Annotated in this window: 63 protein-coding genes and 2 pseudogenes (2 of these 65 only partly in view); 26 read left to right on the plus strand and 39 right to left on the minus strand. The window is 50.7% G+C overall.

Going from position 1 to position 57671, the window contains the following annotated elements; all coding sequences use genetic code 11:
- The 12 genes from EHN13_RS04845 to EHN13_RS24240 form a co-directional block, all read right to left on the minus strand.
- Positions 1-116 carry the 5' portion of a hypothetical protein gene (locus EHN13_RS04845; protein ID WP_000990801.1) on the minus strand. Its footprint begins 115 nt before the window's first position, so the window shows 116 of its 231 coding nt (coding positions 1-116); it begins with the start codon at positions 114-116; its stop codon lies off the left edge, out of view.
- Positions 113-628 (minus strand): DUF2514 domain-containing protein, encoded by a 516-nt coding sequence (locus EHN13_RS04850; RefSeq protein WP_167470001.1) that lies wholly within the window; start codon positions 626-628, stop codon positions 113-115. Before EHN13_RS04850 ends, EHN13_RS04845 begins: the two co-directional genes overlap by 4 nt.
- The gene (locus tag EHN13_RS04855; protein ID WP_088902170.1) at positions 625-1173 is read right to left on the minus strand and encodes a lysozyme; all 549 of its coding nucleotides are present in this window, start codon (positions 1171-1173) and stop codon (positions 625-627) included. Before EHN13_RS04855 ends, EHN13_RS04850 begins: the two co-directional genes overlap by 4 nt.
- Positions 1145-1423: a phage holin gene (locus EHN13_RS04860; RefSeq protein WP_001568784.1), complete on the minus strand. Its 279-nt coding sequence runs from the start codon at positions 1421-1423 to the stop codon at positions 1145-1147. Before EHN13_RS04860 ends, EHN13_RS04855 begins: the two co-directional genes overlap by 29 nt.
- A 445-nt stretch (positions 1424-1868) precedes the next feature.
- A complete protein-coding gene (locus tag EHN13_RS04865; RefSeq protein WP_000423994.1) occupies positions 1869-2366 on the minus strand; it encodes a hypothetical protein in 498 nt (165 codons plus the stop codon).
- 151 nt (positions 2367-2517) lie between these two features.
- A complete protein-coding gene (locus tag EHN13_RS04870) occupies positions 2518-3204 on the minus strand; it encodes a Rha family transcriptional regulator (protein WP_088902168.1) in 687 nt (228 codons plus the stop codon).
- 290 nt (positions 3205-3494) lie between these two features.
- On the minus strand, positions 3495-4277 hold the full coding sequence (locus EHN13_RS04875; RefSeq protein WP_124020986.1) for an antitermination protein: 783 nt from the start codon (positions 4275-4277) through the stop codon (positions 3495-3497).
- The gene (locus EHN13_RS04880) at positions 4274-4585 is read right to left on the minus strand and encodes a hypothetical protein (RefSeq protein ID WP_124020987.1); all 312 of its coding nucleotides are present in this window, start codon (positions 4583-4585) and stop codon (positions 4274-4276) included. Before EHN13_RS04880 ends, EHN13_RS04875 begins: the two co-directional genes overlap by 4 nt.
- A gap of 10 nt (positions 4586-4595) precedes the next feature.
- Positions 4596-5954, minus strand: a complete 1359-nt coding sequence (locus tag EHN13_RS04885) for a replicative DNA helicase (protein ID WP_124020988.1) — start codon at positions 5952-5954, stop codon at positions 4596-4598.
- Positions 5951-6832 (minus strand): ATP-binding protein, encoded by an 882-nt coding sequence (locus EHN13_RS04890; RefSeq protein WP_103856816.1) that lies wholly within the window; start codon positions 6830-6832, stop codon positions 5951-5953. The genes EHN13_RS04885 and EHN13_RS04890 overlap by 4 nt, the downstream gene beginning before the upstream one ends.
- 14 nt (positions 6833-6846) lie before the next feature.
- The gene (locus EHN13_RS24235) at positions 6847-7743 is read right to left on the minus strand and encodes a hypothetical protein (protein ID WP_225990726.1); all 897 of its coding nucleotides are present in this window, start codon (positions 7741-7743) and stop codon (positions 6847-6849) included.
- The gene (locus EHN13_RS24240; protein ID WP_232034687.1) at positions 7740-8588 is read right to left on the minus strand and encodes a KilA-N domain-containing protein; all 849 of its coding nucleotides are present in this window, start codon (positions 8586-8588) and stop codon (positions 7740-7742) included. Before EHN13_RS24240 ends, EHN13_RS24235 begins: the two co-directional genes overlap by 4 nt.
- Positions 8589-8935: 347 nt before the next feature.
- On the opposite strand from EHN13_RS24240, the gene EHN13_RS04910 reads away from it, so the two are divergent.
- Positions 8936-9262, plus strand: coding sequence for a hypothetical protein (locus EHN13_RS04910; protein WP_032652465.1), 327 nt, complete (start codon positions 8936-8938; stop codon positions 9260-9262).
- Between the two features lie 121 nt (positions 9263-9383).
- Here the strand turns inward: EHN13_RS04910 and EHN13_RS04915 are convergent, their stop codons facing one another.
- Entirely contained in the window at positions 9384-9644 is a 261-nt protein-coding gene (locus EHN13_RS04915; protein ID WP_121540167.1) for a transcriptional regulator, read from the minus strand.
- A 143-nt stretch (positions 9645-9787) separates the two neighbouring features.
- Here EHN13_RS04915 and EHN13_RS04920 point away from each other — a divergent pair, with 143 nt between their 5' ends.
- From EHN13_RS04920 to cmoB, 20 genes and pseudogenes are all read left to right on the plus strand, one after another.
- On the plus strand, positions 9788-10465 hold the full coding sequence (locus tag EHN13_RS04920; protein WP_088902163.1) for an XRE family transcriptional regulator: 678 nt from the start codon (positions 9788-9790) through the stop codon (positions 10463-10465).
- A 154-nt stretch (positions 10466-10619) separates the two neighbouring features.
- Positions 10620-11039 carry a hypothetical protein gene (locus EHN13_RS24245; protein ID WP_225623092.1) on the plus strand — a complete coding sequence of 140 codons (420 nt, stop codon included), beginning with the start codon at positions 10620-10622 and terminating at the stop codon, positions 11037-11039.
- A gap of 61 nt (positions 11040-11100) precedes the next feature.
- Positions 11101-11373: a hypothetical protein gene (locus EHN13_RS04930; RefSeq protein WP_032652469.1), complete on the plus strand. Its 273-nt coding sequence runs from the start codon at positions 11101-11103 to the stop codon at positions 11371-11373.
- A gap of 118 nt (positions 11374-11491) precedes the next feature.
- Positions 11492-11848 carry a hypothetical protein gene (locus EHN13_RS04935; RefSeq protein WP_088902161.1) on the plus strand — a complete coding sequence of 119 codons (357 nt, stop codon included), beginning with the start codon at positions 11492-11494 and terminating at the stop codon, positions 11846-11848.
- Positions 11848-12100: pseudogene (locus EHN13_RS24250) on the plus strand (hypothetical protein). Before EHN13_RS04935 ends, EHN13_RS24250 begins: the two are co-directional and overlap by 1 nt.
- Positions 12072-12290, plus strand: a complete 219-nt coding sequence (locus EHN13_RS24085) for a ParE family toxin-like protein (RefSeq protein ID WP_124020989.1) — start codon at positions 12072-12074, stop codon at positions 12288-12290. The pseudogene EHN13_RS24250 and the gene EHN13_RS24085 overlap by 29 nt, the downstream one beginning before the upstream one ends.
- A complete protein-coding gene (locus tag EHN13_RS04950) occupies positions 12287-12709 on the plus strand; it encodes a hypothetical protein (protein WP_108361449.1) in 423 nt (140 codons plus the stop codon). The genes EHN13_RS24085 and EHN13_RS04950 overlap by 4 nt, the downstream gene beginning before the upstream one ends.
- On the plus strand, positions 12706-13284 hold the full coding sequence (locus EHN13_RS04955; protein ID WP_109555134.1) for a hypothetical protein: 579 nt from the start codon (positions 12706-12708) through the stop codon (positions 13282-13284). Before EHN13_RS04950 ends, EHN13_RS04955 begins: the two co-directional genes overlap by 4 nt.
- A 10-nt stretch (positions 13285-13294) precedes the next feature.
- A complete protein-coding gene (locus tag EHN13_RS04960; protein ID WP_109555133.1) occupies positions 13295-13873 on the plus strand; it encodes a hypothetical protein in 579 nt (192 codons plus the stop codon).
- Complete coding sequence (locus EHN13_RS04965) at positions 13870-13992, plus strand: sodium:solute symporter (protein ID WP_102046756.1); 123 nt, start codon at positions 13870-13872, stop codon at positions 13990-13992. Before EHN13_RS04960 ends, EHN13_RS04965 begins: the two co-directional genes overlap by 4 nt.
- A complete protein-coding gene (locus EHN13_RS04970) occupies positions 13992-14216 on the plus strand; it encodes a hypothetical protein (protein WP_109555132.1) in 225 nt (74 codons plus the stop codon). Before EHN13_RS04965 ends, EHN13_RS04970 begins: the two co-directional genes overlap by 1 nt.
- Positions 14213-14425, plus strand: coding sequence for a hypothetical protein (locus EHN13_RS24090; protein ID WP_109555131.1), 213 nt, complete (start codon positions 14213-14215; stop codon positions 14423-14425). Before EHN13_RS04970 ends, EHN13_RS24090 begins: the two co-directional genes overlap by 4 nt.
- Before the next feature lie 287 nt (positions 14426-14712).
- Positions 14713-14883, plus strand: a pseudogene (locus EHN13_RS24255) (ATPase); the annotation flags it as partial.
- Positions 14883-15194, plus strand: coding sequence for a hypothetical protein (locus EHN13_RS04985; protein ID WP_016150521.1), 312 nt, complete (start codon positions 14883-14885; stop codon positions 15192-15194). The pseudogene EHN13_RS24255 and the gene EHN13_RS04985, both read left to right, overlap by 1 nt.
- Positions 15195-15349: 155 nt before the next feature.
- Positions 15350-15586, plus strand: coding sequence for an excisionase family protein (locus tag EHN13_RS04990; RefSeq protein WP_016150522.1), 237 nt, complete (start codon positions 15350-15352; stop codon positions 15584-15586).
- 55 nt (positions 15587-15641) lie between these two features.
- Positions 15642-16955: a tyrosine-type recombinase/integrase gene (locus EHN13_RS04995; protein WP_109862707.1), complete on the plus strand. Its 1314-nt coding sequence runs from the start codon at positions 15642-15644 to the stop codon at positions 16953-16955.
- The gene (locus tag EHN13_RS05000; RefSeq protein ID WP_124020990.1) at positions 16937-17707 is read left to right on the plus strand and encodes a DUF72 domain-containing protein; all 771 of its coding nucleotides are present in this window, start codon (positions 16937-16939) and stop codon (positions 17705-17707) included. Before EHN13_RS04995 ends, EHN13_RS05000 begins: the two co-directional genes overlap by 19 nt.
- Positions 17708-17759: 52 nt before the next feature.
- On the plus strand, positions 17760-18155 hold the full coding sequence (locus EHN13_RS05005) for an MAPEG family protein (protein ID WP_003034689.1): 396 nt from the start codon (positions 17760-17762) through the stop codon (positions 18153-18155).
- A gap of 40 nt (positions 18156-18195) precedes the next feature.
- The gene (gene cmoA / locus EHN13_RS05010; protein WP_005127669.1) at positions 18196-18939 is read left to right on the plus strand and encodes a carboxy-S-adenosyl-L-methionine synthase CmoA; all 744 of its coding nucleotides are present in this window, start codon (positions 18196-18198) and stop codon (positions 18937-18939) included.
- Positions 18936-19904, plus strand: a complete 969-nt coding sequence (gene cmoB, locus EHN13_RS05015; protein ID WP_124020991.1) for a tRNA 5-methoxyuridine(34)/uridine 5-oxyacetic acid(34) synthase CmoB — start codon at positions 18936-18938, stop codon at positions 19902-19904. Before cmoA ends, cmoB begins: the two co-directional genes overlap by 4 nt.
- A 220-nt stretch (positions 19905-20124) precedes the next feature.
- On the opposite strand, the gene cutC is transcribed toward cmoB, so the two are convergent.
- Both cutC and EHN13_RS05025 read right to left on the minus strand, forming a co-directional pair.
- On the minus strand, positions 20125-20871 hold the full coding sequence (gene cutC, locus EHN13_RS05020; RefSeq protein WP_048211362.1) for a copper homeostasis protein CutC: 747 nt from the start codon (positions 20869-20871) through the stop codon (positions 20125-20127).
- 2 nt (positions 20872-20873) lie between these two features.
- Positions 20874-21440 (minus strand): VOC family protein, encoded by a 567-nt coding sequence (locus EHN13_RS05025; protein ID WP_048211361.1) that lies wholly within the window; start codon positions 21438-21440, stop codon positions 20874-20876.
- 238 nt (positions 21441-21678) lie between these two features.
- Here EHN13_RS05025 and argS point away from each other — a divergent pair, with 238 nt between their 5' ends.
- Together argS and mrdA are read left to right on the plus strand one after the other, a co-directional pair.
- A complete protein-coding gene (gene argS, locus EHN13_RS05030) occupies positions 21679-23412 on the plus strand; it encodes an arginine--tRNA ligase (protein WP_124020992.1) in 1734 nt (577 codons plus the stop codon).
- Between the two features lie 287 nt (positions 23413-23699).
- Positions 23700-25637, plus strand: coding sequence for a penicillin-binding protein 2 (mrdA, locus tag EHN13_RS05035; RefSeq protein WP_115643243.1), 1938 nt, complete (start codon positions 23700-23702; stop codon positions 25635-25637).
- On the opposite strand, the gene bglB is transcribed toward mrdA, so the two are convergent.
- The 10 genes from bglB to tar form a co-directional block, all read right to left on the minus strand.
- A complete protein-coding gene (gene bglB / locus EHN13_RS05040; protein WP_124021019.1) occupies positions 25609-26748 on the minus strand; it encodes a beta-galactosidase BglB in 1140 nt (379 codons plus the stop codon). The genes mrdA and bglB overlap by 29 nt on opposite strands.
- Positions 26749-27077: 329 nt before the next feature.
- Positions 27078-27470: a flagellar protein FlhE gene (gene flhE, locus EHN13_RS05045; RefSeq protein WP_048211357.1), complete on the minus strand. Its 393-nt coding sequence runs from the start codon at positions 27468-27470 to the stop codon at positions 27078-27080.
- Positions 27470-29548, minus strand: a complete 2079-nt coding sequence (gene flhA / locus EHN13_RS05050; protein WP_048211356.1) for a flagellar biosynthesis protein FlhA — start codon at positions 29546-29548, stop codon at positions 27470-27472. The genes flhE and flhA overlap by 1 nt, the downstream gene beginning before the upstream one ends.
- On the minus strand, positions 29541-30692 hold the full coding sequence (gene flhB / locus EHN13_RS05055) for a flagellar biosynthesis protein FlhB (protein WP_124020993.1): 1152 nt from the start codon (positions 30690-30692) through the stop codon (positions 29541-29543). The genes flhA and flhB overlap by 8 nt, the downstream gene beginning before the upstream one ends.
- Before the next feature lie 168 nt (positions 30693-30860).
- On the minus strand, positions 30861-31505 hold the full coding sequence (cheZ, locus tag EHN13_RS05060; RefSeq protein WP_040232409.1) for a protein phosphatase CheZ: 645 nt from the start codon (positions 31503-31505) through the stop codon (positions 30861-30863).
- Positions 31506-31515: 10 nt separating this feature from the next.
- The gene (gene cheY / locus EHN13_RS05065; protein ID WP_005127682.1) at positions 31516-31905 is read right to left on the minus strand and encodes a chemotaxis response regulator CheY; all 390 of its coding nucleotides are present in this window, start codon (positions 31903-31905) and stop codon (positions 31516-31518) included.
- 17 nt (positions 31906-31922) lie between these two features.
- Positions 31923-32972: a protein-glutamate methylesterase/protein-glutamine glutaminase gene (locus EHN13_RS05070; protein ID WP_005127683.1), complete on the minus strand. Its 1050-nt coding sequence runs from the start codon at positions 32970-32972 to the stop codon at positions 31923-31925.
- On the minus strand, positions 32969-33835 hold the full coding sequence (gene cheR / locus EHN13_RS05075) for a protein-glutamate O-methyltransferase CheR (protein ID WP_124020994.1): 867 nt from the start codon (positions 33833-33835) through the stop codon (positions 32969-32971). Before cheR ends, EHN13_RS05070 begins: the two co-directional genes overlap by 4 nt.
- Before the next feature lie 19 nt (positions 33836-33854).
- Positions 33855-35456, minus strand: a complete 1602-nt coding sequence (gene tap / locus EHN13_RS05080) for a methyl-accepting chemotaxis protein IV (RefSeq protein ID WP_124020995.1) — start codon at positions 35454-35456, stop codon at positions 33855-33857.
- Positions 35457-35499: 43 nt separating this feature from the next.
- The gene (tar, locus tag EHN13_RS05085) at positions 35500-37161 is read right to left on the minus strand and encodes a methyl-accepting chemotaxis protein II (protein WP_124020996.1); all 1662 of its coding nucleotides are present in this window, start codon (positions 37159-37161) and stop codon (positions 35500-35502) included.
- A gap of 407 nt (positions 37162-37568) precedes the next feature.
- On the opposite strand from tar, the gene EHN13_RS05090 reads away from it, so the two are divergent.
- Entirely contained in the window at positions 37569-38840 is a 1272-nt protein-coding gene (locus tag EHN13_RS05090) for a dicarboxylate/amino acid:cation symporter (RefSeq protein WP_124020997.1), read from the plus strand.
- Between the two features lie 110 nt (positions 38841-38950).
- Here EHN13_RS05090 and EHN13_RS05095 read toward each other — a convergent pair whose 3' ends face one another.
- The 7 genes from EHN13_RS05095 to flhD all read right to left on the minus strand — a co-directional run bounded on the left by EHN13_RS05095 (position 38951) and on the right by flhD (position 48234).
- Positions 38951-42403 carry an autotransporter outer membrane beta-barrel domain-containing protein gene (locus EHN13_RS05095; RefSeq protein WP_249039291.1) on the minus strand — a complete coding sequence of 1151 codons (3453 nt, stop codon included), beginning with the start codon at positions 42401-42403 and terminating at the stop codon, positions 38951-38953.
- Positions 42404-42798: 395 nt separating this feature from the next.
- Entirely contained in the window at positions 42799-43302 is a 504-nt protein-coding gene (gene cheW / locus EHN13_RS05100) for a chemotaxis protein CheW (protein ID WP_003839146.1), read from the minus strand.
- Positions 43303-43323: 21 nt separating this feature from the next.
- Entirely contained in the window at positions 43324-45369 is a 2046-nt protein-coding gene (gene cheA / locus EHN13_RS05105; protein ID WP_101742211.1) for a chemotaxis protein CheA, read from the minus strand.
- Between the two features lie 4 nt (positions 45370-45373).
- The gene (motB, locus tag EHN13_RS05110) at positions 45374-46303 is read right to left on the minus strand and encodes a flagellar motor protein MotB (protein WP_061068090.1); all 930 of its coding nucleotides are present in this window, start codon (positions 46301-46303) and stop codon (positions 45374-45376) included.
- Positions 46300-47187 carry a flagellar motor stator protein MotA gene (gene motA, locus EHN13_RS05115; RefSeq protein ID WP_032939611.1) on the minus strand — a complete coding sequence of 296 codons (888 nt, stop codon included), beginning with the start codon at positions 47185-47187 and terminating at the stop codon, positions 46300-46302. Before motA ends, motB begins: the two co-directional genes overlap by 4 nt.
- Positions 47188-47311: 124 nt before the next feature.
- The gene (gene flhC / locus EHN13_RS05120) at positions 47312-47890 is read right to left on the minus strand and encodes a flagellar transcriptional regulator FlhC (protein ID WP_167469999.1); all 579 of its coding nucleotides are present in this window, start codon (positions 47888-47890) and stop codon (positions 47312-47314) included.
- A gap of 2 nt (positions 47891-47892) precedes the next feature.
- On the minus strand, positions 47893-48234 hold the full coding sequence (gene flhD, locus EHN13_RS05125; protein ID WP_211339282.1) for a flagellar transcriptional regulator FlhD: 342 nt from the start codon (positions 48232-48234) through the stop codon (positions 47893-47895).
- Between the two features lie 794 nt (positions 48235-49028).
- Between flhD and uspC the strand changes: the two genes are divergently transcribed.
- Positions 49029-49457 carry a universal stress protein UspC gene (gene uspC / locus EHN13_RS05135; protein ID WP_048211346.1) on the plus strand — a complete coding sequence of 143 codons (429 nt, stop codon included), beginning with the start codon at positions 49029-49031 and terminating at the stop codon, positions 49455-49457.
- Here uspC and otsA read toward each other — a convergent pair whose 3' ends face one another.
- The 6 genes from otsA to EHN13_RS05165 form a co-directional block, all read right to left on the minus strand.
- A complete protein-coding gene (gene otsA / locus EHN13_RS05140) occupies positions 49458-50879 on the minus strand; it encodes an alpha,alpha-trehalose-phosphate synthase (RefSeq protein ID WP_124021001.1) in 1422 nt (473 codons plus the stop codon).
- Positions 50854-51657 (minus strand): trehalose-phosphatase, encoded by an 804-nt coding sequence (gene otsB / locus EHN13_RS05145; protein WP_061068092.1) that lies wholly within the window; start codon positions 51655-51657, stop codon positions 50854-50856. Before otsB ends, otsA begins: the two co-directional genes overlap by 26 nt.
- A 175-nt stretch (positions 51658-51832) precedes the next feature.
- A complete protein-coding gene (gene araH / locus EHN13_RS05150; RefSeq protein WP_048211343.1) occupies positions 51833-52819 on the minus strand; it encodes an arabinose ABC transporter permease AraH in 987 nt (328 codons plus the stop codon).
- Between the two features lie 14 nt (positions 52820-52833).
- Positions 52834-54348, minus strand: a complete 1515-nt coding sequence (araG, locus tag EHN13_RS05155) for an L-arabinose ABC transporter ATP-binding protein AraG (RefSeq protein WP_115643238.1) — start codon at positions 54346-54348, stop codon at positions 52834-52836.
- Between the two features lie 105 nt (positions 54349-54453).
- Positions 54454-55443: an arabinose ABC transporter substrate-binding protein gene (locus EHN13_RS05160; RefSeq protein WP_005127705.1), complete on the minus strand. Its 990-nt coding sequence runs from the start codon at positions 55441-55443 to the stop codon at positions 54454-54456.
- A gap of 318 nt (positions 55444-55761) precedes the next feature.
- A complete protein-coding gene (locus EHN13_RS05165) occupies positions 55762-56319 on the minus strand; it encodes a DJ-1/PfpI family protein (protein WP_124021002.1) in 558 nt (185 codons plus the stop codon).
- A 546-nt stretch (positions 56320-56865) separates the two neighbouring features.
- Between EHN13_RS05165 and EHN13_RS05170 the strand changes: the two genes are divergently transcribed.
- Positions 56866-57369: a non-heme ferritin-like protein gene (locus tag EHN13_RS05170; RefSeq protein WP_048211340.1), complete on the plus strand. Its 504-nt coding sequence runs from the start codon at positions 56866-56868 to the stop codon at positions 57367-57369.
- Positions 57370-57449: 80 nt separating this feature from the next.
- Here EHN13_RS05170 and EHN13_RS05175 read toward each other — a convergent pair whose 3' ends face one another.
- On the minus strand, positions 57450-57671 hold the 3' portion of the coding sequence (locus EHN13_RS05175; protein WP_005127709.1) for a DUF2766 family protein. 30 nt of this gene lie beyond the right edge of the window; the window shows 222 of its 252 coding nt (coding positions 31-252); its start codon lies beyond the right edge, outside the window — the gene reads right to left on this strand; it ends in the stop codon at positions 57450-57452.

Below are 57671 nucleotides of genomic sequence, written 5' to 3' on the forward strand. Positions count from 1 at the left end.
GTAGACTGGATTGTCACACCAAGTCCGGCACCACTTTCCAGTATGCTTTTCTGAAGTTGTAGTTCTTTTATATCGTTATTGAGGTAATACGCTTCACTTAGGTTTTCTGCGTTCATCTTCTAACCCTGTTGTTGTTTGACTGCCTCACTGAGTCGTAAATGCGCTCACACGTCATTCCTGCCCGGTAGCTTTCGTCAGATCGCTCAGCATAATATCGAGCTTCTTCTGCAAGGCGTCCGAGCATGTCGGCGAGCACTGCGGCGTCGGCTCCGGCTGTTTTGCTTCTGACGGCAGTGGCAAGATCTGCGGTGTGCTTTGCGGCGTCCAGGCGAGTGGCAAGCTTTGTTGCTTCGGTACGCAGCTGGTTAACAGTGGCAGACAGGCCAGCAGCAGTGGCAGCGGATTTAGCGGCTTGTGCTTGTGCATCTTTTACAGCCTCATCACGGGCAATAATACGCCCTTGTTCAATCATGCGAGCGGCGGTCTGTGCGTTCGCTGTTTGCGATGATTCTACGCTGTCACGCTCGGCCCACTTCTTTTCCCAACCGCGGCTGCTCCATACACTACCCGCGATAAATGCGACGGCCACCAGCACCGAAATGGCAATGAACTGATAGCGCAGACTCACTGGTCTATCCCCCAGCACGTCAGCGCGCTTTCCTGGTCTCGCCGCTCTACCTGCCCATAGCAGCCATTTTTCTGGCCTTTGGTCAGGCGACAATCGCGGCCACCGTCTTTTATCCACCAGCGGATCGCTTCACAGGCTCCTTTACGGTCGCCAGCATTAATTCGCTTATAGAACGTAGACGGGAAACATTTTCCGGGGCCGATGTTATATGGGCAGAAAGATGCGATCCCGGCTTTCTGTGGTTCGGACAGTGGCACCTTGATATTTCGCTCAACCCACGCCAGCGCCTTGTCGCGTTCAATGGCATTTACCTGGGCGCATTTCTCAGCAGACAGCTTCATGCCCTGCACAACTGGCTTCCCATCAACCAACGTGGCGCCACGGCAAATCGTCCAGAGCCCGCCGCCGTCTCGATACGCCTGCTCGCTATTACCCTCTTTCTCATCCAGAAACTGATCGAGAATAACGGGCGCGGAAGCCCCGGCAAGAATCAAACCAACGACAGCTGCGCTTAGTTTATTCTTCAGCTTTGGTGGCATAGCCATTGCGACGATCCTCCCGTTCTTTCCAGCGGAAATACCAGTTCACTGCACAGGTAATAACGGTGCATGCGATACCGACAATAATTGCCCAGTCACTCAGGCTTAACCCTGCAATTCTGTCGGCCAACATCCAGGACACCTCTTTTGCTGTTTTAGCTGTTTCGGCATATGCCTTCGCTGATACACCGCAGCCGGTCAGCGTGGTTCCTGTTCCATATGAAAGTCTGCTGTAAATGGTGCTCATTCTGGTCATAGCCTCACCTCCGATTTTTCGGATGGCGCTGTGTGTGATGAAAAGGTCAGGCTTCACGGGCTGGATTTATCAACAAAGCACGTAGCGGATGATTCCCGTGAGCCTGAATACGAAAAAGGCCACGCAAATGCGCAGCCCGTAGCCAGAAATCAATATTGTCTTTACATCAATTTTTCTTAAGGTTAAATTCTTCTGACAAGTTGATGAAAGACAACTTGAATATTAGCTATTTGTTCTCTGTTATGCCCGCAACCCAATGCGGGCTTTTTTTCGCCCTGCTAAAAGTTCCACCGTTGTGAGCCTTTTTGCTATGCAATAATGGATGCGTGGTGCTGGGTGTCTCCCGGTGATCCTTTGGCTGACAACCCATGCCTCACGAACATTTCACAACGGGATATAGAAAAGGCCATGCATTTGCATAGCCCTGAAAGATGTTTATGCTTTATTAATTCGCTGGAATATCTGGCATGGCGCGATCCATAGAAGAGCTAATTAACGCCTTAATAGCGTTGCATACCTGATAAAATCCACCCAGCTGAGATGAGACAGAAAAACGGGAGACGTCGTCTCCTGAGCCTACTTCAGCATAAAATGATGAGTTCTCATACCAGAGTGAGATGCTTACGCCCTGCCTGTAGCCACCTGTTAGCGGAGAATCATCAAGAGTGGTTGCAATCACGAAATTCAAGTGGTAACGGCTGTCCATATTGAGTTGGGGGATTAAGACAGGAAAGAACTTCCCCTCCTCCTCCCAAATACCAATGTCCACATAAGGCCATCTTGTTCCGTCAGAACCAGTCCACTCACGAGATGTAAGATCAAGAGAACCTGAATACTCTCGTAGTAGTTCGCTCGCCTTCTCCTGAAGTTTATCCTGTAACTTCCATTGCGCCTCGACCAGTTTAGTGCGTTTTTCTTTCAGATCCTTAAATGTTAATTCCATGCCACTCTCCAGACAAGTTTTGAAAGGAATCTGCATAGTAACTCACCCTGAAAGCACATGGTTATATTTCACTTACACTGAGTGCGAAAAGCAAAAACCCCGCCGAATGGCAGGGTTCCAATGATTAGGCTGTGTGTCGAAGTGACGCTCATTACGCTGCTAAACTGTGCTGTTCTTCAATCAGCGGCTGGCGATGATTGCGATCAAATACACCCTTTAGCGCCTCTTTGCGCTGCTCAAAGTGCCAGCCCATGCCAATGAAAACTGTATTGGCCCGCTGCAACTCAGTTACGCAGTGGATCTGCTCCGGCGTCAGGTAGTCACGGATGTTCTCTTTTTTGTCGAGGTCGTGGTAAACACGAAATTTTGCCGCCGTCATACCGAGCGCGATGCGGTTAATCAAATCGGCTTCGTTGCTGAAGTGGTAAGGCTTGATTTCTTTACCCTGCACTTCACGCTCATGCTTAATGGCATCGCTCATCGGGCGATATTCCAGACGGGCGGTGTTGCGATCCATTTTTTTGCCCGCCAGAGCGCCACGCATGCGGAAGAACTCAGCAACCAGTTTCTTTTTGAACTTGCGGACAACATCGTTATTACGCATGTAGGTGATCAGTAGAGTGGTTTGCTGTTCATTCAGTAGCGCCACTCGACGCTTTTGAAGACCACCGTCAGTTTGAATGGTTCGGATTTCAAATCCGACCCTTCCAAATTCTTCAAGATCAGCCTTGTTACGGTCCACTAACTTAATGACGGTGTCATGATCACGCCCAACCCCGTCAGCAATAGCGACAGTGCTGGTTACAAGGTCGAGTTTTTTAATTTCAACTAATTGCATGGCGTTTACCTTACTTTGAGATGAACCTTTGCCGCACAGGAAATCAGCCCGTCGAGGCTCGCCAGCGCTAACCGACTTCCTCAAAGGCTCATTTCAAATGGATTGGTTCGACGTGATGGATGCGCGGGCGGTGCGCAGGAAATGCGGATACAAAAAAACCCGCAACGTGGCGGGCTTTTCGAGGTTAATTATCTACAGGCGTTATACTCCATAATCAGAAGCATACAGGACGGTTTTATGCAAAGTCAACACCATCATGCGAAAATTTGTCGCCATTTGTTCCGATCGTATTAATTACTGGTTGCCTTCTGAAATTCTGATGATGCCCGACTCTCCTCCTTGTGCAGTACATCAATCAGCATTTCATAGAATGGCTTCCAGTTACGCGACCATGAGGACTGATGGAGATCCGGGAGACGCTTCAAAATAGCGCGGTGTACCGTTGCAGAGGAGACAGCAGAAAAGCCATTGCCTGAGCAACGTTCACACGTTTTGAATACCGGTGCGCCACGCTCCTTGGTAGCGATGCGGTCGAGCACCTCACCTTTGCCGCCGCAACGGCATCGGGCCAACAGCTCACCTTTACCGTTACAGGCGGTGCAAAGACGCTTAACCTGTTCACGTTCTATTTTTGGCGTAACAATCTCGTCACCATCGATGTTGTAGAGTCCAGGGTACTTAACCACGTCCTCACTCACCTCAATAAGTCCGCTACCGCTGCAACAGTGACATGTCACGCTGGTTGCAGCAGAACGGGAATACTCAGCAAAGGCAAATTGCGCCAGCGTCAGCATACATGCTCCAAGAGCATCACCAGCGGCTTTGCGGACATTCTTTGGGGCGTTTTTGATAGCAAACTGCGCCAGCGCCTGCGCCGCCAGTTGTTCATCCGTCTTGCTGATCCCAGCTTTACCGAAGAATGCAGCCAGGCCAAAACGCGCGCGACTGCTGGTGGTGCCAATGGCCGCCATAACATCGGTGCCGGTGAGACGCTCCGGAGAGGTTCCTTTAACTTCGTCGCTGATATGCATTCCCTGAGGGCTGAAATGTTTGAGTGATGCTTCCAGTTTCATTGGATAGCGCCTCCCTTCTCGGCAGTGCCAAACCAGCCAGGATGCGCCCACTGAATATCGGTAACTTTATGGCCTTTCCCCCATAGCGATATCGAACGCATTGCAACGTAGTGCATAAATATTTTTTCCCGCTCAAGCCATTCACCCTCAGGCTTATCTTCAAGAAACTCATCGATTGCATCAGCAATAAGGCCAAAGCATTCGGGATAGTCGCTATGACTGATAGCTATGTCTCGTGCAGCATCCTGGAGTTCCATGAAGCGCTTTTGGGTGAATAAATAAGACATTTCGTGAATTAGACGATCCATTATTGGTTCCTTAAGCTTTTGCATACCGACGCGGTTGTGATTTTTGCTGCGGGGCTGATTTTGATTTCGCTTCTTCCTGGTCAATCGGCAAAAAATGCCCATTGTAGAAACGGCGGTATACGGTCCCAAGAACGCCGTTACGCTGTTTGGTGATGTTAATTTCCGCGATCCCTTTTGCCTGTGATTCGGGGTTATACACTTCATCGCGATAGAGCATCATGATGATGTCAGCATCTGCCTCAATTTCGCCGGAGTTCTTCAGGTCTGAGTTCATAGGACGTTTGTTAGGTCGGGATTCCACGCCTCTCGAAAGCTGGCTCAGCGCCAAGACGGGAGTGCGGTTTGTTTTGGCGAGGCGCTTTAATCCCTTCGACAACTCACCCACCGCGAGGTCATAGCGTGCCGTACTCTGGATCTTAATGAGTAACAGATAATCGATAACTACCAGCGCGGTTTCAGGATGAGCAATCTGATGACTGGTTGCCGTTTGCTGGATCTGTTCAAGCGTCAGATCTGTGGCATCAACCATCCAGATATTGCGCCCGGTAAGATGCCCGATACCTGTAGATAATCTTGCCCAGTCTTCATCTTCAAACTTCGCGGCCTCTTTGAGCCTGGACACTGACATGCCACCAGCAGCAGATACCATTCGCTCGCCAATCTGGATGTTGGCCATCTCCATGCTGAAAAACAGTACGCCATGCCCCTGCTCTGATACTTTATCGATAATGTCCAGGGCAAACTCGGTTTTCCCCATCGACGGACGGGCGGCAATGAAGACCAGATCTGTCGGTTCAATGCCACCGGTTTTTACGTCCAGTTCTTCAATACCGGTCATCAGAGGTTTGGCCTCTTCTAGCCCCTGATTTCTTGCGTCTACCCGGTCAATTACCGCAGGTAAAATTTCATCAATATGCACAGGTTGAACGGTATCAGGAGTGAGTGAGATTGCAGCCATAGCCCCCTGTGCGGCCTTCAACGCTTCGACTGCGTTATCACCATTGGCAGCATTGCGAATGCCAGCCAGCGCCGTCTCGATTACAGCCTCAGCGTCACGAACGGCAGCGTTACGTTCCAGAGTGGAGACGTAATACGTCAGCGCTGATTTAGCCCAGGCGATACGACTTGATTCGAGTATCGTTGCGCTGTGTTCTGGCATGGCCTCACAAAGCAACAGCGGATCTATCACTCCGGTTCCGCGAGCCTGACGACAAATGCCAGAATAAATTTCACGGTACTGACGGACGGAGAATACGCTCGCCGGCATACGGGAAAGAATGCCCAGAACCTCAGGATCGGTATTGCGCAGAAAAATTGCGCCAATTACCGCACCTTCCAGATCATTATTTTTCCATACCGGAGTCATCATGCGGTTATCCCTGCAGCAATTGCGCGATAGCTTTCCCAGCCAAACGCCAGACGGTTTCGCCCACCATCGGTAACCCTGTCCACGATGCGCTCACCGATGGACTCCTTCAATTGCTCAAAGGTCAGGTTACTTATCAGGATTGTCGGAAGTACGCTCTCATAGCGGGCGTTGATAATTTCCTGCAGAATGGTCATTTCCGTCGGACTACCGAATTGCACGCCCACCTCATCAATAATCAGCAGATCCAGTGATGCGAAACGTTCGATAACGTCTTCCTCGGTACTGTCAGCACCGTGGCGCCACGTGTTTTTCACAGCCCGGGTCAGACGCATAACATCGGTGATTTCAACCCTTGCGAGATAGTTTCGAATAATGCTTTTCGCCATCGAAACAGCCAGGTGGTTCTTTCCTGTCCCGCAGTTCCCGGTCATCACCAGCCCCGTTCCTGCGTTAAGACGCTCCGACCAACTGTTGACGTAGCGCTGGCAGGCTTCAAGGTTTTTTGCAGCACCCTGATTAACCGCTTGATAATTACTAAACTCACAGCCCTCAAATCGGCGGGCGATCCCGACGTTGTCCAGCAGGTCAGATACCTGCAACGCATGCAGCCCGGCATCGACTGCCGCCAGCTCATCGCGCACGCACCCCGGGCACAGGGAATGTTTAACATTTTCGGTACCACGAAACGCTTTACCAGTGAGCGACATGCGCTCATAGTCGCCATGTTTTTCGCAGACTGCGGTATGGACTTCTCCTGACTCCCAGCCCCTCAACTGCCACGGAGTTTTATGTTCTACAGCGAACGCTAGTTCTTCACGAAGCCCCTCACGTTTCGCCAGCAGAGAATCCCTTTCTTCGCGTTGTTTGATGTTCAACATTGTGTTTCCCCTTGTCACCAGTTGCAGTCTGATTGGCCGTAATCCTGTTCACTGAAGCCAGATACCGGAAGCGCACTGCGACGCCCACCTCCGGGAGCGGATGGAGTTTGCCAGGCTTCTTCGAAATGCCGATCGGGCCCAAAGAACGTTGCCGCCTGTTTGACGTATTCAGTACCAAGCTTGCCCGTCGTGCGGATGTAGGCCGCGTAGCGCTGCACGCCCGCCAGCAGCTCTGATGCCGTTGCGCCGTCGGCGATGCGAGCCTTCCAGTGTTTGTAGGCCGTTGCTTTTGGATTGCCACCAGCGCGTTTTGGGTATGCTTGCCAGGCGGTTTCGAACTCTGGAGAGTATTCCTGTCGCGCTGCTGGTTTCGTACCACTGGTTTTCCCAGATGATTTACCACTTTCGGAAATGGCCGTCGGTGTAGCGGCGCCAGCCGATGCACCAAGAGTGTTTTTAATCTCTGTAGTAGTCTTTGTTGTAATAACCATTAGAGAGCGGGCGTTTTTCCCCTCATCCATCGGTGCATCCTGCACTTGTCGATCAGGGCAACTTGCCCCGTTCGATGAGGGCACCTGTTCCGCATCATTAAGCAACTCGCAATCATGGTTGATGGTGTAATAATTTGTCCGGTCATGCTGGGACTTATTGAGCTGCTCGACATCGAGACATCCCTGTTTGACGAGTGATGTAAAAGCGCGTTTAACGGTATCTGCCGACCAGAACGGGAATTGTTTTACCCACGACTCATAGCTGTTGAACACCCAGCGGCGACCAGAATGGATAACTCCCTGTTCTTTGTCGTTAATCCAGTAGTTAACCTGCTGCAATACGATCGCTTCGTTCAGGCCGATACGCGTAGCAAGCTCAGGGTTGATGACTAGAGGGCGAAAATTAAAAAGCATGCTCATGCTGCACCCGCTAACTCAGTATCGTGAGTAAACTTGCCATCCCAGCGCTTCTTCATCGGAAGGTGCCCCTTGAGATAGTGTCGGTAAATCCACACCGCGCCTTTGCGCAGCAGGAGCGGCTTGAATGTGTCGCGCATATCGCCGTCGTCCTGCTCTATCTGCCCGGTACGCTCACTGAGGTAGAGATCGCGTGCATAGTGATGAACCCGCCAGCGCGGATATTTAGCATTTGGCTGGTCGTCATAGAGCCAGTTATGTTCGAACAAAAACGCATTGACCTGCTGGACGTTGACGCCGTTAAGCTGCTTACAGAACTGGCAAGGAGACATACCCGGATGAAAGAGATTTTCCAGGTGCTCGATGTACTTTGCCTGGCGCTCGACGTATCCAAGTGCTCGACGGGCAGCTTCACGTTCGTCAGCCCATGCGCGAGCAGCTGCGACTTCGTCTGAAAAATCAGGCAGATCTGAATTAACCGCCACCAGCTTACCTGTGCGAAAGTCGAGGAAGGTCTGATTCACCTGCAAGCGGAATACTGGTGAGATCCACCCGGCATACTCAATGGCCAGCAGTTCGTGAGCGAAAGTGCCGCCATTCCTGCCTTCGTCTGAAACTATGCAAATCTGCACAGTTTCTTTTTCCAGCTCAGCGATCAGCGATTTAGCAGTTTGAGTGCGCAACCACTGAGCGGGGGCTTTGTTAGCACCAAGGCCACTCGCCTTGTGCAAAGCATTCAGGTTAAAACGCCCTTCAGCATCGGTAGTGATTTCCACACCTGCAATAACAGGTAGGCTTTCAGCACCATTACTTGAATTATTCAGATGTTTATTGATATTATTTTTCACGAATTTACCTCGCCAGGTAGATTTATGCAGGTATGAACAGTAGTGAAGTTAGAAAAGGCCGGTGAGGGAACCCATTCTCTTTCCGGCTTTTTTCTTACCGTCTCTCCGATCTGATGTTGTCGTCTGACCAATAGCCCACTGGCGTGCGTAGTAAAGACAATCGTCATACGCCCTGCCTTTGCGGGTTGCCTGCGACATCCGGCGGTAGTGGTCAACTCCGACCACCCCCCCCCTGACACACCGGCTCTGAAAATCCCTCGGACGCCAGCTGCGCGGCAATATTCTTGCGAATAAAATCTACCGGATTCATACTGTTATCCCCTCCAGAACATCAAATGAGACAGGATATGGAAAACCCGATCGCTAAACTTGCGCTTAACTACTGGTACAAAGTGCTTATTGCTGGCGGATTCTTTGTCTTCTTGGTGAATGGAACCGGGATCCTCACTGCATACCCGACAGCAGGTACTGGACTCATTTCCCTTGGTTGCGCTTTGTGGGGAGTCGGCGAATGGATTAACCACCCCTACCAGGAGGTATTGATCCCCGGAGTTTTTGGCCGACCATCCGGGAAGCTGTCCGGTTACCCCAGAAAAGTCAGCTTGGCCGGTATTGCCTTCGATGTTATCGGTGGCGCCCTTATCGTCTTTGGAATTGTTAAATTGTTCCAATGACCACCCAATTAGACTTACACCCCCAGTAGCTGGATCGATAACTACAGACCCAGGAAACTTACGCTCAAGATCAACCAGCATCATCCTTAGCGCCTCAAGGTCAGAATATCGCTGTGGCATGTCACACCTCACCTTGTTCTGTGTGGCCATGCCTTTTCAAGCTGTCAGGAAGTCCATCATTCTTATTGGGGTAAAGATCTGGCCTCACCTCATGTGGAGTGATAGCCCATCCAACCAGCTCTGAAAGTTTCAATACAAATCGAGCGGGAATTACCGATTTAGCAAACCATTGATTAACGGCCTGAGGGGTAACCCCTAAACCTTGGGCGATGCTTCTTTGAGAAGTAATTGTTCCCAACTTTACACGTAAATCTGTATTCATAACTCACCATCAAGTTTATCTTTACGATGAGAGGTTACATCAAGTATTAATTAACATGCAAGAAGTAAGATCATGCGTTAAACTTGAAATCAAGCGATGCTTTATGCATGTTGACTTTGGGATAAAACCTTTGGGGGAATGGCGTGGCAACCGCAGACATGATTCAAGAACTACTTAAGATAAAGGGTTGGAGTAAGGCGGAGTTAGCCCGCCAACTTGGTGTGAGTGCGCAAACTGTTGTGTACTGGACGAAAGGAGATACGGTTCCCAGGGGTAAGCGTCTAGCTCAACTTTCTGAGATCAGTGGATATCCACAATCTTGGTTTTTAGGTGAAGAGCAAAGTCCATCCTTTCCCGCTTCCTCTCACAAAGCAGACGAAAAAAATGGTGTAAAATTCAGTGTATTGGACATCGAATTTAGCTGTGGTGATGGTACCAACGTTAAAGGCGATTTTATTGACGTAGTACGTTCCATCGAACTTGATCCGGAGTATGCCCGGCAAGTGGTCGGAAACAGACCATTCAAAAACATCGAAATTGGAAATGCCAGAGGCGATAGCATGCTACCAACAATAGCACCGGGAGATCTGCTATTTCTCGACAAAACAATCACATATTTTGATGGTGATGGAATATATGCCTTTTGTTTTGAAGGTGAATGTTTCGTCAAAAGACTGCAGAAGACAGGAAGCAAAATCGTCGTTCTTTCTGATAATCCAAATTACCAAACTTGGTGCATCGAGAAGGACGCTTTAAACATGCTATACATCCAATCAAAAGTTGTATCCTCAGTTCCATTCAATATAAATCGATTCGGTTAATCATTGATTCAAAACGGGCTTCCCGCCCGTTTCCTACCACCAAAAAATCCATTCAAAAAAATAATCAAGTTTAACTTGACTAAATCTTTTCCCATATATACTCTCTCACCATCAAGTTTAACTTGATTAAACTTTAGCATCGAGGGGAGTGAGAATGAAAAATTCAATTGAAATGTTGGAAAGCATCGCAGCTGATATTGTGGAAAACACCTCGTTACTTGAGGTTATTTACCGCATCAATGAATTGCCACCAGAAGCCGATAATGCAATTGCTTGCCTTATTCGCTCAATGCAGAAAACGCTGGATGGTGTTAATGAGTATGTTTCGATGTTACCCACTACTACTCGAGGTGATAAAGCAAAAGATAGAATCGATATTGATGATATCGCTGATGATGTATTTAATGTGACTATTACAGTGAACCAGCTTAACGAACTGGCACATATATACAATGAGTCATATTTCACCGATAAAGATAGTGACGATCCAAAATGCCTGATGTCAGCAACAATTTATGACTACGCAAGAAAAGTTAAGGATGAACTGAAAACCATCGAAACTAAATTAGGTTAATAAATAAAATTTTTAATAACGCCTTAATCGGTGGGACATCACTCACCCTGAGGAAATGCAAATGAATATTATCGTCAGAAATGAAGTCGTGAATAACAAAGCCCATCCAGCCAATCAGGATGACGACATTCTTTACATAAACAAAGCCCACAAAACAGCAGAGTGTGCCAATAAATATGCACATGAACTCCGTGCTGAATTTACCCAGTTGCTTATGCCAGCAATCACACGCACTGATGTGAAGGTAGCGGGAAGATTCACCTCATTACTTAATGAGCTTTGCTTCATGACAAAAATGACGATGGAGAACACCTCAAAGGGGGGGGGGCAATAATGACGTTTCTGAAAGATAAAGCAGCACACAAGACAGCAAAACTTTTCGCCTCTTATGGAAATAGTTATCTGCATATTGCAAACCTTTTTCTGCGCAAGGCTTACGGGCGGTAGTGACAATGAAAAACAACACCATTGAAATTTATCGCCGCCGCATTGCTATTGCGACATTAAACCGAATGAAGCGCAAGACAGGAGGTTATTGTCTCTCCGTAAATATGCCCGATGACAATATTCAGGTTATCGAGATTAACGAAGAATCAATACTGAAACTTTTGCTGCGCTTCGAAAAACAGGCTCGGACTGAATTCAACACAGAAGCGGAAACATTTCTTCGCCAGACGTATATGAAAAGCGTCGATATCAATGGACACACCGAATATCTGACCGAAACCGGAAAGATGATTGTTGACGAGATTTTTGCGGAGTTAATTAAACACGCGAAAGAGAAATACGTATGTGGAGGAATTAACTGATGGCCTCACAACAAACAATTATGCACGGAATGCAGATCCCCCCCCCCAGTCCTCAACGTGGATCTGCATGTGCTTCCGGATTTCACCGGACGCGTGGTTCTTTACATCGAAAAAGGGCGTGTGACATGCGACCGCCGGCTGCTCGACGACGAACATATTTGCGCACTGGACACTTTTATCAAAATGGCTCGCGAAGCCGGGTTACGTATACAGGAGCTAACTGGTGGCACTGACAGCAATTCGAATACCTGAACGCGTGCACCTGCAGGCGATGCAGGTCCTGCTGCGATACCGACGGAAGCGAGTATATGCACGACGTATGCGACGCACCGGACTTCTCAGCCTGAAGGTTAATCCGCGCTGGCGGCTGCTATCGAAAGACGATGGCCGGAACTGGGAAGTAATGAGCCATGAAACTTATAACCGGGAGAAAGACAGATGATCGACAACCGCACCGCCAGCGCAATTGACCTGGCATTTCAGATTCACCATACGCCTGTGGGCAACTTGTTCGTTGCGATGCGGCATGGCCGTATGAAGCGCTGCTTCAGCCGCGATACGGCGATCCGCTATCTGGCGTTCTTTATGACTACCGAAGCTTTCCGTCGTTCCGGCTTCGAGCAACGCTACCCGGATGTGCAGGCTGTCCACCCTCTCAATCCAGAACTGAATTGTTGGCAGCGAGGAGGCACAACAGTTGAGTACATCGGAGCCCACCAGCGCTGTGTTCGACGTCTTCGCCGCATTCTGGCCATTAAGCGTGACATGACGAAATGGTGTGAGAAGTGGGACGCCATGCACGACCGCTTCGTTAAAGAGGTTGACGAACTACAGGCCAGTAAACCGGAGGGTATTCGATGAGCAGCAATTACGACGCGCCAGAAACTACGCCAAACGGCATCAAGATCGGAAATCGCGTTATTGGCTGGTCTGGCGCGGTTAAACAATTCGATGGTTCGCGCTTTGACTCCCGCAACTCAGAGGGGCTGCGTTGGTTGGCCTGCATTATGGATGCCGTGGCAGCTGGTTGGGTTTCTCTAGGCGCAGAGAAAGAACTCATTCTGTGGCGCTGGCTGGTAGCAACAGTATTCATCAACGAAGAGAAGGATAAGAACGGCACTATCGAAATCCCGAACGAAGACGGTGGTGTTGATATCGCAGTGATCTATTCGGGCAAGAAAGGAAATTTGAGTATCTATCCCGGTCCGCTGCGTTTTTCTCTCGCCAACCATGTGGAAGGCATTGCCATCGAGAAATATGGAGTTTGCGAGGGTTCAGCCCTTGCCCTTCGCATGTATCAGGACATGGTGATTGCAGATCCCGGCTACGGATTCAGGATGTCACCCTTTGGGCGAAAAGGACTTGAGATGCTTCACGATGACTACATCGGAGAGATTAACACCAACGGCATGCCAGAAGCGCATGTGATTCACTAAGGAGAAAGCAATGTTTATTTATACCGATCTGCTCCGAGCCGCTCTGTGCTGCACAGCCAGTCAGGAAGACACACGGAAGATCCTGAGAGGTATACACATCACGCCAACCCACATTCGGGCAACCAATGGTATTGCGGCCGTATCAATGTCACATGGTTCAAAAACCGAAATTGAGGGTGTATTTATCCTGCACGGTGATATCCCGGCTAGCGCAGAAGGAACCGTATTCCAGAAAGTTGGCAGCCAGTGGATTGCTGCTCATTCGGACGACTACGAGCGACTAGTTGGGCATAACGAGCTTGAACTCGTTGAAGGCAAGTTTCCGGATCCTGGCAAATTGCTGCCGACAGAGGAAGAGCCCTGTTCAGAGTTCCCCATTTTTGCCGCTGAATTGCTGGCTTTGCCTTATCGCATGTTTGGCAAGGAATTCACATCAATGCCCGTTAATTTCAAACTCTTTGGCCCTGAAAAACCATGCCAGGTGCTGTTTAACGTAGCTGTTAACACTTTTTACGGCGATCCAGTGTTGGTAATCATGCCGATGAAATCGACGGTGTTCGAACTGCACCGTAAGGCGATGGAAGGATGAAAAAGATGTATGTGTGCTCCCTGTGGGCACTGTTCTTCTCAATTCTGTTTGGTATTGGCGCCGCAGCCGGTGCAATAGGTTTTATCGGTGCAATGAAAATGTTGGCAGGAGTTCTGTGATGAAAATTGACTTCAACGACTACGGGGCGGTTGCATCGGTAACGATCACCAGCACTATTTTCGAGTTTCGCAAACATAACCGGGTGGTTGACACCACTCTGTTTCTGGTGCCGGGAGTGGTCAGCGAACGGCGCGGAGCATTCTTCATGAAGACATTTATTTCAGGGAAAACCCGCGATGCACTGCGGGCTTATAAAACCGTACAGTGTGAGGTGAAACGATGAGCAAAGGCCAGCAACCAGCCTATCCATGCCCGCGCATCGATACTCCCCGTGACATGACTTACCGCCAGCACCTCGTTGTGCAGATAGCGCCGGTAATGCTCACGAATTTTTTTAGCAATGATGCCTGGCAGGATTACGACGACCTAGCCAGAACTCTGGTGATGGCTGTAGATGCCATCATCGAAGCTGAGCGGGAGACGGCGAAATGAGCAAAATCACTAACCCTGTCGTGCTTATCTATAAGCGCGAAAACAGTGATACCTACGCTGTCGCGATCACCAATGGCAGCCAGGACTATCACGACGCCGTTCTGATGGCGACGATGGAACCGGATATGGCCGGTGATGATGTAGATACCTGGAGCAAAACCGGTTACTACATGGCGGCGGAGATTCAGCGCTTACGCCAGCAGTTGATCGCCCCTTTAAGTATTGGGGAGTTAATTCAGCGTCTTGAATCGCAGACTGGCGACCACTGGGAGAGAGTGGTTAGCGATGTCACTTCTGGTAAACCGTTGACCATCACCCTGCCAGATATTACGTCAAAAGCGTTCTGGAGCGATACCGGGAAAAGCGAAGTATTCCATCCGGAAACCTATAAGCGCTGGGTGAAAGAAGCTATAGAGCGAGCTTGTGTCATTGCCGGGATCGGCGTGGAGGTGAAGTGATGACCACCACCACACCAATAATGACCGCCTCAGGAAGTGTGCAGTTTCGCCACTACATGGTGACTGTTCACGCTATTGAACGCTATATCGAACGCATTGGTGGCGATGTAGGAAATCTGATCCTCGATCTCAAAAACGCCTGGGTATTTGATGTCAGCAAGAAAGGTATTCCCCGCTCTTTGTGCGCCTCAGTCGCACGCTGCGAACGTGAAGGTGGATACGGGCTCAGGCATGACAAGGCTATTTTTCTGATAAAACCCAAGGCGCGCCAGCATGTCATTGTGACGACGTTATCTGCAGAGGTGAAGTAATGCACAAAGCATTTGAAATATGGGTGCGCCAACGGTACGGGAGCCGTTACGACCTTACGCGAGATTGCGACGGTTTTTACTGTAGGGAAGTGGTAAAGCTGATGTTTGATGTGTGGCGCCACTGCCGTGGCCTTGACTTGGTGTGAGGCGGGTATATGAGCAATGTTATTCAGTTAGCTCCTAACGATTGGGTTTGTGAAAGCGTTCTTATCGCGGTTACCGGGCTCAAGCCCGGTACCATCCTCCGGGCCAGAAAAGAGTGCTGGATGGTTGGCCGGGAATATATCCACGTTTCACCAGATGGTAACCCGAAGCCATCAAGTGAATGCATGTATAACCGTAAAGCGGTCGATGCCTGGGTGGCTTCAATGAAAAACAAACAGCCAGGGTGATTTGATGCCATGAAAAAGGTAAGCTCATATCGCTCTTGGGCGTCTGGAGGTATCAATGGATAAAGTCACATATCCAACAGGCGTCGAAAACCACGGTGGCACTTTACGCATCTGGTTTAATTTTAAAGGTAAGCGTGTCAGGGAAAGCCTCGGTGTCCCTGACACCGCTAAGAACAGAAAGATAGCCGGGGAACTGCGGGTGTCGGTATGCTTTGCCATCCGCACGGGAAGCTTTGATTATGCTGAACGGTTTCCAGATTCACCTAACCTTAAAATTTTTGGGTTGGGAAAGAAAGAAATCACAGTGAAAGAACTCGAAGAGAAGTGGCTGGATCTGAAAAAGATGGAAATCAGCTCGAACGCGCACAAACGGTACGAGTCGGTCGTTGCTGTTGTTGTACCGCTGATCGGGTCTAGCCGACTGGTGACAGCGATTGAGAAAGAAGAGTTGCTGTATATCAGGAAAGAGCTTTTGATGGGTTATCAGTGCGCTGTAAAGGGCAGGATCCCCGTTAAGGGCCGGAGCGCGGTCACCGTCAATTACTACATGACGACTATCGCCGGAATGTTCCAGTTCGCCGCCGATAATGGGTACATAAAGGCAAATCCCTTTGATGGAATAAAGCCATTAAAAAGAGCCAGGGTAGAGCCAGACCCGCTCAGTCGTGATGAGTTCATCCGTCTGATAGATGCATGCCGGCATCAGCAGACGAAAAACATGTGGTCACTGGCGGTGTACACAGGTGTTCGTCACGGGGAGCTGGTTTCCCTGGCATGGGAAGATATCGACCTTGAGGCAGGTACAATAACAATTCGCCGCAATTATACAAAGCTGGGCGAGTTCACACTACCGAAAACTGACGCCAGTACGGATAGAGTGATACACCTCATTCAGCCAGCCATCGATGTTTTAAGGAATCAGATGGAAATGACCAGACTCGGGCAACAGCATCACATCAACGTGCAATTGCGTGAGTATGGTAGAACGGCGAAGCACCGGTGTACATTTGTCTTTAACCCTAAGATAGTCCGTCGAAGTAAGGATGTGGGGATTATCTACAAGGTGGATTCGTTTGGTGACTCATGGGACGCAGGGCTAAAAAAGGCGGGTATCAGGCATCGAAAAGCTTACCAGTCGCGCCACACTTACGCGTGCTGGTCACTCGCCGCCGGCGCCAATCCAAGCTTTATAGCCAGTCAGATGGGGCACGCTAGCGCGCAGATGGTTTTCAATGTGTACGGCGCATGGATGGCAGACAATAACGCAGAGCAGATCGCAATGCTGAATCAGAAGCTGGGCGACTTTGCCCCATTGATGCCCCATAGGCCACAAACAAACAGCATAGGACTATTAAAATCAGTCAGTTAACCCAACATACCCGACATGTTAACTGTGTGGAAGGCAACACCACGCTGTACGCACTGCCAAAAGCCGAGATTGTTGCGCGCTGGCATGCACAGACCACCGATGCGTTTCGATTTTGTTTTAAGTTTCCGGCCACCATTTCACATCAGGCTGCGCTGCGTAATTGTGATGACCTGGTACAGGAATTTTTCGCGCGCATGTCGCCACTGGATGCCCGTATCGGACAATACTGGTTGCAGCTACCTGCCACGTTCGGCCCGCGTGACCTCCCTGCCCTGTGGCAATTCCTCGATGCCCTCCCTAAAACGTTTACCTACGGTGTCGAGGTTCGTCATCCGGATTTCTTTGCGAAAGGTGAATCAGAGATCCGGCTCAATCGGGGTCTGCATGAACGCGGAATTAATCGGGTCATTTTAGACAGCCGTCCGGTCCATGCCGCGATCCCACACACGGAAGCGATACGCGATGCTCAACGTAAGAAACCTAAGGTCCCGGTGCATGCGGTGGTGACGGCAACCCACCCGATGGTCCGTTTTATCGGTAGCGATGATATGGCTCAGAACCGGGCATTTTTCGCCGCCTGGCTGGCAAAGTTGCCACTCTGGCAACAGACCAGCACGCCATACCTGTTTTTGCACACGCCGGATATCGCACAGGCTCCTGAGCTGGTAGACACGCTATGGGCAGATTTACGTAGTGCCCTGCCAGAGATCGGATCAGCACCGTCGATTCCACAGCAATCTTCTCTTTTCTGAAAATGCCACCTATCATAGTCAATGCCAGCAGCCATTTTAAAAGGGAGTTTGTATGGTAAGCGCGCTTTATGCCGTCCTGGGTGCGTTATTGTTAATAAAGTTCTCCTTTGACGTCGTTCGCCTGCGCATGCAATATCGCGTTGCCTATGGTGATGGCGGCTTTAGTGAGCTGCAAAGCGCTATCCGCATTCACGGTAATGCGGTGGAATATATTCCCGTTGCATTAGTGCTGCTGTTATTTATGGAAATGAACGGCGCAGAAACGTGGATGGTGCATCTTTGCGGGCTGATGTTGATTGCCGGGCGACTGATGCATTATTACGGATTCCACCACCGTCTTTTCCGCTGGCGCCGTTCCGGCATGAGCGCCACCTGGTGTTCACTGTTGCTAATGGTGCTGGCGAATCTTTGGTATATGCCCTGGGAGTTGGTTTTCTCCCTGCATTAGCGCACAATACGCCACTTTATTTTTCCCGGATTTTTACGTTATGTCTCACCGCGACACGCTTTTTTCTGCGCCTATCGCCAGTCTGGGTGACTGGACCTTTGATGAACGGGTAGCTGAAGTCTTCCCGGATATGATCCAGCGTTCCGTTCCTGGTTATTCCAATATCATTTCGATGATTGGCATGCTGGCCGAACGTTTCGTGCAACCCAACACGCAGGTCTACGATCTGGGCTGTTCTCTGGGCGCGGCGACGCTCTCGGTACGTCGCAATATCCATCATGAGAATTGCAAAATTATTGCCGTCGATAACTCCCCGGCCATGGTTGAGCGCTGTCGTCGTCATATCGATGCCTATAAAGCCCCCACGCCTGTTGACGTGGTCGAAGGCGATATTCGCAACATAACTATCGAAAACGCCTCGATGGTGGTGCTGAATTTTACCCTGCAATTCCTTGAACCACCTGAGCGCCAGGCATTGTTGGATAAGATTTATCAGGGGTTAAACCCCGGCGGCGCGTTGGTGCTGTCAGAGAAGTTCAGCTTCGAAGATGCCAAAGTTGGCGAGCTGCTGTTCAACATGCACCACGACTTCAAACGCGCCAATGGCTACAGCGAACTGGAAATCAGCCAGAAGCGCAGCATGCTGGAAAATGTGATGCTAACTGACTCTGTTGAAACGCACAAAGCGCGTCTGCACCAGGCAGGTTTTGAGCACAGCGAATTATGGTTCCAGTGTTTCAACTTTGGTTCTCTGGTGGCATTGAAAGCTGAGGCTAGCGCATGATCGACTTTGGTAACTTTTATCAGCTGATTGCCAAAAATCATCTTTCCCATTGGCTGGAAACGCTGCCAGCGCAAATCGCGACCTGGCAGCGCGATCAACACGGCTTGTTTAAGCAGTGGTCGAATGCCGTGGAGTTTCTGCCGGAACTGACGCCACATCGTCTGGATTTACTGCATAGCGTGACTGCCGAAAGCGAGGAGCCGCTCAGCGAAGGTCAGCTTAAACGTATCGACACCCTGATGCGTAACCTGATGCCGTGGCGCAAAGGTCCATATTCGCTGTACGGCGTCAATATTGATACCGAATGGCGTTCCGACTGGAAGTGGGATCGCGTTCTGCCGCATTTGTCTGACCTCACCGGACGTACCATTCTTGATGTTGGCTGCGGCAGCGGATATCACATGTGGCGCATGATTGGCGCGGGGGCGCATCTGGCGGTTGGCATTGATCCTACGCAGCTGTTCCTGTGTCAGTTTGAAGCGGTACGTAAACTGCTGGGTAACGATCAGCGCGCGCATCTGCTGCCGCTGGGTATTGAGCAGCTTCCGGCGCTCAACGCCTTTGATACCGTATTCTCTATGGGCGTGCTTTATCACCGCCGCTCACCGCTGGAACATCTCTGGCAGTTGAAAGATCAACTGGTAAAAGACGGAGAGCTGGTGCTGGAAACGCTGGTGGTCGAAGGTGATGAAAATACCGTTCTGGTACCAGGCGATCGCTACGCGCAAATGCGTAACGTCTACTTTATTCCATCCGCACTGGCGCTTAAAAACTGGCTGGAAAAATGCGGATTTGTCGATGTTCGTATCGCCGACGTGTGTGTGACCACTACCGAAGAACAACGTCGCACCGAATGGATGATAACCGAATCGCTGGCCGACTTCCTTGACCCGAACGACCACAGCAAGACGGTGGAAGGCTACCCCGCCCCACTGCGCGCGGTATTGATTGCACGTAAACCGTAATGGATTGCCGGAGCACCGTTTCTCCAAAATAGTTCAAGTTGCAGCAAGGCGGCAACGCAGCAAATCCCCGGGAGCGTAGATAACTACGTGGCCAGGGTGAGCTAGGCGGCCAACGCTGCTGCGGCTTGAAATATGAAGGAGAAAAAAAGGCCCCTGTTGAATTGGCAGGGGCCTGGTACGAGCAAGCATCATATTGGGCGACATGATGCAACGGTAAAAATCAGCTGGCCTGGTGGTGCGCAATGATTGCCTTCATTTCAGCAACCGCCGCCCCGTCAACCGCATAGCGGGAATATTCATCCGCCTGCGTATCCGAAGACATCGACAACCCCGAATTGCGATACCGCATGGGTGAAGCCAGCCATACTCCGGCAGAACTGTGGACTTCCTGCACTCCAGCGTTGAGGAACAGGGATAAATTCGCGGCGCGAACCCCCGCTCCGGCCATAATGATTGGAGCATCCACCTGCTCAATAAGTTCCATTATTTTTGTTAAACCTTGCGCTGCATCTGATTTTTGCCCGGAAGTTAGTACTCTGGCGACGCCTAAATCGGACAATTTATTCAGCGCATTTAATGGGTTGGCGCACATATCGAAGGCCCGATGAAACGTGACATTTAGCGGGCCCGCAGCAACCATTATTTTTTCCATACGTGGCATATCGACATTCCCGTCCACATCGAGAATGCCGGTCACCAGCCCTGAAAAACCTAAATCTCTGACCATCGCGATATCATCAAGCATCGCGGCAAATTCACCGTCGGTGTAACAAAAATCGCCCCCACGCGGACGGATAATGGGATTAACGGGAATAGAGACATGCTGGCGTACAGAGCGCAACACCCCCAGCGACGGCGTTAAGCCTCCTTCTTTGGGCGCCGAGCACAGTTCAATACGATCCGCGCCGTTTTGCTGCGCCGTGCGCGCGCACTCCATGCTGTAACAGCAGATTTCCAGCAATGTCATATTTACTCCTGTTGCTCGCTTGCGACAATCGCTTCAATTGACCACGGATGAAATTTGAGGGTGACGCTGCCATCACTGACCGCCAGTGTCGGATTCGGTAAACGCTCACGCTCTCCTTTTGGCGAGCTGGTTTTCACGAAAATCCCCGGCTGACTCAATCCTTCATCAGAAAGCAGCGCCAGCGCTCGCGCATTCAACGTCTCCACGTCACCCGGCAGAACTATTTCAACATGCTCCCAGCCTTCATGCGGATAGCGTTTTTCGCCCGGCCATGGCAGCTCTACGATGGTAAATTGCCAGTGTTGCACACAAACGGGTTCATCAAGCTTGAACAGGCAAATCGGTCGGCCATTAATGATATTTTCTGATAACAGTTCGCCACACTGTTCAAATCCCCGACGCCAGCGCTCTGCGGTGGTATTTTGATGACAGCGCAGAGAAATGTGATCGGCTTCAAGCGATGAGACATCCAGCCCAAGGCGAGTGGAAAGATCCGTTAACGCCTGAATGAAATGCGGTAAATCTGCGGAAATATCATGCAGTTCTGCAACTGTTTGCCAGTTCGCCATAATGAAAGCTCATATCCATGTTCAAAGCGGCTAATTTACCCTGTTGCGCAGCCCCAACCAACTGCTGATTTTCTTAAGCGCGATATGAATAATTATACGTAATAACAATGTTTATATTTCAGGCTGCTGGCGGTACTCGCAATGCTGACGGCAACGGGCATTTGCAGTATACTCCCGGCCTTAATTCTTAAACTGGTGCGGTCAATTTTAAGCCGCTTCATAAATGTAAGGTATTCCGGTGAATATTCAGGCTCTTCTCTCAGAAAAAGTCAGTCAGGCCATGATTGCTGCAGGCGCGCCTGCAGATTGCGAACCGCAGGTTCGTCAGTCAGCAAAAGTACAGTTCGGCGACTATCAGGCTAACGGCATGATGGCTGTCGCGAAAAAACTGGGTATGGCGCCGCGACAACTGGCTGAGCAGGTGCTGACTCATCTGGATCTCAACGGGATCGCCAGCAAAGTTGAAATTGCGGGCCCGGGCTTTATTAACATTTTTCTCGATCCGGCATTTCTGGCGCAGCATGTTCAGCAGGCGCTGACCTCCGATCGTCTGGGCGTTACCCAACAGGCTAAACAAACCGTTGTGGTTGACTACTCCGCACCTAACGTCGCGAAAGAAATGCACGTGGGTCACCTGCGCTCCACCATCATCGGCGACGCTGCGGTACGTACGCTGGAGTTCCTTGGTCACAATGTTATCCGCGCTAACCACGTCGGCGACTGGGGCACTCAGTTCGGTATGCTCATCGCATGGCTGGAAAAACAGCAGCAGGAAAATGCCGGTGAGATGGCGCTGGCCGATCTGGAAGGTTTCTACCGTGATGCGAAAAAACATTACGACGAAGATGAAGCCTTCGCCGAGCGCGCCCGTAGCTATGTGGTGAAACTGCAAGGCGGCGACGAATATTTCCGCGAGATGTGGCGCAAACTGGTCGACATCACTATGTCGCAGAACCAGTTAACCTATGACCGTCTGAACGTGACTCTGACCCGTGACGACGTGATGGGCGAAAGCCTGTACAACCCGATGCTGCCGGGCATTGTGGCCGATCTCAAAGCGAAAGGTCTGGCTGTTGAAAGCGAAGGCGCTACCGTCGTATTCCTTGATGAGTATAAGAACAAGGAAGGCGAACCGATGGGCGTTATCATTCAGAAGAAAGATGGCGGCTATCTCTACACCACGACCGATATCGCCTGTGCGAAGTATCGTTACGAAACGCTGCACGCCGACCGCGTCCTCTATTACATCGACTCCCGTCAGCATCAGCATTTAATGCAGGCCTGGACCATCGTGCGTAAAGCCGGTTATGTGCCGGACTCCGTACCGCTGGAACACCATATGTTCGGCATGATGCTGGGTAAAGACGGTAAGCCGTTCAAAACGCGTGCGGGCGGCACGGTAAAACTGGCCGATCTGCTGGATGAAGCGCTGGAGCGCGCACGTCGTCTGGTGGCCGAGAAGAACCCGGACATGCCTGCTGATGAGCTGGAAAAACTGGCGAATGCCGTTGGTATCGGCGCGGTGAAATATGCGGATCTGTCGAAAAACCGTACCACCGACTATATCTTCGACTGGGACAACATGCTGGCGTTCGAAGGCAATACCGCGCCGTACATGCAGTATGCTTATACCCGCGTACTGTCCGTATTCCGTAAAGCGGATATCGACGAAAGCGCGCTGGCAAATGCGCAGGTGATTATTAACGAAGATCGCGAAGCTCAGTTGGCCGCCCGCCTGCTGCAGTTTGAAGAAACGCTGACCGTTGTTGCACGTGAAGGTACACCGCACGTGATGTGCGCTTATCTGTACGACGTTGCCGGCCTGTTCTCTGGCTTCTACGAACACTGCCCGATCCTCAGTGCTGAAAACGAAGAAATTCGTAACAGCCGCCTGAAACTGGCACAGCTGACGGCGAAAACCCTGAAGCTGGGTCTGGATACGCTGGGTATCGAAACCGTAGAACGCATGTAATCACCTCGAGTGATGTGAAAGCCTGCGCTATGTCGCGGGCTTTTTTATTTTCCCGAATGACCTCCCTCGTAGGCCTGATAAGCGAAGCGCCATCAGGCGGTCAGGCGCACCTTGCCGGATGGCGGCGTAAACGCCTTATCCGGCCTACGAGAAACGACTACGTTCGCTGTAATTTGTAACAACTCACAAGGAATGACACATTTCCGTAGAGGGATGGAACATTTTTTGCCTGTCATCCCGTTTACGCCTCCGTATCATTAGGCGGCGAATTAATCGGGTACGGGTCAATGACATTCAGAGATTTTGAGGCGGAAGAAAAACTTTTCCAGCGGCGTGTAATGGTGGCCTTTGGCCTGGTCGTCATCTGTTTTGGCATCCTGATTTATAACCTCTACAACTTACAAATCCGTCAACACCAGTATTACACCACCCGATCGGATGCAAACGACATCAAAATGCTGCCCGTCGCCCCAACGCGCGGTATCATTTATGATCGCAACGGTATCCCGCTGGTACGAAATGTCACCTGGTACGACATTTCTGTTACGCCTTATAAAATCAGCGATATGGACGCCCTGCTGAAACAACTCACGCCGATTGTTGACCTCACGCCAGATGATATTGACCAGTTTCGCCATGAACTGAAGGCCAGTAGCCGCTATCGGCCGGTAGTACTTAAAAATGCGCTGACCGATGTAGAAATTGCCCGTTTTTCTGTGAACCAGTTCCATTTCAGCGGCGTGACCATCAATAGCTACGAAGATCGCCAGTATCCTTATGGGGCGGCGCTGGCACATGTACTTGGCTACGTATCAAAAATCAACGATAGCGATCTGAAAGCACTGGATAAAAAAGGACTGGCAGAGAACTACGCCGCCGATCACAACATCGGTAAACAGGGCATTGAGCACTACTACGAGAATGATCTGCACGGCAAAACGGGTTATCAGGAAGTGGAAGTTGATAATCACGGGCGTATTGTACGTTTGATTAAAGACGTTCCCCCTGTAGCCGGCAAAGATATCCATCTGACGCTGGATTTACACTTGCAGGAATACATTGAAAGCCTGCTGGTGGGCCAACGCGCCGCGGTGTTGGTGGAAGATCCCCATGATGGCTCCGTGCTGGCAATGGTCTCAAACCCCAGCTACGATCCGAACCCGTTTGTCAAAGGCATCAGCTACCAGGATTACAACACGCTGTTGCAGGATAAAGACCTGCCATTAATTAACCGCGTCACCCAGGGGTTATATCCTCCTGCCTCAACGGTAAAACCGTACATGGCGATGTCAGCGTTACTGGACGGCGTGATCACGCCGCAGACCAGCTTCTTCGGCGCGCCCACCTGGACGCTCCCCGGCACCGAGCGACATTACCGGGACTGGAAGAAAACCGGCCACGGTATGCTGGATGTCACCAAAGCGATTGAAGAGTCTGCCGACACGTTCTTTTATCAGGTGGCGTATATGATGGGAATTGACCGCATTAACAGCATGCTTAGCCAGTTTGGCTACGGCAAACCGACCGGCATCGATCTTGATGAAGAGTACAACGGCCTGCTGCCAAGCCGCGACTGGAAACAACGGGTGCATAAAAAAGCCTGGTACCAGGGAGATACCATTTCGGTCGGCATCGGCCAGGGCTACTGGATTGCCACGCCAATTCAGATGGTAAAAGCGATGGTCGCACTGATTAACAACGGGAAAGTTATTGCCCCTCACCTGCTACAGGATGAAGAAAGCGGCAAATCAATCACTCACTATCAGGCACCGGAGGCACCCACACAAATTGCTTCTGCTTCATCACCCTATTGGGGACTGGTGCGTCAGGCGATGTTCGGCATGGCGAATGCACCAAACGGTACCGGATATAAATTTTTCCATACGGCACCTTATGGCATCGCAGCCAAAAGTGGGACATCACAGGTCTTTAGTCTGAAAGAAAACCAGACTTACAATGCGAAGATGATCCCCATACGACTGCGTGACCATGTGTTCTATACCGCATTTGCGCCGTATAAGAATCCAAAAGTCGCCATCGCATTGATTCTGGAAAACGGCGGCAGCGACGGGGTTACCGCCGCGCCGGTCATGCGTCAAATCATGGACCATCTGTTTGCGCCGCAGGACAACAGCGGGCAACCCGATGCCGCAGAACAACCAGGCCCGGTCAGCACGGCGTCAGCGAACGACACGATTAATAGTACTTACGCAAGTATTCGGTAAGGCACAGCATTGCCATTGCCTGCCCGTAAGGCATAGAGGTGAGTGGGATGTTGTGGTAGAAATCGAGATCGTGCCCCATGCCGGTGCCAAACGAGGTTTGTAGCAACTCCCCTTCAGGGGAAATGTGTTGCACAATACCTCTGATAGCTTTCTCCGCCACCCCCTCATATTCCTGCCCGACATAGCGTTTACGCACCGCTTTGAGAATACCGTAAGCGAATCCAGCCGTTGCGGAGGCTTCCAGATATGACTGAGCATCGTCCAGTAAGGTGTGCCACAACCCGCTCTCATCCTGACATTCCGCCAGAGCTGCAATTTGCGCATTGAGAACCTGCACCAGATAACGGTGAACGGCACTGTTTGCCGGCAAATCGATAAGCTCAAGGAAGTCCGGGATCACCATCGTAAGCCAACTATTACCACGCGCCCAACGGGCGTTTGCGAAGTTATGCCGTCCCACATAGCTCCAGCCGTGGAACCACAGCCCCGTTTTCTTATCCATCAGATTTTGTACATGCAGCAGAAACTGATACGTGGCCTCTTCGATATACGCTGGACGATTGAGCAACTTGCCAATTTTCGCCAGCGGCAGCACCGTCATCATCAGCGTGTCATCCCACATCTGTTGATGATTTTCTTCTGCCAGCGTGATGTGTTGCATACCGCCAAACTCGGTGCGGGGCATATCATGCATTGCCCACTCCGCCCAGCTGTCGAGCCACGGCAGGTACGCCGGATTACGCGTTTCTTCATAACGATATGCCAGCGTTAAAAACGGGGCCATGGTGTTAACGTTTTTGGTTGTTGCGCCTTCCGCAAAGCGTTCGGTAAACCAGCTGTCGATGATATCGCGCATCGTTGCATCGCCAGTTTGCTGATAATACTGATACATTCCGTATAGGCCAACGCCGTGCGTCCACTCCCATCCGGCCCAGCCTTTGGTATCAATAACACGTCCGTCATCCAGCCGCAGCAAGAACTCGCCCGTTTCATCATGAATATTGACCAGGTTATGCGTCACCTTTTTAATGAGCGTTTTTAATTCATCCCTGGCAATAAAATGTTCTGGTTGACGCAACAATGGACTGTGTTTAACCGGGTAAACAATCATTTCCTTAACCTCTGTCAGTGTCGAATTCAATGCTGCACCCTGTTCCAGTTTCGGCGCGGCAGGTTTATTACGATTCGGATAACCCTGTGTGTTGTTACCCTAAAGTGCTTCGTAAACATTGGGTATCATTACCGGGCCACAGTAAAAGCTAACCGCAGGGGAAACCTTTTTGTTTCTGCCAGGGGTTTTTGCGAAATGGCAATAGCACAAAGAGTCCGATAACACAGGTCACTGATTTTATAAAACAGCGTTTCTTTTTAATCGGGATGGTTGATCAGAACTGCGAGGTGGCCAGCAGTTTCGCCTGCTGGCCGACGTAAAGAAGGGAATTAACGGTAGTTCACAATCACCTGATTGCTCTGAACCTGCAAGGCAGGGAGCAGGCGACCGCCACCAGGCACTTCCCAGACGAAGTGCATTGGTTCAATTGCAGGGACATTATTAAAGCCATTGGTGGTACCGCTTTGTCCATCCAGTTCGACACAACGGGATTGAGAGCATAAGCGCACACGTAACCCCGCAGGCGTAGGACCATTTAATTCATAGCGCCAGGCGACCAGCGTCATCAGACCGGAAACGGGCTGGCTGGGAACCAAAGGCGAAGATGAAGCCGACTCCCCACGATAATTTAAGGTAATCCCCATACCACTTGCCTGCCATGTCCCTTCCCCGGCGGCCTGTGCCGCCAGTGGAAAAAGCAACAGCCAAAGAAATGTACGCATTATTTACCTCCAATGGTCGCGGTCATACGGATATGGCGGTTATCGGAAAGCTCCATATTCGACAACACCACCAACTGCGGAATACTGCGGCGTAAAAAACGCGCAAGGAGAGGTCGCAGCGCATGATTCACCAGCAATACTGGCGGCGCACCCAACATTTCCTGACGCGACAGTGCTTCCTGCGTCTGTGCCAGCAACCGGTCTGCCAGACCAGGTTCAAGGCCCCCACCGCCCTGTAACGCCTGCAACAACAGACGCTCAAGCGGTGTATCAAGTCCGATAACCTGAACTTCCTCGTTACCCGGGAACCACTGCTGAGTAATCGCCCGTCCAAGCGCCACACGCACCACTGCGGTAAGTTCATGCGGATCATTCTGTAACGGGGCATGTTCCGCCAACGTTTCAAGAATGGTGCGCATATCACGAATAGGGACTTTTTCATCCAACAGGTTCTGCAGCACTTTGTGCAGTGTGGTCAGTGTGACCACACCCGGCACCAGATCTTCTGTCAGTTTTGGCATTTCTTGTGAAACTCGATCCAATAACTGTTGCGCCTCCTGGCGACCAAAAAGCTCTGCGGCAAACTGGCCAATCAGATGGTTCAGATGTGTGGCAACGACCGTACTGGCTTCGACAACGGTGAAGCCCTGAATTTGCGCCTGCTCTTTTAGCGCGCTTTCAATCCAGATAGCATCCAGACCAAAAGCAGGATCAACTGTTTTCTCCCCTGGCAGCGATCCGGCCGCGGTACCTGGGTTGATAGCCAGCCAGCGCCCAGGGTAAGCATCACCACTACCAATCTCGACCCCTTTCATCAGAATACGATAGCGGGCAGGTTGCAGATCCATATTGTCGCGAATGTGTACCACTGGCGGCAGGAACCCCATATCCTGGGCAAATTTCTTACGAATGCTGCGAATACGCCCCAGCAATTCGCCGTCCTGTTGGAAGTCCACCATCGGAATCAGGCGATACCCAACCTCCATTCCCAGCGTGTCTTCCAACTGAACATCACTCCACGTAGCTTCCACCACCGAGTTGTTTTCCGGCATTTTCACCGGCTGAGCTTCTTCTGGCGCTTTTTGCTCGCGTCCGCGCATCCACCAGGCCAGCCCCAGCAATGCCGCGGTAAACATCAGAAACACCAGGTTTGGCATTCCCGGTACCAGCCCCAGTAAACCGAGGACCGCCGCACTAAGCAGCATAACGCTTGGGTTGCTGAACAACTGGGTGACCATCTGCTCACCCACGTCCTGATCGGTACTCACGCGGGTTACGATAACCCCCGCCGCCGTTGAGATAACCAACGCAGGGATCTGGGCTACCAGCCCGTCACCGATGGTCAGCAGGGTATAGCTTTCTGCCGCACTGCCCATGCTCATACCGTGCTGCAACACCCCAACCAGCAAACCGCCCACCACGTTGATGACCATGATCAGAATACCGGCGATGGCATCCCCACGAACAAATTTACTCGCACCGTCCATGGAGCCGTAAAAATCGGCTTCCTGTGTCACTTCAGAACGGCGTTTTTTTGCTTCATCTTCACCAATCAATCCCGCATTCAGATCGGCATCAATCGCCATCTGTTTACCCGGCATCCCATCCAGCACGAAGCGCGCACCCACTTCCGCGATACGTCCCGCACCTTTGGTGATAACCATAAAGTTAATGATGACGAGAATGACGAAGACCACGATACCGATGGCAAAGTTACCGCCGACCAGGAAGTGACCAAAGGCTTCCACCACCTTACCTGCCGCCGCGGCACCGGTATGTCCTTCCATCAAAATGATACGCGTTGACGCGACGTTCAGTGCCAGGCGCAACAAAGTGGTGAACAGCAGAATCGTTGGGAATGCGGCGAATTCAAGCGTGCGCTGAGTGAACATCGCCACCAACAGCACCATGATCGACAGCGCAATGTTAAAGGTGAACAGTAAATCGAGGATGAAGGCCGGAAGCGGCAACACCATCATCGACAGGATCAGCAGAATGAGGATCGGCCCGGCAAGAATTTGCCATTGCGTGGATTTCAGGTTGCCGGGCAGACGCAGCATCGCGACCAGATTAGCCATCAGTATTCTTCTCGTTCATAAAATCCAGTGCTTCAGGCACCGGAAGGTTTCCAGGTTGTGGTGGCGGTGTGCCGCCAGCCAGACGCCAGCGTTTTAGCTGCCATACCCATGCCAACACTTCGGCAACGGCGGCATACAATTGGCTAGGTATTTGCTGACCGATCTCAGCATGGCGATATAACGCACGCGCCAGCGGCGGAGCTTCTAACGTTGGGACACGGTGCTCCGCGCCAATCTCTCGAATACGCAATGCCACCAGCCCGGCCCCTTTAGCCACAACTTTTGGCGCGCTCATTTTGTTTTCGTCGTACTGCAAGGCAACCGAATAGTGCGTAGGGTTGGTCACAATAACATCCGCCTTCGGCACATCCGCCATCATGCGGCGCTGTGCGGCCGCACGCTGCATCTGGCGAATTTTGCCCTTAACGTGCGGGTCACCTTCGCTTTCTTTAAATTCGTCACGGATATCCTGACGCGACATCCGCAGTTTTTTCACGTGGCTATAAATCTGGAAAAAGACGTCAAACCCCACCATCGGGATGACGCCAAGCACCACCAGTAATGCGCACATACCGACTAAATCCAGCGCATTACCCATCGCCGTAATTGGGGATTCGGCCATCAGGCGCATCATCTCCGGCCAGTTGTGCCAGAGATAGAAGCCCGCTACGCTACCCACCAACGTGGATTTTAATATGGCTTTGAGCAGCTCCGCCCCGGTTTGCGCCGAGAACATACGCTTAATACCTGGTAACGGATTCAGCTTTGAGAATTTGGGTTGCAGCGATTTACCACTGAAGATCAAGCCGCCAAGCATCACCGGGGAGATCAATGCCACCAGCACTACCCCGGTAATCAGCGGCAACAACGCAATCATGGCGTCTTTAATCAACAAAATGATTTGACTCAGGATCAGGTTTGGGTCGTTGACCATACTGTGGTCAAAACGTAATCCGGCCGACAGCATACCGGCCAGTCTGCGGGCGAGCGACTCCCCGCCAATCCAGATAATGCACACGCCCACCAGCAAAATAAGCAGTGAGGTTAGCTCCTTGGATCGGGGTATCTGCCCTTCTTCCCGTGCTTTTTCAAGTCGGTGGGGTGTGGGGGCTTCTGTTTTGTCGTCGTCGCTTTCTTCTGCCACGCATCAGACCCTGGATAGAGATATAGGCGTGAATGATGCCAGAACAGCCATGCAACAATGGGAAGAGTAAGCGGTAAAAAAGACGGGATTTATGGCTTTAACGCCAATTGCCGATGAATAACATGTAAGCCGGATGAGAAGTTTCCTTCCGCATCCGGCAAATACACATCAGAAACCGAGGCTATCCAGCAGGTCGTCGACCTGATCCTGGCTTGCCACTACGCCGGCTTTAGAAGTGTCAACCTGCGGACCGTTCAGCAAGCTTTCGTTCTCGCGTTTTGGACGAGCGCCCTGTTCCGGAATGTTTTCCAGCAGCACCATCAGCAGTTGACGCTCAATCTCCTGGATAACATCCATCATGCGTTTGATAACCTGACCGGTGAGATCCTGGAAATCCTGCGCCATCATGATGTCCAGCAATTGGGCATTGGTAAAGCTGGTATGACCGGGGACATCACCAAGGAACTGGCGGGTATCAGTGACCAGTTCACGGGCATCGGACAGTTCAATCGGATTTTCGAACCATTCATCCCAGCGTTTGGTCAGGTCTTTTGCCCCTTTTTCCATGGCATCCTGATGCGGCTGTGAAGCTTCTACGCTGTTCAGCGCACGCTCTGCCGCCTGTGCAGTCATTTGTACAACGTAGTCCAGGCGATCGCGCGCGTCAGGAATGGCTTCCGCCGCTTCGGCAATGGCCTGATCCAGCCCCAGTTCACGCAGGCTGTCGCGCAGCATTCGGGTCAAACTACCGATGCGCGCAATGATGTCCCCTGCCGAGTGCTCGTCAACAGGTTTAATTTGTGGTTGCATCATCATCACATCCTCACATGCCCAGTTTCTCAAAGATCTTATTGAGTTTTTCTTCCAGCGTCGCCGCGGTGAACGGTTTTACAACATAACCACTGGCACCCGCCTGTGCTGCCGCAATAATGTTTTCTTTCTTCGCTTCTGCCGTCACCATCAGCACCGGCAGGGCAGACATACTGCCGTCAGCACGAATGGTTTTCAGCAGTTCAAGACCGTCCATGTTAGGCATGTTCCAGTCGGAAATCACAAATCCGAATCCCCCTGCCTGCAGTTTGTTCAACGCGTCTACGCCATCTTCAGCTTCTTCAACGTTGTTAAAACCCAGTTCTTTCAGCAGGTTACGCACAATGCGACGCATGGTGGAAAAGTCATCCACAACCAAAAACCTAAGCTCTTTATCCGCCATAAAAATAAACTCCTGATTCAAATACGTATTGCCTGTCCGGCACTGATTTTCGCCAGCATTTGCTGGCTTACCTGGCTAAGATCGACCACTTCGCTTACGCCACCCATATTGATGGCCTCGCGCGGCATGCCGAACACCACACAACTTGCTTCGTTTTGCGCAATGGTCCAGGCACCCGCCTGGTTCATCGCTAACATTCCGGCGGCCCCATCGTTGCCCATACCTGTCAGGATCACCCCGACGGCATTGCGCCCCGCATGTTTCGCCACCGAATGGAACAGCACATCCACTGAAGGCCGATGCCGGTTAACCGGCGGGCCATCATGAATTTTGATCTGGTAGTTCGCCCCGCTACGCGCCAGTTCCATATGCTTGTCGCCAGGCGCGATATACGCATGCCCAGGAAGCACACGTTCTCCGTCTTCAGCCTCTTTCACGGTTATCTGACACAGTTTGTTCAGACGTTCGGCGAACGAACGGGTAAATCCTGGCGGCATATGCTGGGTAATAAGAATACCGGGACTTGAAAGCGGCAATGGCTGGAGTACATGACGAATTGCCTCTGTTCCTCCGGTTGATGCGCCGATAACCAGCAGTTTTTCCGAACTGAGTAACGGTCCTGCTTTCAAGGTCGCTGGCGCTGCCGTAGGTTTGTGGGCGGCCAGTTTTGCGCGCGATGCAGTGCGGATTTTCTCCGCAATCATCTCGCTATACGCCAGCATTCCTTCGCGGATCCCCAACTGAGGTTTGGTGACAAAGTCAATTGCCCCCAACTCCAGGGCCCGCAGCGTGACCTCAGACCCTTTGCCAGTCAGTGAAGAGACCATCACCACGGGCATCGGACGCAGACGCATCAACTTTTCAAGAAAATCGAGGCCGTCCATGCGCGGCATTTCAACATCCAGCGTCAGAACGTCGGGATTAAATTTTTTGATGAGATCCCGCGCAACCAAAGGATCAGGTGCCGTCGCAACCATCTCCATATCGCTGTGGCTGTTAATAATCTCGGTCATGATTTGACGCATCAATGCAGAATCATCAACCGACAATACCCTGATTTTACTCATGCTTTATCCTTACCTAGCGCATACACCGTCTGCCCGCGCAGGCTAAACTCGCGCACGAGGTTGCTAAAGTTTTCTGAATGACCTGCAAACAGCAGTCCGTCAGGTTTAAGGAGTGGAACAAAACGGTGCAAAATGTCCTGCTGAGTCGTTTTGTCAAAATAGATCATGACGTTACGACAGAATATGGCGTCGAACGGGCCTGGCACGTTGTATTTTTTGTCCAGTAAATTCACGCTGGAAAACTCAACATGGCTTGCCAGTTCCTGCCGTACGCGCACCAGCCCTTCATGAGGCCCGGTACCGCGCATGAAATAACGCTGCAACTGCTGTGGCGACAACGTCTTTAGCTCGTCAAGACGGTAAATACCGCTTCTTGCCTTTTCCAACACCTCAGTATCAATGTCGCTCGCAAAAACACGCCAGCGACCCGGCGCCATACCCAGGGTATCGGCCAGCGTAATCGCAATACTGTAAGGTTCTTCTCCGGTAGACGCTGCCGCGCTCCAGACGCGATATTCACCGCTGTGTCGACGGGCGTGGTCAGACAGCACAGGAAAGTGATGCCCTTCGCGAAAAAAAGCGGTCAGATTGGTGGTCAGGGAGTTAATAAAAGCCTGCCACTCAGCACTGTTCTGGTTGGCTTCCAGCATACTGAGATAGCGACCAAAATCATCCAGTCCCAGGGTACGCAACCGGCGAACCAGGCGGTTATAAACCATGTCCCGCTTATGGTCGGCCAGTACGATCCCCGCACGCTGGTAGATTAATTGACATATCCGACGAAAATGCGCGTCAGACAGCGCGAGGCGCTGTGTCATCTGTAACAATAATGACGTTTGCCCGGTGGGCAGAGATGATGTCATAGCGCCTTCTCAATCACATTCAGGATACAACGGGCGCAACCTGCGGCTGCGCCAACTCTTGTTTTGCTACGGTTTGCTCTTCAAGCTTGAAAAATGCGACACAGGCGGAAAGATTATCGGCCTGCGTGGCGAGTTGTCCGGTGGCGGATGCGGCTTCTTCCACCAGCCCGGCGTTTTGCTGCGTCACTGAGTCCATCTGGCTGACGGCCTGCGCCACCTGCTCAATGCCTCTGCGCTGTTCATCGGATGCCGAGGCAATCTCGCCCATGATGTCGTTAACCCGGGTCACCGAACTGACAATTTCCGTCATCGTGCGCGACGCCATATCCACCAGTTGCGAGCCCTGATGTACCCGGGTGACTGACTCCTCAATGAGCCCCTTAATTTCTTTCGCCGCCTGCGCGCTACGGCTTGCCAGATTACGCACTTCACCAGCGACGACGGCAAAACCACGCCCTTGCTCCCCCGCACGAGCGGCCTCGACCGCGGCATTCAACGCCAGGATATTGGTCTGGAAGGCAATGCTGTCAATCACACCGATGATGTCGCCGATTTTCTGCGAGCTGGCAGAAATCTCATGCATGGTGCTGGCAACCCGGGACGTCTGCTCGCCACCTTTATGCGCTGTGTCTGCCGCACTTTTGGCAATGCCTGAGGCTTGTCGCGCGTTATCCGCATTTTGCCCCACGGTAGCGGTAAGCTGTTCCATACTGGCTGCCGTTTGCGCCAGCGATGCCGCCTGCTGTTCAGTTCGCGAGGACAGGTCGTTATTACCCATCGCGATTTCCGAGATCCCGGTATGCATTGCCGAGCTCCCCTGGCGTACCTCACTGACCGTCTCACGCAGTGCCTGTTGCATCGCTTTCAGGCTGGCAAAAATGGCTGAAATCTCATTACGCCCATAAACCGCTATCGGTCGCGCCAGATTACCCGCCGCAATACTGTCGAAATGGCTACCGATGATAGCCAGCGGCTGTACAATCATTTTGCGCGACCAGTACAGCGCTGCAGTCGTTAATAGCGCCGCCAGTACCAGCATGGTGGCGAAAATCACCCCGGACATATGGTAACTACGCTGGCTGTGATCCTCTGCTTTTTGCAATACCTGGTTGATGTTGTTTTGCCACGCCGTAAAGTTTGCATCAAAGGCATCCTGTGAAGCCTGCACCGGGGCGGTCAAAAAATCTGACAGCTGATTATTTTCCAGCCAGGTTGCCTGGTGAACCAGATCGCTATGCCATTGACTGAAACTTTTCTCGGTTGCGCTTTGCAGCGCCTTCCCCTCTTCTGCCGTCTCTGTCGTCGCCATAAAGCGTTTAAATATCGATTCGGACTGGGCCAGGCTGTCCTGTGCAATCGTCATCAGCGCTTTGATATCCTCTGGCGGATAGCTCAGAGCCGTCAACGTGCCTGCTTTATTAAGCGCAGTACTGGCCTGTAATAACACAGCGCGGGTTTGCGCCAGCGCAGCGCGTTGCTGATTACTCTGTTCGACCTGGTTCAGGTTCTGAAAACCATCCCGAAATGCCCAGAAGGACAAGCCATTACTGCCAATCTGCAAAACACCGCAGAGGATTAAAATCAAAAACAGCGTGGTCGAAATTCGAATACGATTAAACATCAACGCTCCCATCAGGCGGCGCAGGCCGCGGTTTAGCTGTCAGTCAAAATGTTTCCCAATGCGCATCTTGTTCGGTGGCTAGCTGGCGCGGTTGTGACGCCGGAGTCGCTGTCGCAGGTAGTCGTGTATCTCGTGTCTTTGATGATGAAGGACGTGACGCGAGGCGGAATGTCGACACCGACTGGGTCAGGCGACTGGCCTGCTCCTCAAGTGCGGCAGCGGCAGCGGCCGACTCCTGCACCAGCGAGGCGTTCTGTTGCGTAACCCGGTCCATTTCAGACACGGCGAGCGCAACCTGATCTATCCCTCGACTTTGTTCATCGGATGCCGAGGCGATTTCCCCCATGATGTCAGTCACACGCGTGACCGCATTAACGATGTCATGCATGGTTTCCCCGGCGCTTTCTACCAATACAGAACCGGTATCAACCCGCGATACAGAATCCTCAATTAGCGCTTTAATCTCTTTTGCTGCCTGCGCACTGCGGCTCGCCAGGTTACGCACTTCACCGGCAACGACGGCAAAACCACGGCCTTGTTCACCGGCACGCGCAGCTTCTACCGCCGCATTCAGCGCAAGAATGTTTGTCTGGAATGCAATGCCATCAATAACGCTAATAATGTCGGCAATTTTCTTCGAACTATCGGCGATTTCGTGCATGGTATTCACCACGCTATCAACCACTTTGCCGCCATGTTGCGCGGTATCGGAGGCGCTTTTCGCCAGTTGCGAGGCCTGACGCGCATTGTCCGCATTTTGCTTCACGGTAGCCGTCAACTGTTCCATGCTGGCTGCTGTTTCTTCCAGCGCGGAAGCCTGTTGTTCAGTACGGGATGAAAGATCGGTGTTACCGCTGGCAATTTCACTGGTACCGGAATAAATCGCATCCGAACCTTCGCGCACCAGGGTTACCGTTTCGGTTAGCGAACGCTGCATATGATCGACCGTGCTGGCCAGCTCGCCAATTTCATTACGACCGCTGACAGCCAGAGTTGCGGTTAAGTTACCGCTGGCAATTTCACGGATATGCGCAATGACACGAGACAAAGGGTTTAGCAAGGCATGACGAATGCCATACCACACCACCACCAGAATCAGTACCAGCACTACAGCCAGAATGCCGAGTTGCCATTGGGCAAAATGGTAATCGCTTGCACTTTGATCAAAGGCCTGGCGGTAGAGTTTCTCGCTAACATCTGCATATTTACCTAACGCTGCGCCGAGGGCATTTTGCATGCCCTGAGTTGGCTGTGCGAAATAGGCATCCATGTTGCCGTTTTCAAGGAACTGGATGAGCTCCACCAGGGCCGCATGGTACTGCTGATATTTTTCATCGACGTTACCACTGGCATCCGTCATATCAGGCAACGGCGTGATTTTTTTGAAATTAGCGTAATGCGCTTCGGCTTGCGCCAATGACGCTTTCGCATTCTTCAGCAGATCGTTTTTCGCGCTGCTTTGCTGGTTGGACGCATCCATCATCATGCGCGCAGAGGAACGACTCAAATTGATGCGTGTTTGCAGCATCAGATCCCATGTTGAGGTGAGTTCGCTTTGCTGCTGTCGAAGATCGTTAGAAATAACAAAACTTTGCTGATTCTGCTGCAATGAAGAAAACAACAGACCACCGGAAACAAGCTGTAGCAGTGCGAAAACCCCCAGCACCATCATCAGCATTGTGACAACGCGGATACGGTTAAACATAAGGCACCTTCCTGAAAACGAGTTATCAACATTATCGGCATTCACTGAGATAACTTTACGTTTGCAAAAAGGAAATCCATCAGGAAAGCAAGGCCCGGTGGGCGGAGGGAAAGCCGGAGGCACAGAAACCACAACCCATTTACATAAAAACATCATAATTATCATGCAAATAACATTTTCAACTCGCCTGATTTTGCCGCTATTTGTATTCTCCGCCCCTTTTTCGTGTGACTCCGATCACATAATCACTCGCCAAATACCACAACAAAATGGATAAAAAATTAAAAAAAGTTGTATCTGCTTACGCTTTAATCCAATTTATATGATGAATATTTCGTTACCACTTAATAAGTATAAAAAATGAGTAACAGAACAATAAATGTTAAATCCTTACTGAGGGCTTTTTAGTGGCAAATGCAAACAAACTCACGTTGTTTATTGTGATCTTCATGCTGGCGGGGATCCTGTCGGGTGCGGTGATCCACTCTTATGCCTCCCCCGGCGTCGTTACCGCCTGGGCCGATAATATTACGCTGCTCACCGACATCTTTTTGCGCCTGATTAAGATGGTAATTGCACCTTTAGTATTCAGTACCCTGACCGTGGGTATTATGCGCCTGGGCGAAACCTCAACCATCGGGCGCGTGGGCGGCAAAGCGATGATCTGGTTTATCAGCTCTTCTATTCTGTCTATTCTGGTCGGCCTGTTTGTGGTCTCCCTCGAACAACCCGGCAGCGGTCTGAACCTGGCGATCCCGCTGGAAGCCACTGATACCGGCCTGGCCGTTGGTGGTATGAGCCTGAAAGGTTTTCTGACGCATACCATTCCCACCAGCATCGCCGAAGCGATGGCGAATAATGAGATCCTGCAAATCGTCGTATTCTCGATGTTCTTCGGAATCGGTGGTGCTTCGCTCGGCGAAAAATTTAACGCACCGCTGGTTGCTGCGCTGGATGTGGTCTCCCACATTATGCTGAAGGTGACCGGCTACGTGATGTATGTTGCGCCGCTGGCTATTTTTGCCGCTATCTCTTCCGTTATCTCCACCCAGGGCCTGGGGATCCTGCTCAACTACGCATCGTTCATTGGTGGTTATTATGTGGCGATTTTACTGACCTGTCTGTTCCTGCTGGCCGTGGGTTATATGATGCTGAAAAAAGAGGTATTCCGCCTGGTCAGTATGCTCAAAGACCCGGTTCTGGTTGCCTTCACCACCAGCAGCTCCGAAGCCGCTTATCCGAAAACGCTGGAGCAATTAACCAAATTTGGTTGCTCGCCCAATATCGTGTCATTTGTACTGCCTATCGGTTATTCGTTTAACCTGGTGGGTTCCATGGTCTACTGCTCGTTCGCCTCCATGTTTATCGCACAGGCTTATAACATCCACCTTTCCTTCGCGGAAATTACCGTGCTGATGCTGACATTGATGCTGGCGTCAAAAGGGATAGCCGGTGTGCCGCGTTCAGCGCTGGTGGTGCTGGCGGCAACCATCCCAAGCTTTAATATTCCGGTTGCCGGAATTCTGCTACTGATGGGTATTGACCACTTCCTGGATATGGGACGTTCAGCAATCAACGTATTAGGTAACGGGATTGCAACGGCGATGCTGGCACAGGATGAAGGTTTACTGGAAGAAAGCGAGTCTTCAGAAAACATCACAGAAGAGATTAAGGCTTAACTTTTTTAAGACAAGAGCGAGCTAAGTAAACAAGAGCAGCAAATCAACAAAGATTACCCCAGCCACAGGCTGGGGTATTTCAACAACACCTGGATGATAATTTACATCAATTACCAGCTGTAACGTACGAGCAAACTACCGCTGAGATCGCCATAGTCATTACGTCCTTTTTGACCCGCCACTTGTCCAGTGATACTCCACTGGCTATTCAGATTCGCCTGGATACCCACTTTCACCTCGGCGCGATCTGCCGGAAGATCCTGCTTCACCTGCACGCCATCAAACGAAACGGCAACATCATCGCTGGTGTGTAACCAGTTCACCTCCGCAAACGGCTGGATAACCGACGTGGTATTCTTGTGCAGCTTGCCATCTACCCGCAGTCCGAGGCGCGTGGTCCAGCTGTCACCGTTTTGTCCGTCAATACGCGTTCCATTCTGCACAACCGCGTCCGCTTTATATTGCTGCCATGTCACCTGAGCCTGTGGCGTCAGGCTGACAGTATTCAGGTTTTCAAGTCCGATGTCGTACCGATAGCCCGTTTCCAAGGAGACCGCGCTGGCCGCCGAATCATAATCTGTTGACCCGACATCGCCGTTATCGACGCTGTTATTGTAGAGGCCGTACTGGTACCAGCTATCCACATACAGCCCGCTGTGATTCTTCGCATCCGCAAACCAGGTGGCATAAGCGCCGAGATTATAACCGGCTACGTTACCACTGGCAGAGAACCGGCTCCCATCAGCACCACGGTTGCCTGTACTGTCCGTGTCGGCGTTAATGTAACTCACCATCAGTCCCGCCTTCAGGCTCTGCTCGCCATTATCCCAGCTAAGCACATCACCACCGATTTGCAGTTGCGAGTAAGTGTTGTCAATATCCACATGACCGTCTGCCGCTGTTGACGACGCATCACCTGCTTTAAAGCGCATCCACATACTGCCATCATCGGTACGTAATTGACTCCCTTCGCGGTCATAAAGGGTCTGCATTTGCAGATTACGCGCCATCCACTGGTTGCCCAGATAAGCGCCAATATCAGCCCGATATTGCGGATCTACCGGTTTACTATCACCACCATCGTCCGGGTATACCGGCGTAACATCACCGCCATCGTCCGGGTATACCGGCGTAACATCGTCGCCATCATCCGGGTCTACCGGTGTAACATCGTCGCCATCATCCGGATCTACCGGCGGGACAGCCTGCGAACGCAAATACCAGTCACCGCCGTCTTCATACAATCGGTATTCATACAAACCTGTCTGCACCTGATTACCCTGAGTAAAAACGCCATCAGACTGACCGCCGACATCAATCACTTCAATACCTTTTGTTGTTAACGCCCCTTCCCCCCCGATGTTATTGACATAGAGCGTCGTGCTACCGGATGTATCACCAGTGATAATCACTTTATCCGTCGGTGAATTGTCATCCCCTAACTGCGTGTTCAGATAAAGATGACTGTTATCGCCATGATAATTCCCATTAATCGTCAGCGTTTTAAATTGTCCGTTCTGTGAAGGAGTATCAAATACAATATCTCCGGCATTATTTAATTGAGTTAAAGAAGAATCACCGGTAATTGTCCATTGCGTCTGTTCAGCCAGTGAGAGATTCAGCGAGGAGTCTACCGTCGGCTCGGTGTTAACAAACGTCGCCCCCACCAACCGCGAACCAGACGCCATATCCAGTGAAATACTGCCTTCACCCGCGCTAATGATATCGCCCGTAATATCCATTACACCTGAACCGGTCACCGTCCCGCCGGGTAAGAGATTTCCCGCACTGTCGGTAACAACAGGAACAAGAATAGCGACACCATCCTGGGTTTTAATGGTAGTGTCACCGGTCAGCGATATTGCCCCGCCCTGCTGAACCACCGCGCCATAACCATTTGCCCCACTCGCTGTCACATCAATGGTCAGGTTTTCACCATTAATTATTCCCGGACGGTTTAAATTATTACTTCCTATCGCCCAAAGCCCGTAAGGGTTATTTTGCCCACTCATGAGAATATCGGTATTCGCGATATTAACCGTTGCGCCGTAGAACTGGGATGACACGCCATAACCATCGATCGCGTAAATAACATTTCGATTGTCGGCATCCCCTTTAAAATCAAGAGTACTCCCGGAGGTCGCAGCGATACCGCTGGTCGCAGAGCCCAACATGGCAGAACTTCTGCCGTCAACAACGCTGCCTGCGCCAATCATCACATCGCCCCCCTGCGCAATGATGCCCACAGACTGAGCGGTATTGACGGTAAGCGCATCCGCGTGGAATTCGCCCCCCGTCACCCAGAGGGTCGTCGCCCCTCCGGCTGCGCTTATGATGCTGTTTTGGCCTAAATCCATAAAACCTGTGCTCATTGATATTGCACTTACCTGCGTCCCAGTCACATCAATCGTCAGATTATCAGCAATAAATTCAGAACCTTTTGCCGCGGGGTTTATCGTTACTCCAGCCCCATCATAGAACCCGGTGATTGAGATGGTCGATCCGCTGCCCAAATCAATGCGTGATCCGGCCCCATTAATAGCGATGCCACGCGTGGTACACCCCCCTGTACGGCAATCCAGAGTCGTACTGATATTAATATCCATATTATTGGCGATTAACGTAGCATCGGGACCCATAACGTAGATGCCTTCAGCAAGATCGGAGGCACCATTGATGGTTACTCTGCTGTTATCTCCCAAATCAACATGATTATTTTTACCCAGCTTTAAACCTGTCACAGAACCATAATCTGTTGCCAGTCCTGTTGCAGTGACAGTGAGTTGATCGGCATCTAATACGCCATCAGTACCTATCTCAATACCGGTTGCAATATTATTGCCCTCTACAACCACCTGGCTATTTTTACCTAAATCAATTTTAGCATTACCCGTACTTTGAATCCCCCACGCAGTGTTATCTATACTTGTAGCATGGATAAAACCATTATCCATGGTGAAAGTACCACTACCGCCTAATAAATAGACACCGCGGGCATCACCTATCCCACCAATACTATAATCAGTTTCAGTTATGGCTGTAATAGAACTTCCACTACCAAGATCGACGTTACTGTCTTTGCCTATATTTTTAAATCCATAAACATTATTTTTACCCGAAACATCAATATTAATACCGGATGCTGTTACTTCTGTACCCAGGTTATTACCTGAAATCAAAATTCCGGTGGTATTTTTACTTGAATTTTGTGTGCCATCCGTATCGACGACATGGATTTCGGTATTCGTGCCTAAATCATTTTTGGTGCCATTATCCAGTGAAACCCCGGTAGACAAAGTTTCACCCGATACGTTGATAGTTGCTTTTCCTTTAATCTGTAAGCCATCACCGCCGGTAGTGATGCTCTCAACACCCGTGGTATTTGTTTGTCCACTCGCCGTAACGACTTCATTATCATTCAAAATAATTGATGCACCGTTTTGTGGGCCTAACCCGGCAGCATTGACAGCAGCACTGCATATTAATGTTGCCAGACCTGTTACCCTGATGCTATTACGCATTCCATTATTACCGCGGGAAAACTCACCAGCGACCACAAACATATTACGCGCCGTACTCCAGACTATATTATATATAGCATTCACATTTAGTTCCCTCTACGCCAATAGAAAAATCAGGAGGCACAACTTCATTACATATTCATTTGCAATATAAATCATTCTAAAAGATAAATTATTTATATATTGCACTTGTAGATTATATTATATGTACCCGCAAACGACAGATACTATAAAGATTCGCTAGTTTTAATTAAAGAAAAAAAATAAAAATAAACCAAGTGAATAAGATAAATATAAACATTCAAAATCAAAATAAAACAACCATTATTACCTGGCTTCCCTACACATAAAATTAAAAGCAAAACGCCCTCCATATTGTGGAGGGCGTTTAATAACTGCCAGCTAAATATTACAAAGAATGATAATATTGACTACTTTTATGCCATATGCGAAGCCGCGATATCCAATAGCGCCATCTCTTCGCTGTTCAGCAATTTCTCAATGTTAACCAGAATCAGCATCCGATCTCCCAACGCGCCCAGTCCCGTCAGATATTCCGTTGACAGCGTAACCGCGAATTCCGGTGCCGGTCGGATTTGATCGGTCGTCAGCGACAGCACATCGGATACGCCATCCACGACAATCCCAACCACCCGTTGTCCCAGATTCAGCACAATCACCACGGTGTTCTCGTTGTAATCCACATCGCTCTGGCTGAATTTCACACGCAGATCAACAATCGGCACAATCACGCCGCGCAGGTTAGTCACACCTTTAATAAAGGCTGGCGTATTGGCAATACGCGTAACCTGATCGTAGCCGCGGATTTCCTGCACTTTCAGGATATCGATACCGTACTCTTCATCCCCCAGCGTAAACACGAGGAATTCCTGACCTGACGGTTCGCCGGCCAGTTTAGTTACATTACTCATACCGGTCATATTCTTCCCTTTCTTACTCAATCAGGCGGCTGTGATTGCCACACGTTGTTCGCGGTTTAACCCCTGCAATGCAGAGACATCGACAATCAGCGCGACGCTACCGTCGCCGAGGATCGTTGCTGCGGAAATGCCTGGCACTTTGCGGTAGTTGCTCTCCAGGTTTTTTACCACCACCTGGTGTTGACCAATTAGCTGATCGACCAGCAACGCGTAGCGACGCCCTGCACTTTGTAAAATCACTACAATACCCTGAGTTGCTTCGGTTTTTGCACCTTCAACTTCAAAGACTTTCCACAACTCAACCAGCGGTAAATACTCACCACGCACTTCCAGAACGCGCTCTCCGCCGGCCAGCGGATGGAGATCTTCTTCACGGGGTTGCAGAGATTCCATCACCGCATTCAGCGGCAGGATAAACACTTCATCGGCTACACGAACGGACATGCCATCAAGGATAGCGAGCGTCAGCGGCAGTAAGATACGGATGGTTGTGCCCTGACCCTGTTTTGACTGGATCTCAACATGACCGCCCATCTCCTGGATATTTCGCTTCACCACATCCATACCGACACCGCGCCCGGAAACATCCGTCACCTGCTCGGCGGTCGAGAATCCCGGGGCGAAGATCAGCATGCCGACTTCGTCATCGCTCATATTTTCGTGGATCGGCATCCCCTGGGAAATAGCCTTCGCCAGGATACGTTCGCGGTTCAGACCCGCGCCATCATCAGTCACTTCGATACAAATATTCCCGCCCTGGTGTTCGGCAGAAAGTGTCAGATTACCAATCGGGCTTTTCCCGGATTCGATGCGTTTTTCCGGCAATTCAATACCGTGATCGAGGCTGTTACGTACCAGGTGCGTTAATGGATCAATGATGCGTTCAATCAGGCTCTTATCGAGTTCGGTTGAGCTCCCCACCTGCGTCAGTTCGACCTGTTTACCCAGCTTACCGGCCAGATCGCGCACCAGACGTGGGAAACGGCTGAACACATACTCCATTGGCATCATACGAATCGACATCACCGACTCTTGTAAGTCGCGGGCGTTACGTTGTAACTGACCCATGCTGGTGATGAGATCGCCATGATTGACGGGATCCAGTTCATTAGAGCGCTGAGCCAGCATTGACTGTGTGATGACCAGTTCACCCACCAGGTTAATCAGCTGATCGACCTTCTCAACCGCCACGCGAATGCTGGTCGACTCGCTGGCGCGGGCTGGTTTCTCACGCTCTGCCCGTCCATGCGGCGCTTCGTTGGCGGTCGCTTTGACCACCGGCGCAGGCGCAGCAACCGGTAGCGGCTGTGGTTCGACGACATCCGCGACAGCTGGCGTTTCTGCAACAGTCGGCGCGACAGTGATAGTTTCGAACTCAATCTGATCCGCTTCAATGACGAAGCAGAGCACAGCAATAATGTCATCTTCAGCGAGGCTACCGTCGATCGTTGCCGACAGCGTATCGGCACCTTTGACCACATCGCTTAAGGTCGCCAGATTCCCCAGTTCCTCTTCCAGTAAATCGACTTCACTGGCTTTCAGGCGCGAGAGAATGATCCGCTTTTTGATCTCTTCAGTGACAGGGGCGGCTTGTGCAACCACCTCGTCTGGTATCGCCGTGCTATCAACAACGCTCAGTTTGGCGCTATTGACCACCGCGGGCGCGGTTTCACCTTTTGCTTCGAGCGCTAACTGTCGTAACGCATTACAAATGTACTCAAAGCTGGCGGCATCCGGCTCCTCTGAGTTTTTATAGGCGTCGAGCTGTTCCTGCATAATATCTTTCGTTTCCAAAAACAGGTTGATAATGTCGGCATTGAGCTGCATCTCGCCACGCCGCGCTTCATCCAGCAGGTTTTCCATCAGATGGGTCGTTTCCTGCAAAATGGTAAAGCCGAAAGTGCCCGCCCCGCCTTTAATCGAGTGCGCTGCACGAAAAATGGCATTCAGCTGTTCGGAGTCCGGGGCTTCAGGCACCAAATCCAGCAGGTGTTGCTCCATGTCAGCCAACAGTTCGTCAGCTTCATCAAAAAATGTCTGATAAAAATCGCTAATATCCATGCTCACGCTATCACCTCGGATTGGCTGGTGGCGATGTGGGAACGCTTGCCGGCGGCATCGCCACTGGCTGTTGTAAGACACTTACCGGCTCATTCTGGCTTTCAGCGTTTTCATGCAAAATGGCCTCTTCGGCCTGCTTATTCAGAACCAGCAGGCTTATACGGCGGTTGATGGCGTCCTCGGGACCGCGATCGCTCAGACGCATCGTGGCGGCCATACCTACCACCCGTAATACTTTTCCATCATCCAGTCCGCCGCTGACCAACTCGCGACGCGATGCATTGGCGCGATCGGCAGACAGTTCCCAGTTGCTATATCCCTTCTCACCGTTGGCATAGGGATAATCATCCGTATGACCAGAAAGACTGATACGGTTTGGGATCCCATTCAGCACCGGCGCAATCGCCCGCAAAATATCACGCATGTAAGGTTCAACCTCTGCGCTTCCGGTTTTAAACATCGGGCGGTTCTGACTGTCGATAATCTGTATCCGCAGCCCTTCCTGGACCAAATCAATTTTCAGATGTGGGCGTAGTGCACGCAGCTTAGGATCGGATTCAATCAGTTGATCAAGATCGCCACGTAGCTTGCTCAAGCGACTTTGCTCCATGCGCTTTCTCAGATCATCAATGTTGGGCTGCTTATTCACTTCCCCCTGCTGCTGGGTGTAATCATCACCCCCACCAGGAATTGGACTTTGGCTATTCGAGATCCGATTTCCGCCCGTCACCGCAGTGGCCAGCGGAGTACGGAAATATTCGGCAATTTGAATCAGTTCTTTAGGGCTGGAGATGGAAATAAGCCACATCACCAGAAAGAAGGCCATCATCGCGGTCATAAAATCGGCGTAGGCAATTTTCCACGAACCATGCGCCCCACCACCGTGATTTTTATGTTTGCGTCGCTTTACGACGATAATGGGATGGGCCTGATTTTTCATGCGTCCTCGGTCGTCTGCTGCGCTGCTGGATTCCTCACCGCACGAACATGCTCTTCCAGTTCGATAAACGAAGGACGTTCGCTGGAATAGAGCGTCTTACGACCAAACTCGACCGCAATCGGTGGCGCGTAGCCATTCAGATTGGAGAGCAGAGTTATCTTCACACACTGCATCATCTTGGTGGTTTCAGCACTCTTCTGTCGCAGGACGCTGGCGAGTGGGGAAATAAATCCATAGGCCAGTAAAATCCCGAGGAATGTCCCTACCATCGCATGCGCAATCAATGAACCCAGTTCAGCCGCCGGACGGTCAGCAGAAGCCAGAGCGTGAACAACCCCCATAACGGCTGCCACGATCCCGAACGCCGGTAATGAGTCACCGACCATCGCCAGGCTATTGGCCGGGACTTCAGCTTCACTTTCGTGAGTCTCAATTTCTTCGTCCATCAACGCTTCAATTTCAAACGTGTTCATGTTGCCGCTGATAATCAGACGCAGATAATCAACAATAAAATCAAGCATCACCGCATCCGCAAGAATGCGTGGATAGCTGGCGAAGATTTCACTCTCTTTGGGGTTTTCGATATCGCGCTCAAGCGAAAACATGCCCTGCTGACGTGACTTGGCCATCAGGCGATACAGCAGCGCCAGCAGATCCATATACATCGCTTTGGTGTATTTTGAACGACGGAAAAGCATCGGGATCGCTTTCATCGTCCCCTTGATGGCTTTTCCGTTGTTGCCAACGATGAATGCCCCGATACCTGCGCCACCGATGATCACCAGCTCAGCCGGTTGATAGAGTGCCCCAAGGTGTCCGCCGGTCATCATGTAACCGCCGAAAACTGTACCAATAACAACCAGGTAACCTAATAAGATAAGCACGACATCATCCTTTCGCAATTGACTATGACAGGATGCGCAGTCGGGCAGTTAACTCATGGTCAGGACAAAAAAAAGCAGCGGTAATCGCTTACCGCTGCTGGAGTGTTTATCCACACCGTTTCAGTTAAACAGCCTGTTCGATCTGTTCATCCAGCAGTTGTGGAATAATATCGGCAGCATTCTGGGAAAGTTTACGTCTTTTTACGGCTCGCGATGGCGGCTGACATAAACTGCAGGCAAAGCTACCTGCGGGTTGGTGCGCGTGGGTAATAAAATTTCCGCCGCAGCAGTTACAGGCGGACAATTCAAGCAAACCACTGTCAACAAAACGGACAAGGATCCACGCACGAGTAAGCGCCAACAATGGCCCTTCTTCTGGTTGCGGGCACTGCTCAAGATATAACCGATACGCTTTAATCACGGCATCCACGCCGCTGCACAAACCGGTTTTAAGCAGAAATTGCCATGCATTACAAAACATCGATGCATGAATATTTTGTTCCCACGTCATAAACCAGTCGGTGGAAAACGGAAGCATCCCTTTTGGCGGAGGACTACCGCGTAATTCTTTGTACAGCTTGATGAGTCGGCCACGGCTTAATTGCGTTTCGCTTTCCAGCATTTGCAAACGGGCGCCCAATGTGATTAATTCCATCGCTAACTGGATATCACGCGCTTCCTGAACAATGCTTTTTTCGCTCATCATCAAGCCCTTTTCTTACGCGCTGCGTCATCGATGTCGTTAAGCAGGCGTGTTGAAAGCATAATACCGGTATGAATTTGCTGAAGATCGTCAACGCGGGAATCTTGCGTCAAACGCGTTACAGTCTGATGATCGTCGAAACGGAAATGGCATACCAGTTGATTGGTTTCAGCCAATTTGACCATTTGAGGAAGTGTTAATGTTGCCAATGTATCTGCCATCTCCTCGCTGATACCCAAGCGGAACATTGCAGACGCTTTGTCCTGAACGATCAAACGCTGTGCTAGCAATAAATACGACAAATTGATGTCATAAATGTGTTTCAGCAACTCGGATGTACGCATTATTTGCATCCATAATAACCAACATTATTTTCATGCGGCAGAACCGCACCCCGTGATGTCGCCGGGAAGGCCCGGTAAAAAAAAAGCAAAAGGTCAAATACATAGCAACGTGATGGCGCTTACGCGTTGTCTAAACATTCCTTTCGTAGAATGCCGCGTCCCTTACAAGCTCACATCATTTCTTACAAATGTCTAAGATTTTTCCTAATTCGACGCAACTCTACCCGCCACCCGTTACACATACAACGTAGCCATGCTGCGAATTTAAAGAATATGTGACGCAGATCACATAATCAAGCTAAACACTTAACATAAATCCATCAGCACAGCTTTTATTTTGGCTATTTTTTAAGCCACCATTATCTTTTTCGATTCCAGCCATACGAATAATCTTGCAATAAAAGCGAATAGTATTCTGTTTACGAACGTTAATATCACGCGCAGAAATAGCGAGCTGGATCACAGATTTAATATGAAATGACATTTCAGTTAAACTCTTTATAAACAAAGACTTAAATATTAAGACTGATTAATTAATACCGGGCTGTGATAACCGTTTAAATGTTAATTGATGTATACTTTTTATTAACAAATTGTTTTTATTAGAGATGAGTTTAACTTAAATCATTCGAACAGATTTGCAGCTTATATGAAGTGATTATTCTATTTATAAGAATAATTAATGAATAATCATGATGACATTCACACAATTACCGTACGAAACGTAGCAGTATGGCGTTATACGATCAAAACTGAAAAGTTCTCTCATAATTCATGAACAAAAGGAGCGAGTTATGAGCTATGCGCACATTCTTGTCGCTGTTGCCGCCACCCCCGAAAGCCACCAACTGTTAGCAAAGGCTGTTTCAATCGCTCGCCCTGTCAACGCCCGCATTAGTCTGATAACCCTGGTTTCAGATCCCGAACTGTATAACCAGTTTGCTGCTCCAATGCTGGAAGATCTGCGGGAAGTCATGCAAGAAGAGACCCATAATTTTATCGATCAGTTAAGCAAAGAGGCGCAGTACCCCATTGAGCACACGTTTATTACCTATGGGACATTGAACGAACACATTCTGGATGTATGCCGCAAACACGCGGTTGATCTGGTGATTTATGGCAACCATAACCACAGTTTCTTTTCGCGAGCCTCCTGCTCAGCGAAAAGCGTGGTCAGCGCAAGCCAGGTTGATGTGTTGCTGGTACCGCTTGCCGGCGATTAATCACGCCTGTTTGCTGCAGGCTGTCTGCGGGTCAGGCGACAGGTTTTCTATATGATGCGATGCGACGTTCTTCAGATCGCAAATAAATCGCGCCTGCCAGTTGTTGATATCATTTTTAACGATGGTCTGCAGCATTGCCGCATGACGGGAAATGCGCTCGGCAAGCGACATCGTCAGAGCCTGGTTTAATGCGCCTGCAACATCATCCCGATCATAAGGGTTTACAATGAGTGCAGAAGTCAACTCATTCGCAGCCCCGGCAAACTGCGAGAGCACCAGGACGCCGGGGTTGGCAGGGTCCTGTGCGGCGACATACTCCTTTGCCACCAGATTCATGCCATCGCGTAGTGGCGTCACCAGTCCAACATCTGAGTAACGGAAGACCTTCATCAGTAATTTACGGTCAAAATACTGATTCAGGTAGTACAGCGGCGTCCAGCCCAGTTGCCCGTATTTACCATTGATCCGCCCGGCCTCGGTCTCTAACTGGTGACGAATATCCTGATAAGCCTGTACCTCCTCACGCGAAGTCGGTGCTATCTGCGTATAACGAATCTTACCGTGATGCTGGGGAAACTGTTCCAACAGCGCCTCGTAGGCCTGAAAGCGCTCCGGCAGGCCTTTGGAGTAATCCAGCCGCTCAACAGAGAAGATATTTTTCACATTTTTAAGTTCTGCTTTTAACTGCGCCAGTTTCGGCGGTAGCGATCCTGATGCTTGCCGTGCAATCTCCTCAGGTGCAATACCAATAGGATAAACTTCCGTGCGGAACGCTTTCCCCCAGGCCAGATGCTGTTTCTCGCGGAGCGTAGTTACCTGAGTTTGCGCCGTCAGACAGTCAAGAAAGGCCTGGCGATCGTTGTCGGTTTGAAAGCCCAATAAATCAAAGTCGCACAGTTGCTCAAGCAACGCCTGATGTGGCGGCAACGCATTGAAAATTTCGGGTGTCGGAAAAGGAATATGCAGAAAAAAACCGATGCGATTATTCACACCACGTTTGCGTAGCTCGCAGGCAAAGGGTAACAAGTGATAATCGTGGACCCAGATGATATCGTCATCACTAAGCAGTGGCAGCAGCTTATCAACCAGTAAGGCATTAACCCGCTGGTAGCCTTCCCAGGCACTACGCTGAAACTGTACCAGGTCCAGTCGATAATGGAACGCGGGCCATAACACGGCATTCGAAAACTGGCAGTAATACTCCTCGTAATCCTGTTCACTCAGATTAAACGATGCCCAGGTGATGTTGCCACGGGTAACCTTTTTTAACGGTTGTTCCTCATTGCCTGTATCACCGCTCCAGCCGAACCACAGGCCGCCAGCCGCCTTCAGTGCGCCCAGCACACCTACAGCAAGACCGCCAGCACTGCCTTTGTCATCCGGTGAGGCGATGCGGTTAGATACTACGACTAAACGACTCATAGCCACCTCTCCTGTCATTCGTTGCTTCTTGTTCCTGCTGCGGACAGTTGATTTGTTCCAGCCAATGCCAGACGTTCCTGACAGCAGCCAGACGCCATGTCGCCTGAGTCTCCCCGCTACCCACTTTTACCGAGATACCGCCGGCGCGATTGACCACGACAAAACCTGTTTCATCGGTCAGATCATCACCAACAAAAACAGGGGTCCGTCCGACAAACGGCGCTTCCTGCATAAATGCCGCAATTGCATCTCCTTTATTGGTGTCTTGTGATTTGATTTCCACAACACACTTCCCGGGCTGCAATGCCAATTGCGGCCAGATATGGGTAATACGTTCCGCCAACGCCAGCAGCGCGGCCTCATGCTCAGGCGCCTGCCGGTAATGCAGAGCGAAAGCCATGCCTTTAGTTTCAAGCGTTGTCCCCGGTAACGTCGCCAGCGCCGCATGCAATAACGCCCCCGCTTCGCGCTCGACCACCGCAGGCAGATGCACAATATGGGTTTGACCATTGATATCACGGCGTTCTGCCCCATGCACCCCGGCGAGCGGGAAACGATAAGGGGTGGTGAGTGCGTCAAGCTCTGCCATCGAGCGCCCTGAAATCAATGCCAGAGCACCCGCATTTTGCGTGGCCAGGCGATGTAATAACTGCAGAATTGCCTGTGGAACAACAACCTGGTCAGGATGCGGTTTGATTTCAGCCAGTGTTCCATCGAGATCGAAAAAATAAGCACAGTTTGTGGGATGCTCAGGGGGTAAGGTTAGCGATGCTGTCACCCGATTCTCCTCCTCGTCATGGTCTGTACGCCGCGCGGATCGCGCCGTATATAGGATGTATGACGGGTATAAGTATAGACAGTGTGACCGTGCTCGCCATTTAGAAAAACAATCGCCAGCCGGGTAGCGGCTGGCGATTGGCGGAAGCTAGACTAAAAAGTTGGGATTTAAATCATCAAACAGTACGCTTAGCTTTTTGTTTGTAGCGGTCGAAGATCACCGCCGCCAGCAGGATCAAACCTCGTACCACATACTGTGCGAATGGAGAGATATTCAGCAGGTTCATCGCGTTCTCGACCGTCCCCAGAATCAACACCCCTGCGACGACATATGAGATTTTTCCGATACCGCCTTTGAGCGAAACGCCGCCTAACACACAGGCAGAAATCACGATCAGCTCATAGCCGATAGAGGTCATTGGCTGGCCGCTGGTCATACGTGATGCCAGGATAATCCCCGCCACGGCGGATACCAGACCGGAGAGAATAAAGATAATAATCTTAGTGCGAACGACCGGCACCCCAGCCAGACGAGCCGCTTCCTCATTGCCCCCAATCGCCAGCGTATTACGACCAAACGTGGTTTTATTCAACAACAGGCCAAAAATAATAAAACAGCCCACGGTTAACCAGATCGGTGCCGGCAGTCCTAACCAGTTGGCATAGCCAAGCGTAAAGAAGCGCTCGTCTTCGATTCCCACAGCTTTACCGTCGGAGATAATGTAGGCCAGACCACGAACAATTTGCATGGTGGCGAGCGTCGTGATCAACGCGTTAATTTTTAAGCGTGCAATCACGAAACCATTCACCAGACCGCACAGAACGCCGAGCAACAACCCTGCCGCCACGCCAATCCACAGGCTTTCGGTCATATTAATGACCACTGCCGTCGTCACCCCTGCGCAGGCAATAACGGACGCTACCGAGAGGTCAAAATCGCCGGATGCCAGGCAAAATAACATCCCGCACGCAACCATACCCGACATAGATACCGCCAGTCCCAGCCCCTTCATGTTGATGAACGTCGCAAAGTTTGGCACAAAAATAGCGCAAACCAGGAACAATACGGCAAACACCACCAGCATCCCGTACTGATCCCAAATTCGGCCAAGATTTAGCGCCGACTTCGCAGCGCCTGAACCCGATGTAGAAACGGAAGACATCATATTCTCCTTATTCAGGCGACTGCCTGGCTGACTTTAGGCATAGCAAGGCTCAACGCCTGGCGTTCATCCGCCTGTTCATGAAGTAATTCACCTGCGATCTCACCTTCTCTCATCACCACAATGCGGTCGGCGACACCAAGAACTTCCGGCAGGTCACTGGAGGCAAACAGCACGGCAACACCGCGCGCAGCCAGGGCATAAATCACGTTATAAATTTCATGTTTCGCTCCAACATCAATGCCGCGGGTGGGCTCATCCAGCAAAATCACTTTCATCTCTTCCGATAACCAACGCCCCAGAATGGCCTTTTGCTGATTACCGCCAGAGAGGTTCATGATCAGTTGCTCTGCACCCGGCGTTTTAATGTTGAGTGAACGGATATGATGGTCAGCATTGGTCTCTTCCCAGCCGTTGTTGATCAGACATCCCCCCGTAACATGTTTACGGCGCGCACTAATATTGATGTTGTTGCGTACCGAATGGACCGGGATGATCCCTTCGGCTTTGCGATCCTCCGGACACAGCATCATGCCTGCTTCAATGGCGTGACTGGGTTTGCGGATATCTATCGCTTGTTCGTCAATAAACACCTGGCCCTGTGTGATACGCGTCCCGCCAAACAGACCTTTCATTAATTCGCTACGTCCGGCACCAACCAGGCCGAACAGTCCGACGATTTCGCCGCTACGCACCGATAAGCTGATCGGAGTACGCACGCCTGGCGCTTTTACCTCATGCAGACGCAGACGCTCCGCGCCATAAGGTCTGGCTTTCCAGCCATAGATGTCCCCAAGATCACGCCCCACCATCGCCTGTACCAGTGCGTCGTGATCAACCTGCTGCATATCCGTAAACGTTTTGACGTACTGGCCATCCTTAAACACCGTTATGGCATCGCTGAGGGCGAAAATCTCCTCCATGCGGTGCGAAACGTACAGAATGATGCGGCCCTCATTGCGTAGCTCACGAATTACGCGAAACAGATTGTCAATCTCCCTGGCGGAAAGAGAGCTGGTGGGTTCATCAAAAGCGATAATCTTGGCATTACGCGCCAGCGCCTTAGCAATCTCCACCATTTGCCACTGACCGATGGAGAGATACTTCAACGGAATATCAGGATCGATATCCATTCCCAGATGCTTTAACTGCAGCCCCGCCTCGTAGTTCAACAACGAGCGGTTCACAATCCCACCCTTATGCGGAAGCTGGCCTAAGTAGATGTTCTCGGCGACGGTCATTTCCGGCACCAGATGCAATTCCTGGTAAATAATGGCGACACCGGCATTCAGCGCAGTGGTTGTGTCCGCAAACGAAACCTCCTGTCCGCGGATCGCTATAGATCCCGTGGTTGGCGCGTAGTTACCGCTGAGAATTTTTAATAATGTTGATTTCCCGGCACCATTTTCACCCATCAGTGCATGCACCTGACCGGCATAGCAGTCGAAACTAATATCCGTCAGCGCTTTTACGCCAGGGAAGGTTTTGCCGATGCCGTGAAATGAGAGATACGGGGTAGACTGTTGCATAACGTCTCCGTGGATCTAAACGGTTGCCTGATGGCGGCGTAGCCTTATCCGGCCTACGAAGGGCGTTATTTGTAGGCCGGATAAGATCGTTTTACGGCAGTTGAGTTATTTGCCGCCTAAGCCTTTTTTCGCCAGTTCTTCTTTGAAGTTGTCGCGAGTAATCAACACCACATCGGTAACTTCAGTAAACACTGGCGGTTCTGCGCCTTTGGTGACCCAGTTGTAGAGCATTTCACTGGATTTATAACCGTGAACGTCCGGGCTAGGCAGCAGTGAACCGTAGAATCCGGTGGCTTCCGCTTTGGAGAGTTCGCTAATTGCATCAACACCGTTAATACCGATACCAATCACGTTTGCAGCTTTAAACCCCTGCCCTTCGGTAGCACGCACGCCACCCAGCACAGTGTTGTCGTTCATACCGACAATCAGCCAGTGTTTAACTTCAGGATGCTGCACCAGCATGGAGTTTGCGGCGTCGAATGCGCCCGGGATATCATTCGATTTGGTTGGGACCTGGTAGATCTGTTTTTCCGGGAAGCCTGCAGCTTTAAGCGCTTCCATCGAACCCGATGTACGACGGCGCGCGGTATCCAGTTCGTTTGCGGTAATCGCCATTACAGCGGAAGATTTCACATCCCAGCCACGTTTCTGCATTTCTTTGTACAGTTCCTGGCCCTGGCGTTCACCAATTTTGGTTGCTGCCATCATCACCAATGGCACAGTATCCATCGGCTTACCTTTCGCATTGGCGAACTGATCGTCAACCGCGATGACTTTCATGTCATAGCCACGCGCCTTTGCCATAATAGCAGGCCCAAGTTTTGGGTCCGGCGTACAAATTACAAATCCTTTTGCCCCGCTTGCCGCCAGGCTGTCGATAGCATTCAGGGTTTTCTCGCCGTCTGGAACGGCAATTTTAATCACCTCAAACCCAAGGTCTTTACCGGCTTTATCAGCAAACTTCCACTCTGTCTGGAACCAGGGCTCTTCCGGTTGTTTGACCAGGAAACCGAGCTTCATGGATTCAGCGATAGCGGATTGTGACATAATGGCAGCCAGACCAATGGCCGCCAGCGCTTTAGTGAATTTGTGCATGGTTAACTCCAGCTTTAACGTTCTTTTATGTAGGGTAAAATCAAACGATTTTTTGTAATCCGGACGTAAAACAAGGCATTACCTTTTATTGATAAGATCAATGCCAGTGCTGAGAGTATTTTTAGCGGGAAATTGATTCTCCATAAGAGAGCGGCATCACACCCTGGAATTACAGTAGTTGCGTACATAAATTCAGCGGGAAATGACATAAAAAAACTCAATTTTCAGAATAGGGAAAATGAGAAATAGCAGATTAATCCATAACATCAGCCAGTGAATCCTTGTTCCCGAATATCGAAACATCCGGGAGTCCAATGATTACCAGGGGTAATAAATATGGTCAGCGTGATCGCGAACAGGGAGATCGTCTTCTAACAGACGCGCAGAAAGCGTAAACGCAAAATCAAAAATATGGCCCAGCCCTTTGCCACTGATAAGATCGCCATCTTCAACAACAGGCGCATCGACATACTCGCCGTCGGTGATGGTTTGCCACAGCTCACCTGAACACACGTAGCGCCGTCCTTTCAGCAACCCATTACCCGCCAGCACCCGCGCGGCTGCCGAACAAACCGGGCAAATCAGTTTTCCTGCATCGTCATGACGAGCGACAAACTGGACGACTGCAGCGCTGGCGGCAAGATTTACGCTACCCTGTGGTCCCCCTGGCAACACGATCGCGTCGTAGAAGGCATCCCGACGGGCCTCCAGCGTACTGTCGGTCACCATCGGCACGTCATGATAGCTCACCACCGCACGAGACTCAGCGCAGGCCAGCGTCTCAACCTCAATTTGCAGGCGACGTAGAATATCAATAGTAACAATGGCTTCAGCCTCTTCAAAACCGGGTGCCAGCAACACCGCCACCTTCTTCATATACAACTCCTCGATTTATCCACCGATATCCAACAACAAATGCCGAATAATTCATTCCGTTAAATTTATTAAAACTGATCTGGCGCAAGAAATTAGGTTGCAGATAATTTCCAGACACATCACTTCACCGGGAAGTTCGCATCAAAACCAGCGGTGATAATCACCAGACGTCATAGAATACCGCGGCCTGAAATTTAATTTTGAGACTTGAAACAGCATTTCACTTTCTTTATTTTACATAAATACATTATAAATCAGATAATTATATTCATATCGCTTATATACAAAAACGGCATGGCTAAACATATTGTTATGCCAATATGTAAAAAAACATAAATAGGTGGTTTTAAGGATTTTCTTGATACCAGGCACGCGCTATGCTGATTCACGATCGGAAGCGGATATAATTCGCGATCATCTAAAGGACCGGCGGAACGGATTTATTCTGCTAACAGTATTACTCGTACGTAGATGTGAAGTGCAACGGCAGCCCGTTGTACTGGCGTTGGTGACGTACTTCTCTTTTCTGGAAATAAGGATATTGATATGGCTGCAGTTGGAATTGTGCACAAACTCAACACGCAAATGAACCTTGAGTTTTACGCATCGAATCTCTACCTTCACCTCAGTGAATGGTGCTACGAACACAGCCTGACAGGCACCGCGACGTTTCTGCGCACTCAGGCGCAGGGTAACGTGACGCAAATGATGCGTATGTTTAATTTTATGAAAAACGCAGGGGCTAACCCCATCGTCAAAGCCATCGATGTTCCCGGTGATGACCTAACGTCCCTTGAAGAGCTGTTTCAGAAAACGCTGGAAGATTATCAGCAGCGTTCTCGTACGCTGTCACGTCTGACGGATGAAGCAGAAGCGTTGAACGACGCACCAACCGTTGATTTTCTTCATGATCTGGAAAAAGAACAGCAGCAGGATGGCGTGCTGCTACAAACGATTCTTGATGAAGTTCGTAGCGCTAAACGTGCTGGGCTGTGTATGGCGCAAACGGATAAGCATTTGCTAAACGTCGTAAACTACCAACATCACTGAAGTCCGATCGCGACAAATCTGCGCCTCCCGTTCTGAGAGGCGTAAAAAAACCTTTCTAAAACCTGAAACAACGGTTTATTTTAGTGAGACTCATTCTGCGGAGTGAATTTCAGCTCGATCAACGCAACCGCTTTTTGAATTGCGCGCATCGTAACGGGATCAGCGCCCGCGGGATGACTGGAAAAGTCGATGCTTTTCAGTTGACTGGACATTTTTTCCCGAACTTCTACCGGGGCAATAACATCAATAACATCCAGAATTTGCTTGATAACCAACTGGCAGGCAACAACGTCCGAGAGCAG

Origin of the sequence: Citrobacter youngae (assembly GCF_003818115.1) — a bacterium.
Classification (GTDB): domain Bacteria; phylum Pseudomonadota; class Gammaproteobacteria; order Enterobacterales; family Enterobacteriaceae; genus Citrobacter; species Citrobacter youngae.

Coding starts and splice junctions, on each gene's coding strand:
- EHN13_RS04855 (WP_088902170.1), bottom strand. CDS start 1,173: ATGGCTATGCCACCAAAGCTGAAGAATAAACTAAGCGCAGCTGTCGTT.
- EHN13_RS04860 (WP_001568784.1), bottom strand. CDS start 1,423: ATGACCAGAATGAGCACCATTTACAGCAGACTTTCATATGGAACAGGA.
- EHN13_RS04865 (WP_000423994.1), bottom strand. CDS start 2,366: ATGGAATTAACATTTAAGGATCTGAAAGAAAAACGCACTAAACTGGTC.
- EHN13_RS04870 (WP_088902168.1), bottom strand. CDS start 3,204: ATGCAATTAGTTGAAATTAAAAAACTCGACCTTGTAACCAGCACTGTC.
- EHN13_RS04875 (WP_124020986.1), bottom strand. CDS start 4,277: ATGAAACTGGAAGCATCACTCAAACATTTCAGCCCTCAGGGAATGCAT.
- EHN13_RS04880 (WP_124020987.1), bottom strand. CDS start 4,585: ATGGATCGTCTAATTCACGAAATGTCTTATTTATTCACCCAAAAGCGC.
- EHN13_RS04885 (WP_124020988.1), bottom strand. CDS start 5,954: ATGATGACTCCGGTATGGAAAAATAATGATCTGGAAGGTGCGGTAATT.
- EHN13_RS04890 (WP_103856816.1), bottom strand. CDS start 6,832: ATGTTGAACATCAAACAACGCGAAGAAAGGGATTCTCTGCTGGCGAAA.
- EHN13_RS24235 (WP_225990726.1), bottom strand. CDS start 7,743: ATGAGCATGCTTTTTAATTTTCGCCCTCTAGTCATCAACCCTGAGCTT.
- EHN13_RS04910 (WP_032652465.1), top strand. CDS start 8,936: ATGGAAAACCCGATCGCTAAACTTGCGCTTAACTACTGGTACAAAGTG.
- EHN13_RS04915 (WP_121540167.1), bottom strand. CDS start 9,644: ATGAATACAGATTTACGTGTAAAGTTGGGAACAATTACTTCTCAAAGA.
- EHN13_RS24245 (WP_225623092.1), top strand. CDS start 10,620: ATGAAAAATTCAATTGAAATGTTGGAAAGCATCGCAGCTGATATTGTG.
- EHN13_RS04930 (WP_032652469.1), top strand. CDS start 11,101: ATGAATATTATCGTCAGAAATGAAGTCGTGAATAACAAAGCCCATCCA.
- EHN13_RS04935 (WP_088902161.1), top strand. CDS start 11,492: ATGAAAAACAACACCATTGAAATTTATCGCCGCCGCATTGCTATTGCG.
- EHN13_RS04950 (WP_108361449.1), top strand. CDS start 12,287: ATGATCGACAACCGCACCGCCAGCGCAATTGACCTGGCATTTCAGATT.
- EHN13_RS04955 (WP_109555134.1), top strand. CDS start 12,706: ATGAGCAGCAATTACGACGCGCCAGAAACTACGCCAAACGGCATCAAG.
- EHN13_RS04960 (WP_109555133.1), top strand. CDS start 13,295: ATGTTTATTTATACCGATCTGCTCCGAGCCGCTCTGTGCTGCACAGCC.
- EHN13_RS04965 (WP_102046756.1), top strand. CDS start 13,870: ATGAAAAAGATGTATGTGTGCTCCCTGTGGGCACTGTTCTTCTCAATT.
- EHN13_RS04970 (WP_109555132.1), top strand. CDS start 13,992: ATGAAAATTGACTTCAACGACTACGGGGCGGTTGCATCGGTAACGATC.
- EHN13_RS24090 (WP_109555131.1), top strand. CDS start 14,213: ATGAGCAAAGGCCAGCAACCAGCCTATCCATGCCCGCGCATCGATACT.
- EHN13_RS04985 (WP_016150521.1), top strand. CDS start 14,883: ATGACCACCACCACACCAATAATGACCGCCTCAGGAAGTGTGCAGTTT.
- EHN13_RS04990 (WP_016150522.1), top strand. CDS start 15,350: ATGAGCAATGTTATTCAGTTAGCTCCTAACGATTGGGTTTGTGAAAGC.
- EHN13_RS04995 (WP_109862707.1), top strand. CDS start 15,642: ATGGATAAAGTCACATATCCAACAGGCGTCGAAAACCACGGTGGCACT.
- EHN13_RS05005 (WP_003034689.1), top strand. CDS start 17,760: ATGGTAAGCGCGCTTTATGCCGTCCTGGGTGCGTTATTGTTAATAAAG.
- cmoA (WP_005127669.1), top strand. CDS start 18,196: ATGTCTCACCGCGACACGCTTTTTTCTGCGCCTATCGCCAGTCTGGGT.
- cmoB (WP_124020991.1), top strand. CDS start 18,936: ATGATCGACTTTGGTAACTTTTATCAGCTGATTGCCAAAAATCATCTT.
- cutC (WP_048211362.1), bottom strand. CDS start 20,871: ATGACATTGCTGGAAATCTGCTGTTACAGCATGGAGTGCGCGCGCACG.
- EHN13_RS05025 (WP_048211361.1), bottom strand. CDS start 21,440: ATGGCGAACTGGCAAACAGTTGCAGAACTGCATGATATTTCCGCAGAT.
- mrdA (WP_115643243.1), top strand. CDS start 23,700: ATGACATTCAGAGATTTTGAGGCGGAAGAAAAACTTTTCCAGCGGCGT.
- bglB (WP_124021019.1), bottom strand. CDS start 26,748: ATGATTGTTTACCCGGTTAAACACAGTCCATTGTTGCGTCAACCAGAA.
- flhE (WP_048211357.1), bottom strand. CDS start 27,470: ATGCGTACATTTCTTTGGCTGTTGCTTTTTCCACTGGCGGCACAGGCC.
- flhA (WP_048211356.1), bottom strand. CDS start 29,548: ATGGCTAATCTGGTCGCGATGCTGCGTCTGCCCGGCAACCTGAAATCC.
- cheZ (WP_040232409.1), bottom strand. CDS start 31,505: ATGATGCAACCACAAATTAAACCTGTTGACGAGCACTCGGCAGGGGAC.
- cheY (WP_005127682.1), bottom strand. CDS start 31,905: ATGGCGGATAAAGAGCTTAGGTTTTTGGTTGTGGATGACTTTTCCACC.
- EHN13_RS05070 (WP_005127683.1), bottom strand. CDS start 32,972: ATGAGTAAAATCAGGGTATTGTCGGTTGATGATTCTGCATTGATGCGT.
- cheR (WP_124020994.1), bottom strand. CDS start 33,835: ATGACATCATCTCTGCCCACCGGGCAAACGTCATTATTGTTACAGATG.
- tap (WP_124020995.1), bottom strand. CDS start 35,456: ATGTTTAATCGTATTCGAATTTCGACCACGCTGTTTTTGATTTTAATC.
- tar (WP_124020996.1), bottom strand. CDS start 37,161: ATGTTTAACCGTATCCGCGTTGTCACAATGCTGATGATGGTGCTGGGG.
- EHN13_RS05095 (WP_249039291.1), bottom strand. CDS start 42,403: ATGTTTGTGGTCGCTGGTGAGTTTTCCCGCGGTAATAATGGAATGCGT.
- cheW (WP_003839146.1), bottom strand. CDS start 43,302: ATGACCGGTATGAGTAATGTAACTAAACTGGCCGGCGAACCGTCAGGT.
- motB (WP_061068090.1), bottom strand. CDS start 46,303: ATGAAAAATCAGGCCCATCCCATTATCGTCGTAAAGCGACGCAAACAT.
- flhC (WP_167469999.1), bottom strand. CDS start 47,890: ATGAGCGAAAAAAGCATTGTTCAGGAAGCGCGTGATATCCAGTTAGCG.
- flhD (WP_211339282.1), bottom strand. CDS start 48,234: ATGCGTACATCCGAGTTGCTGAAACACATTTATGACATCAATTTGTCG.
- uspC (WP_048211346.1), top strand. CDS start 49,029: ATGAGCTATGCGCACATTCTTGTCGCTGTTGCCGCCACCCCCGAAAGC.
- otsA (WP_124021001.1), bottom strand. CDS start 50,879: ATGAGTCGTTTAGTCGTAGTATCTAACCGCATCGCCTCACCGGATGAC.
- araH (WP_048211343.1), bottom strand. CDS start 52,819: ATGTCTTCCGTTTCTACATCGGGTTCAGGCGCTGCGAAGTCGGCGCTA.
- araG (WP_115643238.1), bottom strand. CDS start 54,348: ATGCAACAGTCTACCCCGTATCTCTCATTTCACGGCATCGGCAAAACC.
- EHN13_RS05160 (WP_005127705.1), bottom strand. CDS start 55,443: ATGCACAAATTCACTAAAGCGCTGGCGGCCATTGGTCTGGCTGCCATT.
- EHN13_RS05165 (WP_124021002.1), bottom strand. CDS start 56,319: ATGAAGAAGGTGGCGGTGTTGCTGGCACCCGGTTTTGAAGAGGCTGAA.
- EHN13_RS05170 (WP_048211340.1), top strand. CDS start 56,866: ATGGCTGCAGTTGGAATTGTGCACAAACTCAACACGCAAATGAACCTT.